At 57.7% G+C, this 56864-nt stretch carries 49 protein-coding genes and 3 pseudogenes (1 of these 52 only partly in view); 19 read left to right on the top strand and 33 right to left on the bottom strand.

Annotated features, from left to right (window positions below):
- A protein-coding gene (locus tag ALQ04_RS04600) for an Ig-like domain-containing protein (protein ID WP_122314675.1) crosses the window boundary here: on the bottom strand, nucleotides 1–2118 show its beginning. The gene continues 3279 nt to the left of window position 1, outside the view; only the first 2118 of its 5397 coding nucleotides appear in the window; it begins with the start codon at nucleotides 2116–2118; the stop codon falls past the left edge of the window.
- Nucleotides 2119–2377: 259 nt separating this feature from the next.
- Here ALQ04_RS04600 and ALQ04_RS04605 point away from each other — a divergent pair, with 259 nt between their 5' ends.
- Together ALQ04_RS04605 and ALQ04_RS04610 are read left to right on the top strand one after the other, a co-directional pair.
- On the top strand, nucleotides 2378–2941 hold the full coding sequence (locus ALQ04_RS04605) for a TetR/AcrR family transcriptional regulator (protein WP_122314676.1): 564 nt from the start codon (nucleotides 2378–2380) through the stop codon (nucleotides 2939–2941).
- A 277-nt stretch (nucleotides 2942–3218) separates the two neighbouring features.
- Nucleotides 3219–3695, top strand: a complete 477-nt coding sequence (locus ALQ04_RS04610; protein ID WP_122314677.1) for a nuclear transport factor 2 family protein — start codon at nucleotides 3219–3221, stop codon at nucleotides 3693–3695.
- Between the two features lie 62 nt (nucleotides 3696–3757).
- Here the strand turns inward: ALQ04_RS04610 and ALQ04_RS04615 are convergent, their stop codons facing one another.
- From ALQ04_RS04615 to ALQ04_RS04640, 6 genes are all read right to left on the bottom strand, one after another.
- The gene (locus ALQ04_RS04615; protein ID WP_122314678.1) at nucleotides 3758–4411 is read right to left on the bottom strand and encodes an HAD family phosphatase; all 654 of its coding nucleotides are present in this window, start codon (nucleotides 4409–4411) and stop codon (nucleotides 3758–3760) included.
- Between the two features lie 130 nt (nucleotides 4412–4541).
- On the bottom strand, nucleotides 4542–5531 hold the full coding sequence (locus tag ALQ04_RS04620) for an ABC transporter ATP-binding protein (RefSeq protein WP_122314679.1): 990 nt from the start codon (nucleotides 5529–5531) through the stop codon (nucleotides 4542–4544).
- A gap of 1 nt (nucleotide 5532) precedes the next feature.
- Nucleotides 5533–6330, bottom strand: coding sequence for an ABC transporter permease (locus ALQ04_RS04625; RefSeq protein WP_122314680.1), 798 nt, complete (start codon nucleotides 6328–6330; stop codon nucleotides 5533–5535).
- Nucleotides 6317–7159, bottom strand: coding sequence for an ABC transporter permease subunit (locus ALQ04_RS04630; protein WP_122314681.1), 843 nt, complete (start codon nucleotides 7157–7159; stop codon nucleotides 6317–6319). The genes ALQ04_RS04625 and ALQ04_RS04630 overlap by 14 nt, the downstream gene beginning before the upstream one ends.
- Complete coding sequence (locus ALQ04_RS04635) at nucleotides 7156–7962, bottom strand: alkaline phosphatase family protein (protein ID WP_122314682.1); 807 nt, start codon at nucleotides 7960–7962, stop codon at nucleotides 7156–7158. The genes ALQ04_RS04630 and ALQ04_RS04635 overlap by 4 nt, the downstream gene beginning before the upstream one ends.
- Nucleotides 7963–8053: 91 nt before the next feature.
- Nucleotides 8054–9121, bottom strand: a complete 1068-nt coding sequence (locus tag ALQ04_RS04640) for an ABC transporter substrate-binding protein (RefSeq protein WP_122314683.1) — start codon at nucleotides 9119–9121, stop codon at nucleotides 8054–8056.
- A 352-nt stretch (nucleotides 9122–9473) separates the two neighbouring features.
- Here ALQ04_RS04640 and ALQ04_RS04645 point away from each other — a divergent pair.
- Nucleotides 9474–10187, top strand: a pseudogene (locus ALQ04_RS04645) (UTRA domain-containing protein); the annotation flags it as partial.
- A 131-nt stretch (nucleotides 10188–10318) separates the two neighbouring features.
- Here the strand turns inward: ALQ04_RS04645 and ALQ04_RS04650 are convergent.
- The 7 genes from ALQ04_RS04650 to minC all read right to left on the bottom strand — a co-directional run bounded on the left by ALQ04_RS04650 (nucleotide 10319) and on the right by minC (nucleotide 15457).
- On the bottom strand, nucleotides 10319–10675 hold the full coding sequence (locus tag ALQ04_RS04650) for a hypothetical protein (protein ID WP_122314685.1): 357 nt from the start codon (nucleotides 10673–10675) through the stop codon (nucleotides 10319–10321).
- A gap of 261 nt (nucleotides 10676–10936) precedes the next feature.
- Nucleotides 10937–11083 carry a hypothetical protein gene (locus ALQ04_RS26855; protein WP_183142113.1) on the bottom strand — a complete coding sequence of 49 codons (147 nt, stop codon included), beginning with the start codon at nucleotides 11081–11083 and terminating at the stop codon, nucleotides 10937–10939.
- Nucleotides 11084–11235: 152 nt separating this feature from the next.
- Nucleotides 11236–12525, bottom strand: coding sequence for a M18 family aminopeptidase (locus ALQ04_RS04655; RefSeq protein WP_122314686.1), 1290 nt, complete (start codon nucleotides 12523–12525; stop codon nucleotides 11236–11238).
- Between the two features lie 159 nt (nucleotides 12526–12684).
- Nucleotides 12685–13320: an RluA family pseudouridine synthase gene (locus tag ALQ04_RS04660; RefSeq protein ID WP_122314687.1), complete on the bottom strand. Its 636-nt coding sequence runs from the start codon at nucleotides 13318–13320 to the stop codon at nucleotides 12685–12687.
- 91 nt (nucleotides 13321–13411) lie between these two features.
- Complete coding sequence (gene minE, locus ALQ04_RS04665; RefSeq protein WP_025261136.1) at nucleotides 13412–13672, bottom strand: cell division topological specificity factor MinE; 261 nt, start codon at nucleotides 13670–13672, stop codon at nucleotides 13412–13414.
- Nucleotides 13673–14485, bottom strand: coding sequence for a septum site-determining protein MinD (minD, locus tag ALQ04_RS04670; RefSeq protein ID WP_122314688.1), 813 nt, complete (start codon nucleotides 14483–14485; stop codon nucleotides 13673–13675). It abuts the gene before it with no gap.
- Between the two features lie 231 nt (nucleotides 14486–14716).
- Nucleotides 14717–15457 (bottom strand): septum site-determining protein MinC, encoded by a 741-nt coding sequence (gene minC / locus ALQ04_RS04675; protein WP_122314689.1) that lies wholly within the window; start codon nucleotides 15455–15457, stop codon nucleotides 14717–14719.
- 121 nt (nucleotides 15458–15578) lie between these two features.
- Between minC and ALQ04_RS04680 the strand changes: the two genes are divergently transcribed.
- Entirely contained in the window at nucleotides 15579–16511 is a 933-nt protein-coding gene (locus tag ALQ04_RS04680; protein WP_122314690.1) for a lipid A biosynthesis lauroyl acyltransferase, read from the top strand.
- Between the two features lie 33 nt (nucleotides 16512–16544).
- Nucleotides 16545–17729, top strand: coding sequence for a patatin-like phospholipase family protein (locus ALQ04_RS04685; protein ID WP_122314691.1), 1185 nt, complete (start codon nucleotides 16545–16547; stop codon nucleotides 17727–17729).
- 84 nt (nucleotides 17730–17813) lie between these two features.
- Here the strand turns inward: ALQ04_RS04685 and ALQ04_RS04690 are convergent, their stop codons facing one another.
- Entirely contained in the window at nucleotides 17814–18668 is an 855-nt protein-coding gene (locus tag ALQ04_RS04690) for a pirin family protein (protein WP_122314692.1), read from the bottom strand.
- A gap of 289 nt (nucleotides 18669–18957) precedes the next feature.
- Between ALQ04_RS04690 and ALQ04_RS04695 the strand changes: the two genes are divergently transcribed.
- Entirely contained in the window at nucleotides 18958–21528 is a 2571-nt protein-coding gene (locus tag ALQ04_RS04695) for an autotransporter outer membrane beta-barrel domain-containing protein (protein WP_259644904.1), read from the top strand.
- A gap of 62 nt (nucleotides 21529–21590) precedes the next feature.
- Here ALQ04_RS04695 and ALQ04_RS04700 read toward each other — a convergent pair whose 3' ends face one another.
- From ALQ04_RS04700 to ALQ04_RS04710, 3 genes are all read right to left on the bottom strand, one after another.
- Nucleotides 21591–22400 (bottom strand): alpha/beta hydrolase, encoded by an 810-nt coding sequence (locus ALQ04_RS04700; RefSeq protein WP_122314694.1) that lies wholly within the window; start codon nucleotides 22398–22400, stop codon nucleotides 21591–21593.
- A gap of 146 nt (nucleotides 22401–22546) precedes the next feature.
- On the bottom strand, nucleotides 22547–23356 hold the full coding sequence (locus ALQ04_RS04705; RefSeq protein WP_122314695.1) for a VacJ family lipoprotein: 810 nt from the start codon (nucleotides 23354–23356) through the stop codon (nucleotides 22547–22549).
- Complete coding sequence (locus tag ALQ04_RS04710) at nucleotides 23349–24647, bottom strand: serine/threonine protein kinase (protein WP_122314696.1); 1299 nt, start codon at nucleotides 24645–24647, stop codon at nucleotides 23349–23351. Before ALQ04_RS04710 ends, ALQ04_RS04705 begins: the two co-directional genes overlap by 8 nt.
- A 1129-nt stretch (nucleotides 24648–25776) precedes the next feature.
- Here ALQ04_RS04710 and ALQ04_RS04720 point away from each other — a divergent pair.
- The 3 genes from ALQ04_RS04720 (at nucleotide 25777) to ALQ04_RS04730 (ending at nucleotide 28809) form a co-directional block, all read left to right on the top strand.
- The gene (locus tag ALQ04_RS04720) at nucleotides 25777–26631 is read left to right on the top strand and encodes a glycine betaine ABC transporter substrate-binding protein (protein ID WP_122314727.1); all 855 of its coding nucleotides are present in this window, start codon (nucleotides 25777–25779) and stop codon (nucleotides 26629–26631) included.
- Between the two features lie 211 nt (nucleotides 26632–26842).
- Nucleotides 26843–27154: a DUF485 domain-containing protein gene (locus ALQ04_RS04725; protein ID WP_122314697.1), complete on the top strand. Its 312-nt coding sequence runs from the start codon at nucleotides 26843–26845 to the stop codon at nucleotides 27152–27154.
- Nucleotides 27151–28809: a cation acetate symporter gene (locus ALQ04_RS04730; protein WP_122314698.1), complete on the top strand. Its 1659-nt coding sequence runs from the start codon at nucleotides 27151–27153 to the stop codon at nucleotides 28807–28809. The genes ALQ04_RS04725 and ALQ04_RS04730 overlap by 4 nt, the downstream gene beginning before the upstream one ends.
- A gap of 64 nt (nucleotides 28810–28873) precedes the next feature.
- Here ALQ04_RS04730 and ALQ04_RS04735 read toward each other — a convergent pair whose 3' ends face one another.
- Nucleotides 28874–29032, bottom strand: a complete 159-nt coding sequence (locus ALQ04_RS04735; protein WP_122314699.1) for a DUF3309 family protein — start codon at nucleotides 29030–29032, stop codon at nucleotides 28874–28876.
- 310 nt (nucleotides 29033–29342) lie between these two features.
- On the opposite strand from ALQ04_RS04735, the gene ALQ04_RS04740 reads away from it, so the two are divergent.
- The 4 genes from ALQ04_RS04740 to csrA all read left to right on the top strand — a co-directional run bounded on the left by ALQ04_RS04740 (nucleotide 29343) and on the right by csrA (nucleotide 31446).
- Complete coding sequence (locus ALQ04_RS04740; RefSeq protein WP_122314700.1) at nucleotides 29343–29720, top strand: DUF2784 domain-containing protein; 378 nt, start codon at nucleotides 29343–29345, stop codon at nucleotides 29718–29720.
- 106 nt (nucleotides 29721–29826) lie between these two features.
- Nucleotides 29827–30642, top strand: a complete 816-nt coding sequence (locus ALQ04_RS04745) for an SDR family oxidoreductase (RefSeq protein WP_122314701.1) — start codon at nucleotides 29827–29829, stop codon at nucleotides 30640–30642.
- A 99-nt stretch (nucleotides 30643–30741) separates the two neighbouring features.
- Entirely contained in the window at nucleotides 30742–31074 is a 333-nt protein-coding gene (locus ALQ04_RS04750) for a YnfA family protein (RefSeq protein WP_122314702.1), read from the top strand.
- 168 nt (nucleotides 31075–31242) lie between these two features.
- Entirely contained in the window at nucleotides 31243–31446 is a 204-nt protein-coding gene (gene csrA, locus ALQ04_RS04755; RefSeq protein WP_122314703.1) for a carbon storage regulator CsrA, read from the top strand.
- Between the two features lie 3 nt (nucleotides 31447–31449).
- Here csrA and ALQ04_RS04760 read toward each other — a convergent pair whose 3' ends face one another.
- From ALQ04_RS04760 to ALQ04_RS04775, 4 genes are all read right to left on the bottom strand, one after another.
- Nucleotides 31450–31677 carry a YheU family protein gene (locus ALQ04_RS04760; protein ID WP_025261120.1) on the bottom strand — a complete coding sequence of 76 codons (228 nt, stop codon included), beginning with the start codon at nucleotides 31675–31677 and terminating at the stop codon, nucleotides 31450–31452.
- A gap of 103 nt (nucleotides 31678–31780) precedes the next feature.
- Nucleotides 31781–32977 (bottom strand): osmoprotectant NAGGN system M42 family peptidase, encoded by a 1197-nt coding sequence (locus ALQ04_RS04765; RefSeq protein ID WP_122314704.1) that lies wholly within the window; start codon nucleotides 32975–32977, stop codon nucleotides 31781–31783.
- Between the two features lie 101 nt (nucleotides 32978–33078).
- Nucleotides 33079–34827, bottom strand: coding sequence for an N-acetylglutaminylglutamine synthetase (gene ngg, locus ALQ04_RS04770; RefSeq protein WP_122314705.1), 1749 nt, complete (start codon nucleotides 34825–34827; stop codon nucleotides 33079–33081).
- Nucleotides 34828–34830: 3 nt separating this feature from the next.
- Nucleotides 34831–36603, bottom strand: a complete 1773-nt coding sequence (locus tag ALQ04_RS04775; protein WP_122314706.1) for an N-acetylglutaminylglutamine amidotransferase — start codon at nucleotides 36601–36603, stop codon at nucleotides 34831–34833.
- A 246-nt stretch (nucleotides 36604–36849) separates the two neighbouring features.
- Here ALQ04_RS04775 and ALQ04_RS04780 point away from each other — a divergent pair, with 246 nt between their 5' ends.
- Nucleotides 36850–39627, top strand: a complete 2778-nt coding sequence (locus ALQ04_RS04780; RefSeq protein WP_183142112.1) for a polysaccharide lyase family 8 super-sandwich domain-containing protein — start codon at nucleotides 36850–36852, stop codon at nucleotides 39625–39627.
- Nucleotides 39628–39687: 60 nt separating this feature from the next.
- Here ALQ04_RS04780 and ALQ04_RS04785 read toward each other — a convergent pair whose 3' ends face one another.
- From ALQ04_RS04785 to ALQ04_RS04805, 5 genes are all read right to left on the bottom strand, one after another.
- Nucleotides 39688–40767 (bottom strand): lipocalin-like domain-containing protein, encoded by a 1080-nt coding sequence (locus ALQ04_RS04785; RefSeq protein WP_122314707.1) that lies wholly within the window; start codon nucleotides 40765–40767, stop codon nucleotides 39688–39690.
- Nucleotides 40757–43237, bottom strand: a complete 2481-nt coding sequence (locus ALQ04_RS04790; protein WP_122314708.1) for an ABC transporter permease — start codon at nucleotides 43235–43237, stop codon at nucleotides 40757–40759. Before ALQ04_RS04790 ends, ALQ04_RS04785 begins: the two co-directional genes overlap by 11 nt.
- A 1-nt stretch (nucleotide 43238) precedes the next feature.
- Entirely contained in the window at nucleotides 43239–43907 is a 669-nt protein-coding gene (locus ALQ04_RS04795) for an ABC transporter ATP-binding protein (RefSeq protein ID WP_122314709.1), read from the bottom strand.
- Nucleotides 43908–44053: 146 nt separating this feature from the next.
- A complete protein-coding gene (gene mnmC / locus ALQ04_RS04800) occupies nucleotides 44054–46039 on the bottom strand; it encodes a bifunctional tRNA (5-methylaminomethyl-2-thiouridine)(34)-methyltransferase MnmD/FAD-dependent 5-carboxymethylaminomethyl-2-thiouridine(34) oxidoreductase MnmC (RefSeq protein ID WP_122314710.1) in 1986 nt (661 codons plus the stop codon).
- Nucleotides 46040–46172: 133 nt separating this feature from the next.
- Complete coding sequence (locus ALQ04_RS04805; protein WP_122314711.1) at nucleotides 46173–47624, bottom strand: NCS1 family nucleobase:cation symporter-1; 1452 nt, start codon at nucleotides 47622–47624, stop codon at nucleotides 46173–46175.
- A gap of 384 nt (nucleotides 47625–48008) precedes the next feature.
- On the opposite strand from ALQ04_RS04805, the gene ALQ04_RS04810 reads away from it, so the two are divergent.
- On the top strand, nucleotides 48009–48740 hold the full coding sequence (locus tag ALQ04_RS04810; protein WP_122314712.1) for an aspartate/glutamate racemase family protein: 732 nt from the start codon (nucleotides 48009–48011) through the stop codon (nucleotides 48738–48740).
- 4 nt (nucleotides 48741–48744) lie between these two features.
- Here the strand turns inward: ALQ04_RS04810 and ALQ04_RS04815 are convergent, their stop codons facing one another.
- The 5 genes from ALQ04_RS04815 to ALQ04_RS04835 all read right to left on the bottom strand — a co-directional run bounded on the left by ALQ04_RS04815 (nucleotide 48745) and on the right by ALQ04_RS04835 (nucleotide 53127).
- Nucleotides 48745–49269, bottom strand: coding sequence for a DUF3829 domain-containing protein (locus ALQ04_RS04815; RefSeq protein WP_122314713.1), 525 nt, complete (start codon nucleotides 49267–49269; stop codon nucleotides 48745–48747).
- On the bottom strand, nucleotides 49270–49695 hold the full coding sequence (locus ALQ04_RS04820) for a hypothetical protein (protein ID WP_122314714.1): 426 nt from the start codon (nucleotides 49693–49695) through the stop codon (nucleotides 49270–49272).
- On the bottom strand, nucleotides 49685–51352 hold the full coding sequence (locus ALQ04_RS04825; RefSeq protein ID WP_122314715.1) for a J domain-containing protein: 1668 nt from the start codon (nucleotides 51350–51352) through the stop codon (nucleotides 49685–49687). The genes ALQ04_RS04820 and ALQ04_RS04825 overlap by 11 nt, the downstream gene beginning before the upstream one ends.
- A gap of 307 nt (nucleotides 51353–51659) precedes the next feature.
- Nucleotides 51660–51884: a hypothetical protein gene (locus ALQ04_RS04830; protein WP_122314716.1), complete on the bottom strand. Its 225-nt coding sequence runs from the start codon at nucleotides 51882–51884 to the stop codon at nucleotides 51660–51662.
- 19 nt (nucleotides 51885–51903) lie between these two features.
- The gene (locus tag ALQ04_RS04835) at nucleotides 51904–53127 is read right to left on the bottom strand and encodes a zinc-dependent alcohol dehydrogenase (RefSeq protein ID WP_122314717.1); all 1224 of its coding nucleotides are present in this window, start codon (nucleotides 53125–53127) and stop codon (nucleotides 51904–51906) included.
- Nucleotides 53128–53382: 255 nt separating this feature from the next.
- On the opposite strand from ALQ04_RS04835, the pseudogene ALQ04_RS04840 reads away from it, so the two are divergent.
- The 4 genes and pseudogenes from ALQ04_RS04840 to ALQ04_RS04855 all read left to right on the top strand — a co-directional run.
- Nucleotides 53383–53892: pseudogene (locus ALQ04_RS04840) on the top strand (ferritin-like domain-containing protein); the annotation flags it as partial.
- Between the two features lie 234 nt (nucleotides 53893–54126).
- Entirely contained in the window at nucleotides 54127–55623 is a 1497-nt protein-coding gene (gene pap, locus ALQ04_RS04845) for a polyphosphate:AMP phosphotransferase (RefSeq protein WP_122314719.1), read from the top strand.
- Nucleotides 55624–56128: 505 nt separating this feature from the next.
- On the top strand, nucleotides 56129–56341 hold the full coding sequence (locus tag ALQ04_RS04850; protein WP_122314720.1) for a DUF6124 family protein: 213 nt from the start codon (nucleotides 56129–56131) through the stop codon (nucleotides 56339–56341).
- Nucleotides 56342–56481: 140 nt separating this feature from the next.
- Nucleotides 56482–56706: pseudogene (locus tag ALQ04_RS04855) on the top strand (IS630 family transposase); the annotation flags it as partial.
- Nucleotides 56707–56864: the final 158 nt, after the last annotated feature.

The raw sequence follows: 56864 nt of genomic DNA on the forward strand, positions 1-56864 counted from the left end.
GATTATCAGAGAGTCCAGCGCCTGCATCCCATCCCAGTGGGGGACGACGATCTGCGCTCCGGCAGGTATTTCATCCAGGCTCAGGACTCCATCTTCGCTGTGCGGGACCGATGGCTTGGCCAGTGCCTCCTGCTGATCGGCACCAATGCGGAAGGTCAGGATTTCCGAGTCGCTGCGCCGGTTGGTATCTACATGGATCACCCAGCAGGAGACATCGACCGTGCCACCCTCATTGGGGGTGATATCGCTGCCTGGAATATCGAACACCACGGGCTTGTTCACGGTGAAGCTGGTGATTTTTATCCAGTCCGTACTGTCGCCACTGACGCTGCCCTGCCACTGGTAATGCACATGATCGCCTATCTCCATCGTGGGGTAGATCGCCACGGTCAGCGTGGTTTCGCTCAGTGGCGGGTTCATTAGGCCGTCGGTCACACCAAATACGATGGGCGCAGGCAGTTCTGCGCGGGGCTCGCCGACATTCAGCCTGGCCGAGTGGAGCGACTCGCGTTCCACGATCGTGCCATTCATGTCCTTGGCCAGCACGTAATGCAGTTCCAGCGTTCCGCCTTCGATGGCTTTGAGGTGGGTGCCGGAAACCTTCATGACGATCGGCAACTGGCTGTCCTGCTCACGGTTGGTGATGTTATGGGGCGCCAACTGCGGGTCATAGATGCTCAGGTCGGGGCGGGTGCCGATCCACTTGAGGGTGATCTGGTCACCGGCAGCCATGCTGGTGTCCCACGGGATCTCGATACGGGTACTGATAAAGTCGGGATCGAGAGCACCCTGAACCGCGTCCAGCGCGACAGGCTCGGCCAGGCGTGAGGATTCGCCGACCACGGTGACAAAGGCGCCCCTGGATTTCGATTCGCTGCCGTCGGCATGCAGTACCCGGTAGTTGAACACTGCCTGGGATCTGGCCAGTTGCCGAATGTGGGTATTGGGGATCAACTGCTCGATGACTTTGGGCAGGGCTTCGATCAGCAATTGTGGTGCTTCGTATATGACGGGATCGCCATCGACCGTCGTGCCGCTCAGCTTGACCACAACCTTGTCGCCGATGACGAAGTCCGGCTTGAGAGCAACAATCTGGGCGGTGACCGCAGCACTGCCCAGTTTGTCGAGATCAAGCACATTATTCACGGCTTCCTTGACGATGAGTGCATTGAGGCGTGAATTGCCGGTATCGACCAGAATGCGGATTTCGCTGCTCCAGTCCTCGGAGCGGTTTTGTACGATGTCGTAAACCTCGAAGGCCACGGCCAGGCCCTGATCCCCGGAATCGCCGGCAGCCAGAATGGTGGCTTCGTCGACGGTCATCACAATCGGTTTTCCGACCTCGCCCGCCAGCACTTTATGCTGGATGAACTGACCGCCCCACGACAGTCTGATCTCGTCACCCTCGGTCATGTTGGGGTACGGTTCCAGCGTGGCATCCACGCCGGCCTTCGCCGCATCGGCGTCCACTCCGTCGTTGACGATATCCTGCGGCAGGCTCAGGCGCAGCTCGGAATGACCGGGGGTGTCCTCGTCCTTGTCCTCGCCGCCAGGGCGATCCAGTTTGACGAATATTTGCGTTTTGGCTGAGTCTTCGGGCGTATTGCCCAGACGAGTCAGCCGATAAAACAGAACGTGAGAGCCGGGTGACAGGCGTGCCGCATTGATGAAGGTCGTGACTCGCAGGTCGACTTCTTCGGCGTCGATGTTTTCCGTGAGTACGATGTTGTTGTCCAGCAACACCTTGACGCTATCGCCCTGGGCCATCTGTGGCCAGGGCGGGATGTAGAGCTGCAGCCCGTGCAGGGGAAAGTTATCCAGAGCCGCACCGATGTTGATCCCCCATTCGCCGCTTTCAATCGGGCCGGTTCGACCGGGGATTTCCAGCTCCACGGGGATCAGTCTGGAAAAGACACCTTGCGCCGCAGGACCGATAAACATCTCGATGCCATTGTCCAGTTTTTCGGCGGGAAGATAGGTGCTGATGCGCATGATGTTATCCAGCGCAAGGCTGACCTGAGCACCTCGGCCAGATGGGAGATCATTGGTGGGAACGAAGAACCTCAAGGGCTCGGAATTATCGGGTTCCTGAGCGCTGTCTGGCGCGCGAGTATCCATGTCAATTGACTCCGCTGGCTTTTTTCATGAAGCCATTGGGCAATACGACGGGCTTTTTGAATACTGACAGAAATGACGGGGTTTGCTGCCACTGGTCGGCTGCTCAGGCAAGGGCTGCGGTCCAGCGCATCCCATCGAGCCAGCCGCTTGAGGCAATGCACACCTCTCGGGCCTTGTGTTGACGGCCTGATCTCGCCCGATCAAATAACTTCTTCAACTGACACTTGATCGGGGAGAACGATCGTTCTACATTGAGCCCATGGAGAAGCCAATGACAGACACTCGAGAAAAAATCCTGACGACCGCCGAGCAGCTCATTTATCAGAATGGGATTCATGCGACAGGCATGGACCTTTTGGTGAAGACCTCAGGTGTCGCTCGTAAAAGTATTTATCGCTATTTCGCGACCAAGGATGACGTGGCAGCAGCGGCCTTGAATGCACGAGATGTACGCTGGATGCAGTGGTTCAGAATGGAATGCGACAAGGCGGATACTCCGCAAGATCGTATTCTGAATATGTTTACGGTGCTCAAGAGCTGGTTTGAATCAGATGGGTTTTGTGGCTGCGCATTCATCAACACAGCCGGAGAGGTTGGGGACCCCGAGAATCCCATTCGCCATATCGCAAAACTGCATAAACAAAAGTTGCTGAATTACACGCTGGAACTGACCGAACATTTGAATGTCGAGCAACCGCTTGCCCTGGCGAGACACTTGCTTATTCTGATCGAAGGCGCAATTACCATGGCGCGAGTGATGGGGGACTACAGCGCCGCCGACGACGCAAAAGAAGTTGCGAAACTGTTACTTAAAGAAGTTTGACTATAAAGGCCTGAGTTTCAAATGAATTAAAGCGAGAACGGCTTGAAAGTGGGTTTCAAGCCGGATGCGTCGCTCAATATCGAGCGGTTATCGCTTTAGCCAGATTTCAGATATTTATGGAAAGTGCGGCCATCATTGCGCAGCTGGCGAGTGATTACCGCGCTGTTATAGCACAAGGGAAACTGTGCAGCTCTTGTATCAACAGGCTTATATGTAAGGCCTGAGCGACAAAGACCTTAACTTGACTGATATATCCAATCAACCAGGAGGCACTACCATGTCCAATGCACAGACTCGCCCGCCACTTCCTCCTTTCACTCGCGAATCGGCGATTGAGAAAGTCCGACTCGCTGAAGATGGGTGGAACACGCGCGATCCCGAAAGGATCTCGCTCGCCTATACCCTGGACACTAAATGGCGTAACCGCGCCGAATTTGCTACCAACCGTGAAGAAGCCAAGGACTTCCTTACGCGCAAATGGAAGAAAGAGCTGGATTATCGCCTGATCAAAGAACTCTGGGCCTTTACCGACAACCGCATCGCCGTGCGTTATGCCTACGAGTGGCATGATGATTCGGGTAACTGGTTCCGTTCCTACGGCAACGAAAACTGGGAGTTTGAAGCAGATGGTTTGATGCACCGTCGGTTCGCCTGCATCAACGACATGCCTATCAAGGAAAGCGAGCGCAAGTTCCACTGGCCACTTGGACGCCGCCCGGATGATCATCCAGGCCTGACAGAACTCGGCTTGTAACTACCCCTGCCAGCCTGATCCTGTCCCGGAAAAGGAACAGGCTGGCGGGTGGGCGTGACGGGTTACTTCCAGCTATGCACTGGCCAGCCTGCCTTTTCGGCATGTTCGCGCAGCACGGCATCGGGGTTGACCACATTGGGGTGGTCAACCTTGAGCAGCAATGGCAAGTCATTGCGTGAGTCGGAGTAGAAACTGGCGCCTTCGAGGTTTTCACCTTCGGCGTCCAGCCAGTCCATCAGGCGGCTGATCTTGCCTTCGCGGTAGGTCAGCACGCCGACCGTTGCACCGCTGTAGACGCCATTCTGTACGTCCAGCTCGATACCCAGCACTTCATCGATACCCAGGCGTTCGGCAATCGGTTTTACAAGATGCACGCCAGACGCGGAAATCACCAGAATGCGGTCGCCCCTGGCCCGATGTTGGGCGATGCATTTGCAGGCGTCACTGTAGATGATCGGTTCGATGACATCTTCCACCCAGGGGCCGACCAGATGATCGACTTCCTCTGGCGTACGCCCGGCCATGGGCTCCAGGCTGAACGCCATATAGTCTTCCATGGCCAGCTTGCCTGCGCTGTAGGCGGCCATCAATTCGTCGTTGCGCTGCATGAACGACTGCGGATCGACCCAGCCCAGCCGGCCCATCTGCTCGCTCCATAAGCTGGCACAGTCGCCACCGATCAGGGTTTCATCGAGATCGAAAATTGCTAAAGGCATGCGTGCCTCCTTTTTTAAGCGTTTATTTCGGTGAACAGGGGGGGCGTGTAGCTGCAAGCCGCAAGTTTCAAGCTGCAAGCGGTCCGTGCTTCTCAACTTGCAGCATGAGGCTTATGGCTTGTAGCTGCCCTTAAGCCACCTCACACAATGCCGAGAGTTCTATATTCAGGGTCACGCGGCGTCCGTTGGGGTGTAGATCATCCGCGCTGCGGTTGAGTACGTCGACCAGCAATTCCACGCCACGGGCTTCGACCCGGTAACGAATCACGTTGCCCAGCAGGCTGTGGCTGAGCACTTCACCTTCCAGCGCGCCGCTCAGGCTGAGCTGGATGGCTTCGGGGCGAATGGCGACGCGGCTGTTGATCGGGCGTTGCATCAGACGCGAGGCGTCATCGGCGCTCAACAGGTTGTAGTTGCCGATGAAGCCTGCGGCGAAGACGTCCACGGGCGCGGTATAGAGCGTTTCGGCATCGCCGCTCTGGACGATACGGCCCTGGTTCATCAGGAAGATGCGGTCCGACATGGTCAGCGCTTCTTCCTGATCGTGGGTGACGAAAATCGTGGTCAGCCCCACTTCGCGCTGGATGGCGCGGATCTGTTCGCGCAGGTGTTTGCGAATCCGTGCATCGAGTGCCGACAGCGGTTCGTCGAGCAGCAGCAGGCGCGGACGGGTAACCAGCGAGCGTGCCAGGGCCACGCGCTGGCATTGTCCGCCCGACAACTGATGCGGATAGCGATTGGCGAAGTCGGTCAGCTCGACCAGTTTCAGTACCTCGGCGACCCGCTTGTGGGTGTCGTCGGCGTTGATCTTCTGGATGCGCAGGCCAAAGGCGACGTTCTGTTCCACGGTCATGTTGGGAAACAGCGCATAGCTCTGGAACACCATGCCGATGTTGCGCTTCTGCGGGGCGAGCGGCACCAGATCCTGGCCGTCGAGCAGAATGCGCCCGCTGTTTACCGAGGTCAGCCCGGCTATGCAGCGCAGCAGGGTCGACTTGCCGCAGCCGGACGGGCCGAGCAGGGTAACGAACTCACCGCGTTCGATCGTGCAGTTGATATCACTGAACACCGCTGTGCTGGCGTAGCTTTTCTGCAGGTTTTCGATACTGACAAAACTCATATCAGTCTTTGTCCTTGTTCAGTCGATTGGCGGCCCAGGTCAGCACCAGCACGAAGAGGAAATAGGAGATCACCAGCGCACTGTTGAAGTGACCGCTGCTGTTACGCATGTTGTTCAGATAGACCTGCAGGGTTTCGTAGCGGGTGCCGACCAGCAGGTTGGCGAAGACGAATTCGCCGAACAGGAAAGAGAACGACAGCAGCAACGCGACCAGCAGCCCTTTGCGCAGATTGGGCAGCACCACCATAAAGGCGGCTTGCCAGGTGCTGGCGCCCAGCAACTGGGCGGCGTCCATCAGGTCGGTGAGGTTGATCGCCTGCAGGTTGTTGCTGATGGCCCGGTACATGAACGGCAAGGCGACGGTGAAGTAGCAGCCGATCAGAATCCACGGCGTCCCGACCATGGCAAACGGCCCGGAGCCATAGAGCTGCAGCAGGCCCACTGCCGAGGCCACGGGCGGCACGGCGAAAGGCAGCAGGATCAGGATGTTCATCAGCGCATCCAGGCGCGGAAAATGGTAATGCACCACGAACAGCAGGGGCAGGATCAACACCACCGACAGGATCAGCGCGCCCACACAGACCAGCAGCGACTGGCCGAAGGCGGTGAGAAAGCGCGGATCGCTCCACAGTGCGATGTACCACTTGAAGGTCAGGCCGCTGGGCAGAATGCTTGCCGACCAACTGGTGGACAGCGAATACAGCAGCGTACCGGCCAATGGTAGCAACAGGATAAAGAACAGCAGATAGACCACGAACCGGTGGTAAAGCCCGGCTGGGCCTCTTTCAGCGCGAGACATGGTAGCTCCTCTTCAGCAACCACTGATGGACGACGGTCACCAGCGTCATCAGGCCGACCAGAATCATCGCCAGGGCACTGGCCATGTTTGGATCGAGGCTGATATCACCGGCGACCATGGCTGCGATGCGGATCGGCAGCACGTTGAAGTTGCCGGTGGTCAAGGCATACACGGTGGCGTAGGCGCCCAGGGCATTGGCCAGCAGGATCACGAAGGTACCCAGCAGGGCAGGGGTCAGCACCGGCAGGCCGATGTAGCGCCAGTACTGGAAGCTGCTGGCGCCGAGCAGCGCCGACGACTCGCGCCAGTCTTCGCGCAGGGCGTCGAACGCCGGGTAGAGCAGCAGCACGCCCAGCGGGATCTGGAAATAGGTGTAGAGAATGATCAGCCCGGTTTTCGAGTACAGGTTGAAGTCTTCGATGATCCCGGCCTGCTTGAGCATCAGCGTCACGGCACCGTTGAAGCCGAGCAGAATGATGAAGGCGAAGGCCAGTGGCACGCCGGAGAAGTTACTGGTCATGTTGGCGAAGGAATTGACGAAGTCCCGCAGCCGCGAATCCACGTTGCGCAGTGAATAACTTCCCAGTACCGCGATCACGATGCCGAACAGGCTGGACCAGAAACTGATCTCCAGGCTGAACTGCATGGCCTGGCGATAGAACCGGGAACCGAAGGCATTGACGAAGTTTTCAATGCCCCAGCCGGCCTCGGAGTGCAGGCTGTTGATCGCCACCCAGGCCAGCGGTGCAATCTGGAACACAATGAAGAACAGGGCGAACGGCAACAGGCATAGCAGGCTGAGCCATTTGCCGCGATTGTTGGTGCTCAATTGAGAATCTCCCGACATACCGGTTTGTCGTGGGGTACGCCGAGCAGTTCGCAGACAATGCCGCACAGCTCGGTTTGTTTGGGGGTTGCCTGGGCATTCAGGCTGAACGCATCGCCCAGCACGAACAGCGGTACTTCACGTTCTTCGGGCAACAGACCGTTATGCGAGCGATCATTGTTCATGCCGTGATCGGCGGTGATCAGCACCTGATAACCGGCGTCGAGCCAGCGTTGCAGGTAATCGGCAATCAGGATGTCGGCGCTGCGTGCGCTGTTACGGTACTGCGGGCTGTCGAGGCCGTGCCTGTGCCCGGCGTCGTCGATATTCATGGGGTGGATCAACAGCAGATTCGGCGCATGCCTGACCCGCAGGCTTTCGGCGTCGGCAAACAGATGCGAATCGGGGTAATGGTCGGCGTAGTAGAAGTGCCCGTGCTGGATCGGCAGTGCCGGATCGTCGGTATGACGGTCGCGTGCCGCGTCGAACGGCGTACGGTTATACAACTCGCTGACCCAGTGATAGGCCGCCGCGGCGGTGCGGAGCCCGGCGTCGGTGGCGTAATGGAACATGCTGCGCTGGCTGGACAGGCGTGAAACCTGGTTGTGCACGATGCCGCTTTCGATGGGCGTAACCCCGGTCAGAATGCATTCGTACAAGGGGCGTGACAGTGCTGGCAGCTCGCACTCAAGCTTGTAGAGCGCGGCGCGGCCGGCGGCGTGGTAAGCCTGGAGATGGCCCATCGCATGCCTGGCTACCTGATAATTGAGGCCGTCGAGCACGATGAGGATGACGTTGTGTTTCATGAGCCAGTCGCTCCAACAGCAGTCGATACAAGGGTGTGACCGGAGAGAGGGGCGAGCAGACGTGCTGGCTCGCCCCGGGTTTTGCTGCGGATCAGTTCATTTCGACGATGACTTGCTCGTTCCACATTTGCGGAAGCTTCTTGGAAGTAGCTTCCCACGCCGCCGCGCTCTTGATTGGCGTCACGCCTTTGTATTGCTCGTTTGGCAGCAACTTGGCCTGGACCTCGGCAGGCAGGGTGAGATGCTCGGCACGAATCGGCCGGGCATTGCCTTTTGCCAGGTTGATCTGGCCTGCATCGCTGAAGATGTATTCACGTGTCAGCTTGGCTGCGTTCGGATGCTTGGCGTATTTGTTGATGATGGTGGTGTAGCCGGAAATCACCGAGCCATCGGACGGGATCAGCACCACGTAATCGTCGGGGTTGCTCATCTTGGCCTTGTAGCTCAGGCCGTTGAAATCCCAGACGATGCCGACTTCGACTTCACCCTTTTCCATGCTCTGGATATTCGGGTTGTTGAGTGCCAGGCGTTTCTGTTTGGCCAGTTCGGTGAACAGTTGCAGGCCAGGGGCTACGTTGGTCTCGTCGCCTTTCATGGCAATGGAAGCGGCCAGCACGCCGTTGGCGGCCTGGGCTGCAGTGCTCACGTCACCGATGGTGACCTTGTATTTACCGCTCTTGAGGTCGGACCATTTGGTCGGTACTTCAGAGTCGTGCAGCAGCTTCTTGTTGACGATGAAGGCGATGGTGCCGGTGTAGGCCAGCGCCCAGTGACCTTCCTTGTCCTTGGCCCAGTCCGGGACCTGTTCCCAGGTGCTTGGCTTGTAAGGCTGGGTGACGCCCTTGGCGACGGCGATCGGGCCGAAGGCTGCACCCACATCGCCGATGTCGGCGCTGGCGTTGTCTTTTTCCGCATCGAACTTGGCCACTTCCTGAGCGGAGCTCATGTCGGTGTCCATGTGCTTGAGGCCATATTTGCTTTCGAGGTCGGCCCAGGTGTCTTTCCAGTTTGCCCAGTCATCCGGCATGCCGACGCTATTGACCGCGCCTTCGGTTCTGGCTGCCGCTTCCAGCGTTTTGAGGTCAGTGTCCGCTGCCATGGCCGAGGTGCTCAGAGCGATGGCGGAACCGAGGAGTGAAGCCAACAATAGGTGTTTCATTCAAATCTCCTTTTGCACTTCCTTGCGGAAGCGTTCGTTGCGGATGGTTGGTCTAGATCAGCAATACCTGAGCCAAGTTAGGCTTTTTGCATGACATTTTTGTGTCGAGAGTTGTTTTCTGTTCTATGGTCGAGGCATGCGGGCAGCGCTGTGAGCTAAGCGTAGACCATCTGAAATGGCCTGTTTCCACTGGGTTTTGCCGACGCTCAAATGGCCACTGGCATGGATCGTGAAGCGATTTGTCACAGGATGGTCATAAATTCGACCTAGGCTTGAAAACACTTTCACGGGGGACTCCGGATCCTGGAGTGTGCCCCTTAATGGAGCTGGTCTAGTCCAGACAGGTAACTCAATGCGCGAAGATGTGCCACGAGCGGTAACTACTATTTGCAACGCCTTGCAGGAGCAGATCGAGCACGGTTTGTTACCGTCCGGTAGCAAACTGCCTGCCGAACGCAAGCTCAGTGAGGTGTTTGCTACCACCCGTATCACCTTGCGCGAAGCCCTGGTGCAACTGGAAGCCCAGGGGTTGATCTATCGCGAGGAACGGCGTGGCTGGTTTGTCTCGCCGCCGCGGCTGGCCTATGACCTGATCCGCCGCAGCCATTTTCATGCGATGGTCCAGGCCCAGGGGCGTGTGGCCGAAACCCAGGTTATTTCCGCGCGACTCCAGCCGGCGTCGGCAAGGATCTGCGCAAAACTGCAGTTGCCGGCGCTGTCCAGCGTGATCCAGATCTGCCGTGCGCGGCGCATCGATCAGCGTCTGGTGCTGTATGTCGAGCATTACCTGAACCCGGAATTCTTTCCCGGCATTCTGGACAGCGACTTCAGTCAGTCGCTCACCGAGTTGTATGCCAGCCGCTATGACCTTTTCTATGGCAAGGTGCAGTTCGAGATCGTACCCACGGCGCTGCATGCCGATGCCTGCGCAGCACTCAAGGTTTCGGTCGGAAGTCCGGGCCTGTGCATTGCCAGGGTCAACTATGATCAACGCGGACGCCTGATCGACTGTGACCTGGAATACTGGCGACACGATGCGATTCATATCAGTGCAGTGGCCGGTGACTTTCTGGCAGAGCTGCCGGTTATCGACGCTGCCCAAGACAGTGTTTCGCCTCCCGGCCAGACCGGGCCTGAAAGCGAAACACTATTGAAGCGAATATAATTTGTATCAAGGGTCGAGCAGGGTATTACCGATTATGGAACAACATCAACTTCCAGCGCATCGGAAACCCTGTCGCAATCATCAGTACTTCCTCTGACGTGATACCAGACTCTCAGTTTTTCCCAACCACTGTAAACAGCGTCGCCGGAAATCCTGAGCGTTATCGGCCTGTCGATTTGCTCCACGACATGAATGGCCGGGAAAGTTACTTCCGGGGCTGGCGGTGTGCCTTCCCAGGGTGCAAAGATCAAGTCTCCGACTTTTATACCCTGATACAAAGGCACACGAACCTCAACGCCGCCACGAATATCCGCATGGCTCAGCGCGCCATCAGCATTCAGTTGTGGCAGTTCGGGAGCGGGCAAACCTTGTTTGTTATCGGTGTTCATGATTAATTTCCTTATTTGATTTATTAGCTGTTTTCCTGATCGGCTATAAATGTTGCGCACAGGTTATAACCGAGACCTCAATACCTTGTGGTTCAGATGGGGATCGGGTTTGTATATCATCTGGCACGGTGATTACTTGAGGTTTAATGTGAGCTAATAGAGTTTTGTTAGTTGCTGTCAACTGTTTTTATCGCTGACAGATGCCTGAATGTTTCAAGCGCGAGGTTTGAAACATACGGTAGGAAATGAACTGGCTGGGGTTCAGGTCAGTCTTTCGAGAATCTTGAAACCGACCGTGCCGATCACGAAGACCATGCCGACCCAGATCACGAACACCCCGACGCCTCGATCCCGAAAATTGAACCCGATGCTGAGCAACAGCATCCCGATCACAGTAATCATCAGCATTGAATGGAAAGGATCCATGGCCCTGTACCTCAACTGACTCGGTACTCCTGAGTCTAGATGGGTTTGGCAGTGGCGTTTTGATGTGGATGGCGCTGTAGCAGGCAAGCCTCTGTGGGAGGAGGCTTGCCCGCGACCGGGCACGAAACGAAGGGTTACGGCAATTCGTGACTGGCGTAGAACGCGCTGAGTACTTTCACCAGATGCGCCAGGTCATGGCTGCCAGCCAGCTCGCGGATCGAGTGCATGGCAAAGGTCGGCAGGCCGATATCCACGGTACGAACGCCCAGATGGCTGGCGGTAATCGGGCCGATGGTCGAACCGCAAGCCATGTCGCTGCGCACCACGAAGCTTTGCACCGGCACTTCTTCGGCCATGCACAAGTGGCGGAAGAAACCGCCGGTTTCGCTGTTGGTGGCGTAGCGCTGGTTGCTGTTGACCTTGATAACCGGGCCGGCATTGAGTTTCGGGCCGTGGTTGGCATCGTGCTTTTCGGCGTAGTTGGGGTGTACACCATGGGCGTTATCGGCAGAGATCAGCAGCGATTTCTGGATAGTCCGCACATAGTCTTCGCCATCCGGCAGCAGGCGCTGGATGATCTGTTCCAGCATCGCGCCGTCTGCGCCGCAGGTCGACGAGGAGCCGACTTCTTCGTGATCGGTACACACCAGCAGGGCGGTCTCGTCAGTGTTGCTGTTGAGCAGCGCCTGCAGGCCGGCGAAGCATGACAACAGGTTATCCAGGCGAGCCCCGGCGATGAAGTCGCCATTGAGGCCGACCACTGCCGCGCTCTGGGTGTCGTAGAAACTCAACTCGTAATCGAGCACCACATCGGCGTTCAGATCATGCTCGCGAGCCAGTTGCTCGGTGAGCAGGGCGCGGAAGTCGGCACGTTCGTCACCGGCCACCTGGGCGAGGATCGGCGGCAGCTCGTTCTGGGCATTGATCGCCCAGCCTTCATTGGCGGTGCGATTGAGGTGGATGGCCAGGTTGGGAATGACGGCAATCGGCAGTTTGAAATCGATCAACTGACTTTCGACCTTGCCGTCACGACGGAAGGTGACGCGCCCGGCCAGCGACAGGTCGCGGTCAAACCAGGGAGCCAGCAGTGCGCCGCCGTAGACTTCCACGCCCAGTTGCCAGAAACCCTGACGCTGCAGTTCCGGCTGCGGCTTGACCCGCAGGCATGGGCTGTCGGTATGGGCGCCGACCATGCGGATACCACCGATCAACGGCGAATGGCGACCCATTCTGAAGGCCACGATGGAAGAGTCATTGCGGGTGACGTAATAACGCCCACCGGTTTCGACAGCCCAGGTTTCGCGCTCGTCCAGACGCTGGAAGCCTGCTGCTTCGAGGTGGTTCACAAGGGTTGCAGTGGCATGGAACGGGGTGGGGGAGGCCTTGAGAAAGTCGATCAGGCCTTTGTTCAGCTCTTCGCGCATAGGTAGCTCCAGACAGCAGTGGCGCGAGTTTACCGTATTGGTTGGCGTCGTGCTTTTTCGCGAATGAATGGAACGATCTGCAGGAACACATTTATTCGCGAATGAAGCATTTCGCGAATAAATTCGCTCCTTGCAGGCGGATCTGGCCGGCGCGAGCAATCAGAACGGCGCTGGGCACTCGAACTTCAGGCGTTCGCCGCTGACCGGGTGGGTGAAGCTCAGCATGCTGGCATGCAGGCACAGGCGCGGATAAGCCGCCAATGCCTCGGGATGGGCGTACAGGCCATCGCCCAGCAGCGGATGCCCGATGGACAGCATATGCACCCGCAACTGGTGTGAGCGGCCGGTAATCGGGGTTAGCTCCACGCGGCAATGGCTGTCGTAACGCTCGATGATCTTCCAGAAGGTCAGCGCGTGCTTGCCTGCCTCGTGGTCGACCACGTGCCGCGGCTTGGTCGGCGGGTCGTAGCGCAGTGGCAGATCGATGCTGCCGCTGTCCAGCGCTGGCTGGCCCCAGCACAAGGCGGTATAGGCCTTTTCGGTTTCACGGTCGTGAAACTGGCGAGACAGTTCGCGATGGGTATCGGCATCGCGGGCAAGCAGGATGATGCCGGAAGTTTCCCAGTCCAGCCGATGCACGATTCGGGCTTCGGGATAGCCGTTTTCCTGCAGGCGGGTAATCAGGCAGTCCTTGTTGTCGTCGGCGCGACCCGGAACGGAAAGCAGCAAGGTAGGTTTATCGATGACCAGGACGGCGGCGTCCTGATAAATGATGCGGATGTTCGACAACGGCATGCAACGGCCTCGAAACGCTATAAACGCCAACGGCGACATGGGCGACACTCTGTCAGGAGTGCCACCCATGTCGCCGTGGACAACCGCCGGATCAGCGATCTGGCAGGGTGATGTTGAGTTCCAGTATCGAACAGCTGCCCTGGTTTTCCAGAGCGACCTGTACCTGATCGGACTCGATATTGACGTATTTACGGATCACTTCCACCAGCTCTTTCTGCAAGGCAGGAAGATAGTCGGGCGTCGGTGTGCTGCGCTGGCCGCGTTCGTGCGCCACGATGATCTGTAGACGCTCTTTCGCTACCGAGGCCGTGCTTTCTTTTTTGCGGTCACGAAAGAAGTCAAAAATATTCATTTAGCGGCCTCCAAAAAGACGCTCGAACCATCCTTTCTTCTGCACATCGACGAAACGATGAGCAACTTCCTTGCCCAGCAGACGATCGACGGCATCGCTGTACGCCTGACCGGCGTCGCTCTGGTCGTCGAGAATGACCGGGATACCCTGGTTGGAAGCCTTCAAGACAGCCTGGGATTCTGGAATGACGCCCAGCAGGCGGATCGAGAGGATTTCTTCGACGTCTTCGACGCCGAGCATTTCACCCTTGGTGACACGCTCCGGATTGTAGCGGGTCAGCAGCAAGTGTTCCCGGATCGGGTCTTCGTTGCGCTCTGCACGGCGAGACTTGCTGGCCAGCAGGCCGAGCATGCGGTCCGAGTCACGTACCGAGGAGACTTCCGGGTTGGTCACGACAATCGCTTCGTCAGCGAAATACATGGCCAGGTGGGCACCTTTTTCGATACCGGCCGGGGAGTCGCAGATCACGAATTCGAAGTTTTCCTTGAGCTCGTCGAGGATCTTCTCGACGCCTTCGACGGTCAGGGCATCCTTGTCGCGGGTCTGGCTTGCAGCAAGCACGTAGAGGTTTTCCAGGCGCTTGTCTTTGATCAGGGCTTGAGTAAGTGTCGCTTCGCCGTTCACAACGTTGACGAAGTCGTACACTACGCGGCGCTCGCAACCCATGATCAGGTCCAGGTTACGCAGGCCGACGTCGAAGTCGACGATCACTGTTTTATGACCACGCAAAGCGAGGCCTGTGCCGATGGCGGCGCTGGTGGTGGTCTTGCCCACACCACCCTTGCCGGATGTAACCACGAGAATCTTGGCCAAGGTGTATCACCCCTAGAGGAAAAGGACAGTTAGTCCCTGAAGAGCATCCCTTGACGCGACGTTAATCGAAGAATGATGAAAATCACGGATGCACGGTCTGTAAAGATAGCTCCATGCTACTGCTTTCAGTTCATGCAACAGTCGAGAAACTATGTTTCTCAGGATTTCCTACAACCTTTGCTACGTTTTCGCGACGAATCAGAGATGCTTTGAAAATTGCGGCAGTATCCGTTAAAGACGAATGATGTTCAACACGTCGCCGGACAGGCTGACTTGTACCGGAGCGCCCCAGAGAGGGTCCCTGCGCAAGTCTTCGGAAACCTTGTATTGCCCGGCGATCGAAATCAGCTCGGCGCCCAGTTGTTGGCAAAAAATCCGTGCCTTGGTGTCGCCCTTGATGCCTGCCAGTGCCCTGCCGCGCATTGGGCCGTAAACATGGATGTTGCCATCGGCCAGAAGTTCCGCACCGGGGCTCACTGGAGCCACGACTACCAGATCGCCACCCTGGGCATAAATCTGTTGTCCGCCGCGTACTGGCGCGGTTATGACGCGGGTTGGCTTGATGGCAGGCTCGGGCGGTTTCTCGGGAATCTTTTTCGGCGCTTCTGCCTCGACCGGCTCCAGCACCCGCTCACGGGCACCGGAAGGCGGCAGCACCGGGAGGTCGACGGCGATGGCGGCGGCGATGTCTTCGATGCGATTGGCGCGGATTGCCAGGGTACGCAGGCCATGCTGCCGGCAGACCCGCATCAGGCCGGGAAGATCCACGTTGCCTTCATTGGGCGCCAGTTTGTCCAGGGCCAGGATCAGCGGCGTATTGCTGAAGAAATTTGGCGCCTGGGCAACCTTGGCCGCCAGTTGACGGTCGAGCGCATCAAGGTTGTTGCGTGCCAGCTCCATGACGGTGATGGCAAGCATGCTGCCTTTGAGCTGAAACACGGGGTCCGGGTTTTGCGATTCGATCTGGCTCATGGTCGGGATACACAACAGCTTGTCGCTAAAAGTGCCGAGACTTATAACGAGAACGCCCGCGAGCCGCAAGCCGGGTCGAACCGATGTAGAATGCGCAGCCTTTGTCCTGACGGAAGCTTAAATGGATCGCCCGCGTTTTAAAGCCAGTTTTCTACACCCCCGTTTCTGGCCCTTGTGGCTGGGGTTGGGGCTTTTGTGGCTGATTGTCCAGTTGCCGTTTCGGGTGCTGCTGGTCATCGGTCGCCTGTTGGGCGCGGCGATGTACTGCGTGGCCACTGATCGAAAATATATTGCCTCGCGCAACCTTGAACTGTGTTTTCCGCATTTATCCAGGGCCGAGCGCAAGAAGTTGCTCAAGGAAAACTTCGCATCGACCGGCATTGCCTTCTTCGAGATGGCCATGAGCTGGTGGTGGTCCAGGCGGCGCCTGGCCAGGCTTGCGCACATTGAAGGGCTGGAGCATTTGCAGCGCGCCCAGCAGCAGGGCGAAGGGGTAATTCTCATGGCCCTGCATTTCACCACCCTTGAAGTCGGCGCAGCCTTGCTCGGCCAGCAACACACCATCGACGGCATGTACCGCGAGCACAAGAACCCGTTGTTCGACTTCGTCCAGCGCCGTGGCCGCGAGCGGCACAACCTCGACTCCCTGGCCGTGGAGCGCGAAGACGTGCGCGGCATGCTCAAGCTGCTGCGTGCCGGCCGTGCCATCTGGTACGCACCGGATCAGGACTACGGCGCCAAACAGAGCGTGTTCGTGCCGCTGTTCGGCATTCAGGCGGCAACCGTGACCGCGACCAGCAAGTTTGCCAAGCTGGGCCGGGCGCAGGTCGTGCCTTTTACCCAGCAGCGTCTGGCGGACGGCAGCGGCTACAAGCTGGTGATCCATCCGCCACTGCAGGATTTCCCTGGCCAGAGCGATGAAGAGGACTGCCTGCGCATCAATCAGTGGATTGAAATTGCCATCACAGAATGTCCGGAGCAATATCTGTGGGCGCATCGACGTTTTAAAAGTCGACCGGAGGGTGAACCGAAGCTATACAAAAAGCATAAATAACAAGAAATGGTTGTTCACTGAGGTCCGTTGTAGATGCCAGAACGCGCAGTAGTGACAAATGCAGTGAACGAAAAAGAGTCGGTTACCGGGTTGATACTGTCAGGAGGCGGCGCCCGCGCTGCCTATCAGGTCGGTGTACTGGCGGGGATTGCCGATCTTCTGCCCGCAGGGGCGGCCAACCCTTTTCCGGTGATTGTCGGCACCTCGGCGGGGGCGATCAATGCGGTGAAACTGGCTAGTGGCGCGCTGCACTTTCGCATCGCCATCCGCCAGTTGACCGAGTTCTGGCAGGGCTTTCGCAGCCATCAGGTGCTGCGCAGCGACTGGCCCGGCGTGATTCGTCAGGCAGGGCGCTTTTTCGGGCGCAGCCTGACCGGGCTGGGCCGCGACATTCCTGTTGCCTTGCTCAACAGTTCTCCCTTGCGTGACCTGCTCAGTGAGCGGCTGGACCTGTCGGGCATCGATGCGGCCATCAACGGTGAGCATTTGCGCGCCGTGGCAGTTACCGCGTTTGGTTACGAGTCCGGGCAGGCGGTGACTTTCTATCAGGGCGGCGGCACCATCGAGCCCTGGTTGCGTCATCGGCGTATTGGTCTGCCGACGCAATTGACCGTGGATCATCTGCTGGCCAGCTCGGCTATTCCCCTGCTGTTCGAGCCGGTCAAGATCGAGCATGAGTACTTTGGCGATGGCGCGGTCCGGCAGTCGGCCCCGATCAGCCCAGCGCTGCACCTGGGCGCCAATCGAGTGCTGGTGGTGGGCGTCAGCGGCAACCCGCGCGGCGTGCAGCCCAACAAGCAGATACATCGGGCGACCAGTGGCATTCAGCCGAGTCTGGCGCAGATCAGCGGCCATATGCTCAACAGCACCTTCATCGACAACCTGGAAAGCGATATCGAACTGCTGGAGCGCCTGAACCTGATGAGTTCATTGCTGGCCGACGAGCAGGCCAGGCGCCAGCCCGGCATGTCGCCAGTAGAAGTCCTGGTGATTTCCCCGAGCCAGCCTCTGGACGAAATCGCTGCCCGTCACCGTCACGAACTACCACCGGCCCTGCGCACCTTCCTGCGCGGCCCCGGAGCCACCAAGACCAGCGGTGCCAGCGTATTGAGCTATCTGCTGTTCGAGGCCGGTTATTGCAGCGAGCTGATTGACCTGGGCCGTCGCGATGCCATGGCCCAGAAGGAAGAGTTGAAAAGATTTCTGCGCCTGTCGTAGCGGCGAATTCATTCGCGAAGGGTGCTCTGGAACACCGGTTTCGCGGATAAATCCGCTCCCACACCGTCTGCACTGCGCGCACTGTCAGGCGGTCAAACGATCATCCCTGAAATCCCGCAAGGCCTGTTCGATCTCTTCGCGGGTATTCATCACGAATGGCCCGTATTGCACCACCGGCTCACGCAACGGTTTGCCGGCAATCAGCAACACCCTGGCACCGCTGGCACTGTTGATCTGCAACTCTCCCTCATCGGCCAGACGCACCAGGCGGCTGGCGCCCACCGCTTGTGCGCAGCCTTCGACTTCCAGCGAGCCTTCATACACATACAACAACACCCGATGCCCTTGAGGAATACGCGGACGGATACTGCTGCCAGCGGGCAAATGAAAGTCGAAATACAACGGCTCGGTATCCGGACGTTGCACAGCGCCAACCTGCCGAACCTGGCCATCGTCGAACTCACCGGCAATCACCACCACCTCCACACCGGCTGCGGTGGTCAGGCGCGGAATGTTCTGCGGCTGGATGTCCTGATAGCTGGCGTCCAGCAACTTGTTCTTGCCCGGCAGGTTCAGCCAGAGCTGGAAACCGCGCATCACACCTTGTTCCTGCTCCGGCATCTCGCTGTGAATGATGCCGCGCGCCGCAGTCATCCACTGCACGCCGCCGCTCTGTAGCAGGCCGACATTGCCCATGTGGTCTTCATGACGCATGCGGCCTTCGAGCATGTAGGTCACGGTTTCAAAGCCGCGATGCGGGTGTGGTGGGAACCCGGCAATGTACTCATCCGGATTGTCCGAACCGAACTCGTCCAGCATCAGGAACGGGTCGAACTGCTCGACACCCTGACCACCGAACACCCGTGTCAGGCTTACACCTGCACCGTCCGAAGTCGGTTGGCCAGCTTGTATCGACAGCACTTTGCGAAACTGGGTCATGAAAAGGGCACTCCGCATCAGGTGACAATGGAGCTCATGGTATGCCTGTTGGGTCGATGGATGGGTTTGAATTTCGCCGTCTATTTATCGACTTGATTGATGTTTTTGTATCTGCTCCTTTAAAGCTTTGTAACGAACCGCCGACAACGCCGCATGACTCTGACTTGCCAGGCAATCGGAGTGCGACAAGCATCCATGATGGAATGCACGCCGGGCAGGGCGGCTGCTGCTGAAGCAAATCGACGGATCACAGATTTTGAATCGGAATTTTCAGAAAACGTTATTGGCAGTGATCGTAGGTGCCTGTGCTTGTCAGGCTTTTGCGCTGGATTACGACGTCAGTCAGGGACGTAATGCGCTGAACAATCAGACCTTGAGTGGCGGGGTCAACCTGATCGGTCAGGTTTCGCTGCAATCGTCCACGAATGAAAGCGTCTTTCAGTTCAGGCGCTCTGCACTGAGCGGTTCGTTTATCAACAACGCGGACATTACCCTCGATACGGGTGGTTTTGTTGTCAGAGCGCTGGAGTTCGGCGCAATGTTCGATCCTGTCACCGCTGGAATCAATAACGGTCCTGGTGGCGGCGGTTCGATTGACGGTGATCTGCGTAACGAGGGTTCTATCACGCTCCAGCGAGCCGATAGGGGCAGTGGCATCGATATCAGTAACATCAGTGTCACAGGTTCTATTGTCAATGCTGGCAAGGTTCTGGTCGTTGAAGACAGCGCATCAAGCCTGTTCAGGGGAGCAGAAGGCATTTACCTGCATGGCACACAAATCGCCGGTGACTTTATCAACTCCGGCTCCATTGAAGTGCACAGTGAATATGCTGTTGGCCTGATCTTTGATTGGCATGGTTCTGCAATGTTGAGCGTGGGAGGGAAACTGCTTAACTCGGGTTCCATCCTGGCCGTGGGTGACAACTCCATTGGCCTGGATATGGAGGCCCCATCAATGCCGCTGCACATCGAGAACAGCGGTTCGATCATTGCTCGTGGTAATGCTTCCGAAGGCCTCGCTTTGTGGGATGGCACGCTCGATGTTCTTAACAACAGCGGTCGTATCAGCGCCTCCGGGGACAATGATGCACACGCCATCATGGTTCAAGGTGTCGATTTCACAACCACCAATGCTTCCGGCTCAAGGGGCATCGTAAACACCGGCACCATTACCTCCCAAGGGGATGCGATTGTGGTGACGAGAGATGCATTGCCCATCGGTTTTGAAATCAATCAGAAAGCAGGACTGATCGCCAGTGATTCCGGTGCAGCTATTCGTGGTCGTAACCTGGCCACGTTGAACTGGAGCGGCGGCGAGATCCGTGGCGACCTGCTTAGAATGGCTGCGGTGAATGTACAGGGCCAGGCTGCTTTCAAAGGTTCGACCATCGACAGCAATGTGTTTGTCCAGCCGGGTGGTTCGCTGAATCTTGATCGTGCCGGCAGCGCCATTACAGGTAATCTGCAACTTGCGAACCAGGGCGCACTGGATATGCGGTTGTCCGATAGCACCGTCAATACCACGCCTTATCTGAAGGTTACAGGGGCTGCGAGCTTTGCTTCGGGATCGCGTATCACTCTGAGTGCCAATCCTGGTGATTTCAATCCGACCGCCGAGGGCCGGACCTACGCCTTGCTGTCCGCTGCCAGTGTGCAGAACAACGGTTTGAGCGTAAGCAGCGCTTCCGCCTTGCTCGATGTGGCCAGCTACAGCGTCGGTGCCGATTCGGTTGCTGCGGTTGTCAGGCTCAAGCCAGACCAGCAAGTGGGTCAGGAGCTGGGCAGCCTTGGGGGCGATCAGCGCACGCAGGATCTGGTCAACAGCCTCAAGAACAACGTATTGGGCCAGCTCGATAGCAATGACCGGATCTACCAGTCGTTTGCCAACGCGACCCCTCAGGAACTGGCGAGCATTGGCAAGCAGCTATCGCCGGATGTCAGCCGTGGCGGCGTAGACGCTGCTCTCGCCGGACAGGGAGCAACTCGCTCAGTCATCGACAACCGCATGAGCGGATTGCGCAGTGGCCTTTCTTCGGGGGATGAATCATCCAATGCCGGAGTCTGGATGCAGGCGTTGAACAGCAATATGGATCAGGACAGCCGTGGCGGTGTGGAAGGCTACTCGGCCAATGCCAGTGGTGTGGCGGTGGGCATCGATGGCCGATCTGACTCTGGTACGACGCTGGGTCTGGCTTATTCCTACATGAATGCCAACTCGACATCCGACATCGGTTACAAGACCGATGTGCAAGGCAGCGCACTGTCGCTATATGGCAACTGGGAACAAGGCCACTGGTTCACCCAAGGCAGTGTTTCCTACGGGCGCAATGACAACGACAGCCGCCGTTATGTGGCTGGCACCCTGGCCAAGGGCAGTTTTGACAGTGATGTGTTCAGCATCAATACCCTGGCGGGCTATAGCTATCGATTCAGCGACCAGTTGCTGCTCGAACCTCGTGCTGCCGTGCGTTATTCCAACGTGCAAGTCGACGGTTATAGCGAGCGTGGTTCGTCTGCCGCCCTGCGCAACGCTGACCAGCGTTTTGAAACCGGCGAGATCGGTGCCGGTCTGCGTGTTGCCAGTGAGGCTCCTTTGCTAGGCGGTACGCTCTCGCCTGAGTTCACCGTGATGGCATATCACGACCTGATTGGCGACCGTATCAATCAGACCTCGGCCTTTGTTCAGGGTGGTTCAAGCTTTGTGGTCACCGGAGCAAAAGCGGCGCGTGATACCTACGAAAGTTCTATTGGCGTGAATTATGCCATCGGCGCACTGGACCTTGGCACAAGCTACACCTATCAGGGCCGCTCGGGGTATGACGCCGAAACCGTAATGCTCAAGGCTCGCTACGCGTTCTGAGATTGAAGGCCACATGTAGAAAAGGGCGACCACAAGTCGCCCTTTTTCTGTGCCAGTCGATCTCACTGGCACTTGATCGGGCGCGCCAGCATTTGCCCGTCAATAGCTTCCACAAGTGTTGCATGGGTCGCGGGCAGGCGGACGATCTCAGTGCAATCAGGCTGTGTGCGGCTGAGAAAATCGCTCAGCAGGCTTGCTGGCACGACAGTATCCGACATCCCTATGAAGTGCCGTTGTGCAATGTGCTTGAGTCGCAGGCTTTCAGCGAGTGGGTCCAGCGATCCCTGCAAGGGCGAGAGTCTCTGCAACCTGGCCCAGGCGTGAGGATCGACATTGCCTGCAATGGTCTGGATCTGCGAAATGTCATCTCGTTCTTCGGCGAGCAATAACGCGACCGCCGCCCCTCCTGAATAACCGATCAATTCGATGGTCGATGCCTGGTAGCGGGCTTTCAGGCTGTCGATCACCGCGTTGACTGACTCAATGACCTGACGGCTGAATCTTGCATCCGTCCATACCGCGCTGACACACCCCGGGGATGTCACGAACTGGCATGGCCTGGCCACATAGACACCAGCGTGATTCGCGTCCAGGGCCAATCTGGCCATGTTCCGTTGGCGAGGCGAAGGGTCAAGGCTGGGCTGGCTGCCGGTTGCCCAGGCTCGACCGTCGCCTTCAATGAAAATGCTCAGTCGTTCGTGTCTGGGCAGCGTTCGGGGCGTCACGATTTGCAACGAGAAGCTGCTGGTTTCAACCACGCGGGCTTCTGCGTCCTGGCTCTTCGCCCAAGAGTAGAGCTGTTCCTGCTGGCTGGCGCAGCCTGACAAGGCCAAAGCGGTTAGCAGAGCGATGAGCCGGATTAAATACTGCATGAGCTTTCAAGGCTGAGAAAAAGGAAGCGATCGTGCACCTGAACCGAGACGAAGTCGAGGTGGTCGAGTGTCGGTATGGAGCAGGACGCAAATGAAAACGGCCAACCCGATCACTCCGGTTGGCCGTTTTCTCTTACCCGTCCGACTTACTCGGCAATCTGCAACTTGCGCGACTCGGTGTAGACGTAACGCACTTTTTCGTACTCGAACGGCGAGTTCAGCTGTCCATAGCGGAAGCTGGTGACATAGCGACGGTCGATGGCGCGTAGCAGGGTGATTTCCGGGTGGTCGCTGCTGACTTCGGCGACGTTCAGGAAGTTGATCTGGGTTTCGGCGGCATAGTCGAATACCAGGCCACCGGTATCGCGCAGGTTCGAGGGGCCGAACAGCGGCAGCACCAGATACGGACCTGACGGTACGCCGTAGAAGCCCAGAGTCTGGCCGAAGTCTTCGGTCTGGCGCGGCAGGCCCATCATGGTTGCCGGGTCCCACAGACCGGCGATGCCGATGGTGGTATTGAGCAGCAGGCGGCCAGTGGTTTCCATGGAGCGCTGGCCCTTGAACTGCAGCAGGCTGTTGACCAGATTGGAGACATCACCCAGGTTGCTGAAGAAGTTGCTCACACCGCTGCGCACGAAGCCCGGGGTGATGTAGCGGTAGCCGTTGACCGTTGGCAGGAACACCCACTCATCGAAGCGGTAGTTGAAGTGGTAGACCCGACGGTTCCAGGACTCCAGCGGGTCGTAGACTTCCAGGGCGTTGATGGAGGCGCGCTCGAACTCGCGCTGGTCCAGACCCGGGTTGAACTGCAGGGATTTCAACGGCTGGGTGAAGCCGTCGGCATCGAGCTGGCGCTCCACGGTGGCTGGATGCTGAGCCTTGTTGCTGTCCGCGTCAGCGGCCTGGGCAGTTCCGGCACACAGCATGGCGGCAAGGAGTAAAAGACGTTTAGCCACGGAAGAACTCCAGCATGGCGTCACTGTTGACGCGGTAATTGATGTTGCCGCAATGGCCGCCGTATGGGTAAACGGTCAGGCGATCACCGAAAGTCTTGCGCAGGAAGCCCAGGTCACCCGAGCCCAGAATCACGTCGTCGGCGTTGTGCATGACCGAAATCTTGGTGCTGCTGTGCAGGTAATCCTTGAGTGCATACAGGCTGACCTGATCCACGAGCTGCAACAGGCTGCCACCATCGGTGCGGGCACGCCACATCGGGATGACCTGTTCGGTCAGGTAGCAGTCGAAGTCGCATTGCATGGCGCGCTTGAGGAACGGCGTCAGGCTGGTACCTTCGGTGATCGGAAACTTGGGCGGCGTGATCAGGCCGCGACGGTTGATCAGGTCGGAGGTAAAGGCAATGTCGGCTGACGAAAAGCGGAACGAGGTGCCGATCAGCATCGCCATCTGTTCGTTGGTCAGGTGCTGCTTGGACTGCTGGAAGTCATAGAGCAAGGCATCGTTGAGGTCGATGTAGCCCTTTTGCCGGAAGTAGCGCGTCAGTTTGGCCAGCACCAGCTCATAGAACGTGGTGGTGTCGTTGATGCCCTTGACGTTGGTCTGTACCAGTTTGTCCAGATTGCTGATCGAGGTGTAAAGGTTGACCGGCGGGTTGAGCAGCAAGACCTTCTTGAAGTTGAAGCTGCGACGGGTTTCGTCCAGCTGGCTGACGAAAGCGGCGTTGAGCGCACCCAGGCTGTAACCGGTCAGGTAATACTCGGTTACCGGCAATTGTGCCTGCTGGGCGCGGATGGCTTGCATCACCCGGTACAGGTCTTCAGCGTCTTCCTTGGAAATGCCGGGTGTGGCAAAGCGCGAAGCGGAGCTCATGAAGTCGTAGCTGGTCGGCGAAGACAACTGAACGACGTGGTAACCCGCGCCGTAATACAGCTTCTTCAGGAATTCATTGAGGGTGCTGTTATAAGGCGCGCCGGTACCGGCAATCAGGAAGATCAGCGGTGCGGCGTGATCCTGCTTTGCCAGGCGATAGCTGAGTTTCTTCACGGCCCAGAAATTGTCGGGCAGGGTGAATTCGCGCTCCGGGTGCAGGTTGAGGGTGTAAACGTCCTGATCGATGTCTTCATCGTCAGGCAGGTCAGGGCGCATGTCCGGTGGCGTGGTCGCAATCGTCGCTTCAAACGGATTCGTCAGCGGATAGCCATAGGTGGCGGGATCAATGTTGGTCGCCAGAGCGGACGCACTCAAACATAAGCCACCCAGAACGGTAGCGAAGCGCAGGAAACGGAGCATGACTAGATCCCTTGGGAAAGAAGTGCTGGTGAAGTACGCAGGCTATGACCACTGGTGTAGTGCCAAAGTGCCCTATAAACAAACGAACCTTTGTAAATCCAGCGAAACAATACACGTTCTGTGGATTTTGCAATGTAGGTCTGTGCTTTTTTTCGGCGGGGCTGGCAAATGAGGGGGGGCGCGCCTGGGTGGGAGCGGATTCATCCGCGAAAAACACAAAGGAGAGCCTAAGCTCTCCTCCAATGTGTTTTTGCATGCTCTTTTTATTGTTATAGGGCGGCCTGTTGTTGTTTTTGGCGACCTGTCCCTTCACTGCGTTCTTGTGTGATCCCCATCCGGGATCAAGAGCAAACGTATTTTTTTGAGCGCTGATTCACTTTAACCATGGGTCTGCACAACGTCATGGTCCAGCCGGTACGGGAGCTACCTGAAGGTAGTTTTATTGTTCTCTGTCCGGTTGCGAGGCCTCTCACGCAAGAGGTCCCTGTAAAGCCGATCCACTCCAAAAAAATCTGTTAGCTGCGCCTCTGTCCGTGTTGTTCTTGTTATGTCAGAGCCGTTTCGTCTTGTTCTTGTTGGTTTGCTGCATGTTTTTATTCTTGTTGTGCCAGAGAGATAGCAGGAGCTGTGCCAACTTTTTAAAATTCTTTAAAAACAAAGGCTTGAAAAATAATGCGTGCTAAGCGAAGCGAGCAGGGTGCTGTGATTGTTTCCGTGTTACCCGTCTTGAGCGATGGCTGGACGTGTTCGGTAACACATCCTGTTTCCTGTCTGCGATGAACCAGAACAGGGCAGGGTGAAAGGTGAGGCGGCCAGTCCTGCGACAGGAGCAGAAAGGCCGGATTTTCCCGCTCATGCAAAATTCGCACGGTTTTGCAGGTTTTTTTCGTGGTCATTGTCGCTGATGGCTGTGTGATGTCGTTTCCCCGTTCCTCCGTGTCGCTGACAGAGCATGTCTGATCACACGCTCGGTTGATGATCGAAGTGTCGATGGATGCCTGTCATGACGGGCGAGCACGACTGAAACGTGAAAGGCGCAGCGTGCCCCAAAGCCGGGCATGAAGGCGTTCTGAAAAACAACGTTAATGCAGTCGACATCCGTCGCTGCGCAACTTCCGGGGAAGTGATGATGAATATGCGAAAAATTCTGGGGGCAGGTGCCGCGTTGGTACTGGCCGTCAGCTCCACGCTGGCCATTGCTGAAACCAAGACATTGACCATCGGCTACGTCGAAGGCTGGTCCGACAGTGTCGCTACCACGCACGTAGCCGCCGAGGTGCTTAAACAAAAGCTGGGTTATGACGTCAAGCTGCAATCCGTTGCCGCCGGGATCATGTGGCAGGCGGTGGCCTCCGACAAACTGGACATGATGCTCTCGGCCTGGTTGCCGGGCACCCACGGCGAGTACTACAGCAAATACAAGGATCAGGTCGTGAACTACGGCCCGAACTTCAAGGACGCCAAGATCGGCCTGATCGTACCTGAGTACGTAAAGGCCAAAACCATCGAAGACCTCAAGACCGATGAATCCTTCAAGAAAAAAATCACGGGTATCGATGCTGGATCTGGCGTGATGATCAAGACCGATCAGGCTATCAAGGACTACGGTCTGGACGGGTACAAACTGCAGGCCAGTTCGGGAGCCGGCATGATTGCCGAACTGACCCGGGCCGAAAAACGCAAGGAATCCATCGCAGTGACCGGCTGGGTGCCGCACTGGATGTTCGCCAAATGGAAGCTGCGCTTTCTTGAAGACCCCAAAGGCGTATACGGTGCGGCTGAAACGGTCGATAACGTTGCCAGCCTGAACCTGGAGAAGAAAGCTCCCGATGTGGTTGCCTTCCTGAAAAACTTCCAGTGGGAGTCCAAGGATGAGATCGGCGAAGTGATGCTGGCGATCCAGGAAGGCGCCAAGCCGGACGCCGCTGCCAAGGATTGGGTAGCAAAACACCCGGAGCGGGTCGCTGCATGGACCGCTAAATAGCTATCAAAGCCTCTAGAACAAGCCTTTCAAGGCCATCTGGCGTTTTCGTCAGATGGCCTTTTGCTTGTCCGGGTATTGTCAGCGCCCGTTGTTGGCTCTCGAAGCGCATCAAGGATTAATGTCGTTCTAATACTAAGGTCGTCTGGAGTACGTGCCGGACCTGACTAAAGTTGATGGCGTGACATCCATCTGTGCTGCGAGGACAAAAACAATGAACGACAGCATTTACCTCTCGATTCAAAACAGCCCGCGCTTCAAGGAGCTGGTTTCCAAAAGAGAGCGTTTCGCCTGGATACTCTCGGCGATCATGCTCGGGCTCTATGCCGCATTCATTCTTCTGATTGCGTATGGGCCTCATATTCTGGGAGCCAAGATCAGTGCGACTTCAACCATTACCTGGGGCATGCCGATAGGGGTCGGTCTGATCATCTCGGCATTCATCCTGACGGGAATCTACGTACGCCGCGCCAACAGTGAGTTCGACGAACTGAACAATGCAATCCTCAAGGAGGCACAGCAATGATCCGTCGTCTCTCCGCGGCTTTAGGCCTGGCAGCATTCGCACCGACCCTCATGGCAGCCGACGCCCTTACCGGGGCAGTGCAGAAACAGCCTTTGAACCTGCCGGCGATCATCATGTTCGTGATGTTCGTGGCGTTCACTCTCTACATCACCTACTGGGCATCCAAGAAGAACAACTCGGCGTCCGACTACTACGCGGCAGGCGGCAAGATCACCGGTTTCCAGAACGGCCTGGCCATTGCGGGCGACTACATGTCGGCGGCGTCCTTCCTGGGTATTTCCGCACTGGTATACACCTCCGGCTACGACGGCCTGATCTACTCGATCGGCTTCCTAGTGGGCTGGCCGATCATTCTGTTCCTGATCGCCGAACGCCTGCGTAACCTGGGCAAGTACACCTTCGCCGACGTGGCATCCTATCGTCTCGGCCAGAAAGAGATTCGCACCCTGTCCGCCTGCGGTTCGCTGGTGGTGGTGGCGTTCTATCTGATTGCCCAGATGGTCGGTGCCGGCAAGCTGATCCAGTTGCTGTTCGGTCTGGACTACACCGTGGCGGTGATCCTGGTCGGTATCCTGATGTGCCTGTATGTGCTGTTCGGCGGCATGCTGGCGACCACCTGGGTACAGATCATCAAGGCGGTCATGCTGCTGTCGGGTGCCTCGTTCATGGCGCTGATGGTCATGAAGCACGTCAACTTCGACTTCAACATGCTGTTCTCCGAGGCGGTCAAGGTTCACCCTAAAGGTGAAGCGATCATGAGCCCTGGCGGCCTGGTGAAAGATCCGATCTCGGCGTTCTCCCTCGGTCTGGCACTGATGTTCGGTACCGCTGGCCTGCCACACATCCTGATGCGCTTCTTCACCGTGAGCGATGCCAAGGAAGCCCGCAAGTCGGTGTTCTACGCCACCGGTTTCATCGGCTACTTCTACATCCTGACCTTTATCATCGGCTTTGGCGCGATCCTGCTGGTCAGCACCAACCCGTTGTTCAAGGATGCAGCTGGCGCCCTGATCGGCGGTAACAACATGGCAGCGGTGCACCTGGCCAATGCCGTGGGCGGCAGCCTGTTCCTGGGCTTCATCTCGGCGGTAGCGTTTGCCACCATCCTGGCAGTGGTTGCGGGTCTGACCCTGGCCGGTGCTTCGGCGGTGTCTCACGACCTGTACGCCAGTGTGATCAAGAAGGGCAAGGCCAACGAGAAGGATGAGATCCGCGTTTCCAAGATGACGACTATCGCCCTGGCGGTCGTGGCCATCCTGTTGGGTATCGCCTTTGAAAGCCAGAACATTGCGTTCATGGTGGGCCTGGCGTTCTCCATCGCCGCGAGCTGCAACTTCCCGGTTCTGCTGCTCTCGATGTACTGGAAAAACCTGACCACTCGTGGCGCCATGATTGGCGGCTGGATGGGACTGATAAGTGCCGTCGTACTGATGGTGCTGGGTCCGACCATCTGGGTGCAGATCCTGCACAACCCGAAAGCCATCTTCCCGTACGAGTACCCGGCGCTGTTCTCCATCATCATCGCCTTTATCGGGATCTGGTTCTTCTCCATCACCGACAAGTCCAAGGCTGCAGAGGGCGAGCGTGCGCTGTTCTACCCGCAGTTCGTTCGTTCGCAGACTGGCCTGGGTGCCAGCGGTGCGTCGTCACACTAAGCTTTACAGGCAATAAAAAAAGCAGCCCCTCGGGCTGCTTTTTCATTGGGCGATCAACAAGGATTCATATCCTGCCAAGCAATACCAGCACCAGCAGAATGATCAGGATCGTACCGACCACGCCCGAAGGACCGTAGCCCCAGTTGCGCGAGTGCGGGAAGACCGGCAGACCGCCGATCAGTATCAGAATCAGAACGATGATAAGAATCGTGCTTATGCCCATGATGAGTTCCTTCTTTCCGTGAGTATTGAATGGCGACTGCAGTTAAAGCTTTGTACCGTGGTATAAAGTTTTCGCTGCTTGAAACATCCGACTGTGGCCGTTCTTGAAAGGTTCTAAATATTTCATGGATTTTTAATTATTTAAAAAATATGTTTTATTTCAATGGGTTGGGTGTATTTATGTTCGTGGTTTAAGCGGTTTTTAGTGGTGATAATTATTGAACTTTTCAGGCTTTATATGACGCAGTATTCCTCTTGAGGGAGAAGCGGGCAGCCTGAAAAGAATGAAACTTCTACAGGGGGTCGTTTCCATGCCTTATCGATTCGCTGCCGATGCGGTGGTCGTGTTCCATCTGCTGTTCATCGTGTTCGTACTTCTGGGTGCGCTGCTGGTACTGCGCAGGCCGTGGATCGGCTTTTTGCATGTCCCGGCCATGATCTGGGGCGCGGTAGTGGAGTTCTTTCACCTGAACTGTCCGTTGACGCCGCTGGAAAACAGTTTGCGCTTCAAGGCTGGTCAGCAAGGTTACGAAGGCGGTTTTATCGAGAACTATCTGATTCCGCTTATCTACCCGTCGGCGCTGACGCCGCAGATCCAGCTATGGCTGGGGATGGTCGTGGTATCAATCAATGCGCTGATTTATGGATGGCTGCTGGTTCGCTTCGTGCGTCGCCCCAGGCAGACATGAGGCACAGGTTTGCACCCGGCATTCAGCACCTTGATGGTGGCATTGCAGGCGCCCGGCTGTGATTACACTCCGGTCAACGTCCTGCAAACCACAAGGCATTTTTCCTATGCAAAATCGCATCATGATTACCGGCGCGGGCTCAGGGCTTGGTCGTGAAATAGCACTGCGCTGGGCTCGCGAGGGCTGGCAGCTGGCATTGTCGGATGTCAACGATGCCGGTTTGCAGGAAACCCTGGCGCTGGTGCGTGACGCCGGTGCGGATGGCTTTACCCAGCGCTGCGACGTGCGTGACTACAGCCAGCTCATGGCACTGGCCCAGGCCTGCGAAGAGCGCTTTGGCGGCATTGATATCATCGTCAATAATGCCGGGGTGGCTTCGGGTGGATTCTTCAGTGAGCTGTCGCTGGAGGATTGGGACTGGCAGATCGCGATCAACCTCATGGGCGTGGTCAAGGGCTGCAAGGCGTTCTTGCCGATGCTGGAGGCCAGCAAGGGCAGGATCATCAATATCGCCTCGATGGCGGCCTTGATGCAGGGGCCGGGCATGAGTAATTACAACGTTGCCAAGGCCGGTGTCGTAGCGCTGTCGGAGAGCCTGCTGGTGGAATTGAAGGAGCTGGAAGTCGGCGTGCATGTGGTGTGTCCGTCGTTCTTCCAGACCAACCTGCTGGACTCCTTCCGTGGTCCGACGCCGGCCATGAAGGCTCAGGTCGGAAAACTGCTGGAAAGCTCGCCAATCACCGCCACGGATATTGCCGATTACATTTTCGAGCATGTCGCCAAGGGCGAATTCATGATTCTGCCCCACGAGCAGGGACGTGATGCCTGGACCTTGAAACGCAAGCATCCGCAGGGGCTGTATGACGAGATGACCACCATGTGCGCCAAGATGCGCGCCAAGGCGCGACAGACAAAGGCGTGATTGGCTCGGTCAGGTCTTGAAGCCAGGTTTCGGGTCATCAGGAACAGTCTTTTTCTGCTAGGGTGCCGCCATTCAAGCCCTCACTGACGAGACTGCACCGTGCTCAACTACTTCTGGTTTTTCCTTGCCGCACTGTTCGAGATCTTCGGCTGTTATGCATTCTGGATGTGGTTGCGTCAGGGCAAGAGTGCCTTGTGGGTCATTCCGGCGCTTGTCAGCCTGACCCTTTTCGCGCTGCTCTTGACCCGGATTGAGGCGGCTTATGCCGGGCGCGCCTACGCGGCTTATGGCGGGATCTACATCATTGCGTCGATTGCCTGGCTGGGCGTGATCGAGCGGGTTCGCCCCTTGAGTTCCGACTGGCTGGGTGCGGCGTTGTGTGTGATTGGCGCGACAATCATTTTGCTGGGACCACGCTGGTCGGCGTCCTGAGCGCTGGTAAACAGCACTTTTCCTACTGTTTTTGTCCGCAAGTAAGACGTTTCTGACGGTGCTGTCTGGCGAGCTTGAAGGACGTTACTGATTTACCGCTGCCTCATTGAAGCGACCTTTTCGGGGGCGCACTCTGGACTCTTTCGTAATAACAAGAGAGTCGGAAAAATGCTGGTATTGACGCGGGAAATTGGTGAGGCCTTTTCCATCGGTGACAACATCACCGTGCAAATCCTCGGGGTGAACGGCAATCAGGTCCGGCTCGGCATCGACGCGCCCAAGGACATCAAGATCCATCGTGCTGAAGTGTTCCGCCGGATTGCCAGGAAACTCTCGCAGCAGGAAGCGGTATCAGAGTCGCCAGCGGCCTGAGCCTCAGTCGAAGTATTCCTTGGGTACATCATGCTTGGGCATCAGTTGGCATTGCTGGCTTTCGAGGTCGAAGAAAATCACCGCCTGGCCTTTGCTCAGGGCATGCCGCACGCGCAGTACGCGGGTTTGCAGTGGTGTTTCGTCACCATTGTCCGTGCCGTCGCGGGTCACGAAGTCTTCGATCAGGCGGGTAAGGGTGTCGGGTTCAAGTTGGTCGTAAGGGATCAGCATGGCGGTTCTCGGATCGGTAGCCGGCGATGATAGGCCTTTTCGCGAATGAATTCGCTCCCGGCCAGTCGGCTTGGGAGCGGATTCATCCACGAAAGGCTATGGCTCAGACCTCTTCGCGATTCTGCCCGATCAGGCTGTCCACAGGCGGTACGCGGGTGTCGGACTCCATCTGCGCATCATGTTCGATCTGATGACTGAAGCGCTCCAGTGAAGTCTGGGCCGGTTTGGCATCGCTGGCGAATACCGGTGGGCTGAGCATGTAGGCGCCCAGCAGTTTGCTCAGGGCCGCGAGGCTGTCGATATGGGTGCGTTCGTAACCGTGGGTCGCGTCGCAGCCAAAGGCCAGCAATGCTGTCCGGATGTCATGCCCCGAAGTCACTGCCGAGTGGGCATCGCTGTAGTAATAGCGAAACAGGTCGCGGCGCACGGGCAGTTCGTTTTCTACCCCAAGACGCAGCAGGTGCCGCGACAGGTGATAGTCGTAAGGCCCGCCCGAATCCTGCATCGCCACGCTCACGGCGTGCTCGCTGGAGTGCTGGCCCGGTGCGACCGGAGCGATATCGATGCCGACGAACTCGCTGACATCCCACGGCAGGACGCCTGCCGCACCGGTCCCGGTTTCCTCGGTGATGGTGAACAGCGGGTGGCAATCGATCAGCGGCTCTTCACCACTATCGACAATTGACTTGAGCGCAGCCAGCAATGCCGCGACGCCGGCCTTGTCGTCCAGGTGGCGGGCGCTGATATGCCCGCTTTCGGTAAATTCCGGCAATGGATCGAAAGCCACGAAGTCACCGATATTGATGCCCAGCGACTCGCAGTCGGCGCGGGTCGTGCAATAAGCGTCCAGGCGCAGTTCGACGTGCTCCCAGCTGATAGGCATTTCATCCACGGCGGTATTGAAGGCATGACCGGAAGCCATCAGCGGCAGAACGCTGCCACGAATCACGCCGGTATCGCTGAACACACTGACCCGGCTGCCTTCGGCAAACCGGCTGGACCAGCAACCGACGGCGGCCAGCGCCAGACGACCATTGTCCTTGACCTCGCGGACACTGGCACCAATGGTGTCCAGGTGGGCCGAGACGGCGCGATCCGGGCTGTTCTGTTTGCCCTTGAGCGTGGCGCGGATGGTCCCGCGTCGAGTCAGTTCAAACGGAATGCCCAGTTCTTCCAGGCGTTCGGCGACATAACGCACGATGGTATCGGTAAACCCCGTAGGGCTTGGAATTGCGAGCATTTCCAGCAGGACTTTCTGCAGGTAGTTCAGATCCGGGTCGGGGATTTTCTCAACAGGCATGGAGGTACTCCTTTGGAGCAGCGACAAGCGGCAAGCTTCAAGCTGCAAGCGTAGGTGATATCCGGGCTTGCAGCTTGATACTTGCAACTTGCCGCTACTGTTCAACCATGCACAGGCAGGCTGTGCGGAAACAGTAGATCGACGAAGCGTTCTGCAGTGGGTTGAGGTTCGTGGTTGGCGAGGCCAACGCGCTCGTTGGCTTCGATGAAGACGTATTCGGTCTGGTCGGCGGCGGGCACCATCAGGTCCAGGCCCACTACCGGAATGTCCAGTGCCCGTGCAGCACGTACGGCGGCATCGATGAGTACCGGATGCAGGATCGCGGTGACGTCTTCGAGGCAGCCGCCGGTGTGCAGGTTGGCGGTGCGGCGCACGGCAAGGCGCTGATCCATCGGCAGGATGCTGGAATAGTCATAGCCCGCATCGCGGACCGTGCGTTCGGTTTCCTCATCCATCGGGATCTTGCTTTCGCCACCGGTGGCGGCAGCGCGACGACGGCTGTGCGCCTCGATCAGTTGCTTGATGGTGTGGCGACCGTTGCCGGTGATTTCCGCAGGACGGCGAATAGCAGCGGCCACCACTTCAAAGCCGATCACCACGATGCGCAAGTCCAGACCTTCGTGAAAGCTTTCCAGAATCACGCGGGTGTCGAACTGACGGGCACGTTCGATGGCGTTCTGCACTTCATCGAATGTGCGCAGATCCACCGCTACGCCCTGGCCTTGCTCGCCATCCAGCGGCTTGACCACAATCTGGCCGTGCTCTTCGAGAAACGCCAGATTGTCATCGGCGCTGGCCGCTCGTTGCTGCGCGGGCAGGCGCAACCCTGCAGCCTTGAGGGTGCGGTGGGTCAGGCTCTTGTCCTGGCACAGGGTCATGCTGACTGCGCTGGTCAGATCACTCAGCGATTCACGGCAGCGCACGCGGCGTCCGCCGTAGCTCAGGGTGAACAGCCCGGCATCGGCATCATCGACCTGCACATCGATACCACGACGATGGGCTTCTTCGACGATGATTCGCGCATACGGATTGAAATCCGCCTCGGGGCCGGGCCCGAGAAACAGCGACTCATTGATACCGTTCTTGCGCTTGATGGCGAAGGTCGGCAGATTGCGAAACCCGAGCTTGGCGTACAGCGCCTTGGCCTGATTGTTGTCGTGCAGCACCGACAGGTCGAGGTAGCTGAGGCCACGACTCATGAAGTGCTCGATCAGATGACGCACCAGCACTTCACCCACGCCGGGGCGTGTGCATTGTGGATCTACGGCCAGGCACCACAGGCTGCTGCCTTTTTCTGGATCGTTGAAAGCCTTTTGATGATTCAGGCCCATGACACTGCCGATCACCGCATTGCTGCTTTCATCTTCGGCCAGCCAGTAGACCGGGCCGCCCAGATGACGCGGTGTCAGCAGGGCCGGATCGATCGGCAGCATGCCGCGCGCCAGATAAAGGTTATTGATGGCCTGCCAGTCGGCCTCGCTCTGTGCCCGACGAATGCGAAAGCCGCGGAATACCCGCTGCGCAGGGCGGTAATCGCTGAACCACAGGCGCAGAGTGTCGGACGGATCGAGAAACAACTGCTGAGGCGACTGCGCCAGCACCTGCTGGGGCGCCGCCACGTACAGTGCTATATCCCGTTCGCCGGGTTTTTCGTGGAGCAGTTCCTGAGCCAGCGCGGCCGGGTCGGGATAGGTATGGCCAATCAACAGGCGGCCCCAGCCGCAATGCAGGGCCAGCGGCTCTGCATCGGGCTGGCTGCCGTCTTCGGCGAAACGGGCCTGCAAGCGCTCATAGGAGGGCGACTGGGTGCGCAACAATCGTTGGCTGTAAGCCGTCGCATTGTGTTTCATCGATCAGAGTCCTTGTTCGCTGAGCCACAGATTCAGCGCTGCCAATTGCCACAGCTTGGAGCCGCGTAACGGCGTGAGTTGGCCCTGAGGGTTGGTCAGCAGGGTGTCGATCATCGACGGGTTGAACAGACCGCGATCCTGGCTCGGGTCCAGCAGCAGCTCGCGTACCCAGTTGAGGGTATCGCCCTGCAAGTGCTTGAGTCCCGGCACCGGGAAGTAGCCTTTCTTGCGGTCGATGACCTCGGAAGGGATCACCAGGCGCGCCGCCTCCTTCAGGACATGTTTGCCGCCATCGGGCAATTTGAACTTGCCCGGAATGCGTGCCGACAGCTCGACCAGGCGATAGTCGAGAAACGGTGTCCGGGCTTCCAGGCCCCAGGCCATGGTCATGTTGTCGACCCGTTTGACCGGGTCATCCACCAGCATCACCGTGCTGTCCAGGCGCAAGGCCTTGTCCACGGCGGCGGTGGCGCCTGGCTGGGCGAAGTGATCGCGTACGAAATCACCCGCAGCGTCGTTGGCGGTCAGCCATTTGGCTTGTACGGTCGCGGTGTATTCGTCGTAGCTGCGGTCCACGAACGCTGCACGATAGGCCGCTACCGGATCGCTTGCGCCATCGACCTGCGGATACCAGTGATAACCGGCAAACAGTTCGTCAGCACCCTGGCCGCTCTGTACCACTTTGCAGTGTTTGGCCACTTCACGGGACAACAGATAGAACGCGATGCAGTCATGGCTGACCATCGGCTCGCTCATGGCACGGAAGGCAGCAGGCAATTGCTCGATGATCTCGCTTTCCTGAATCCGCAACTGGTGATGGCGGGTCCCATAGTGCCTGGCGATCAGGTCCGAATACTGGAATTCGTCGCCGCGTTCGCCACCGGCATCCTGAAAGCCGATGGAGAAGGTCGAAAGGTCTTCGACGCCGACCTCACGCAACAGGCCGACCAGCATGCTCGAATCGACACCGCCGGAAAGCAGCACGCCGACATCCACAGCAGCGCGCTGACGAATCGACACCGCTTCACGGGTGCTGTCCAGCACGCGGTCGCGCCAGTCTTCCAGGGTCAGGTGCTGCTCGTCGTCATGCGGACCATACGGCAGATGCCACCAGGTCTGCTGCTCGATCTTGCCGTTGGCCTGAATGCGCATCCAACTGGCAGGCGGTAGTTTTTCGACACCAGCCAGCAATGTGCGCGGTGCAGGCACCACGGCATGGAAATTCAGATAGTGATTGAGGGCAATCGGGTCGAGCATCGGGCTGATATCGCCGCCCTTGAGCAGCGCTGGCAACGTCGAGGCGAAGCGCAGGCGCTTGTCGGTGTGCGACAGATACAGCGGCTTGACGCCCAGACGGTCGCGAGCGATGAACAGTTGCTGGGTGTCACGCTCCCAGATGGCAAAGGCAAACATGCCATTGAGCTTGGGCAGCATGTCCGCGCCCCAGGCGTGATAGCCCTTGAGCAATACTTCGGTATCGCCACCGGAGTGGAACTGATAGCCCATGCTTTCCAGCTCGGCACGCAGCTCAGGGAAGTTATAGACCGCACCATTGAAGGCCATGGACAGGCCCAACTGGCTATCGACCATGGGCTGGGCCGAACCGTCGGACAAGTCCATGATTTTCAGTCGGCGATGGCCCAGGGCAATCGGCCCCTGACTGTGAAAGCCCCAGGCATCCGGGCCACGTGGCGCCAGATCATGAGTAATGCGTTCAACAGCGGCTAGGTCCGCTGGTTGATGGTCGAAACGTAATTCACCTGCTAATCCGCACATAATTCCTTACCGGGTTTCCGTTGGGGAGGTGACTGAAAGAATGCAGTCACCCAGAAACTGACCCGGAGGAGTTAAGGGAGTTTTAGAACAAAAAGTTATAAGTGTTTGGGGGGAGCATGTTTCTGCTGATCAATCCGACAGTTGGCGACTGACATAACTGTCAGTACCTGATGCTGGTTTGAAAGCGCAATCTTGGGGGCAAGACGGGGTCGTTCCTGACTCCGACCAATGCCTGGGAGCATGGCTATGGACAGCACAAATGATTGGGTCGCGTTGAGTCGTATCATTTCGGATCGTGACTTGATGGAGGGAGAAAAACTACAGGTCCGACTGGTTGAGAGCCAGAGCGGGAATCTGGTTGAGGTCGTTCAGTTCACCCCGGAACCCGATGGCCTCGGGCAATACATCTGGCCTCAGCGCCTGGCAGAGCGTATCAACCTTATTGCAGACAACATGCGAGCCGGGGTCCGGCAAACCGACGGATCATTCAAGGCTGAGTCCAGTAGCTATCTGAATGAGCTATGGGCTGAAAACGGTACTGACCGGACCTTTTTCACGACGGCATGTGATCTCAAAGGCTGGACGGATCTGGGCGCGATAACGTCGATTGGCTCTTTACCCAAGGGGTCGTCGATTACGTGTCGCTTATCGAGCAAGGACCATGGCGACGAATACCAGACCCTGGTGGTGCCAATTCTGGATGATCAGTGTGATCGTTACACTTGGCCGGCTTTTCTGAGTCGCTCAATCAATGAAGCGGGCAACCTGTTGAGGGCTGGTGAAAAAAACGAATCCAGCAAGACCTTTGTTCCTATCGGCAGCAGTTATCGGAATCACCTGTGGGGACCCTCCGGGTTTCCTCTCTCGGCTCAATATCAGGTTTCATTGTCCAATAGCGCATTGGTCAGTGCGTCGAGTATTTATGAATCCTTGTGCACTCAGGTGATGGTAAAGCCACCTACTTCACAAGTGATTGATGGATGGCTGAAGGGGTTTGTCGGCGGCAAGTTTCAGGACCTTTCTTATCCGGTTGCAGGTACACCAGTGAGTGATGTAACCCCATTGATTACCCATCTGGAGCGTACGTTACAAATAGCCAGCTATTTATATCAACAGACTTCTCCCTTGCCAGTCGATTATCAGGTCAAAGCGTTTGAGGCCCTTGTTTTTTTTGCTGCGCAAGATTATCGAACGACTAACTGGTGGTATAGAAATATCGGCTTGGCCAAGCTGGCTGGCAGGGCTGGGCTGTTGCTTGCAAAACATTTGAAGCAGCAGGAGTTGATGAGTATTTTCATTCCTTATGCAATGAGAACCACGAATACCTACAGCTTCACCCAGACGGGTGCCAATCTTGCCGATTTTGCATCCATTCAAATTGTCTGGAGTCTTTGTGCCTGGAAAAACTCAAATGAAGATACATACCTTCTCTATCTGAGAGCTTCAGCTGATGTACTGTCCGAGTTATGCATGCCTGTGGAACGAAATGGGGCACAGCATGGGGAAGGAATAAGTGTTGATTACTCCATAAGCCAGCACAACGCTTTACACAATGGTGTGTATTGCTCACAGCTTTACTCCGGGACCTATGGTGCTGAATTATTGGGCAGGATCCTTGAGAGCATGGCTGTTCTGAGTAATGAGTTTGCACTGACGAGTTTGGCACTTCGTGAGTTGATAAAGGTCGTTGTGAATGGTAATGGATGGATGGGATTTGCCCGTCATCTCGACTTTCATGTCTGCGGCAGGGCGATCAGTCGCGGGGTGCTGATGAGTACCTACTATGCAAACTGGGCCAGGATGCTTTTACCCATTGCCGATGAGGAGAACAAGAAAGCGTTGAGCGAATTGATCCGTCGTGCAGAAGGCGATGAATCCAATAATCAATATTACAAGGGCGGCCGAATTTTTTGGGCCAATGATTATATGGCCCACATCGGTTCCAGCTATTGCTTGTGGGCCAAGGCCATCTCCACCCGTACCGTGGGCGGGGAGGGGGGCAATGGAGAAAATCCCAAAGGGTATTACATGGGGGCCGGTACCTATTTCCTGACTCGTCACGGTAAAGAGTATGAAGGTATCCAGCCTGTCTGGGACTGGCAGCGCCTGCCAGGGACCACGGTTGAGCAAGTGCCCGACTTTATATGGCCCAATATTTGGGGGGTAAATATGTGGGGCAGCCATGATTTTGCTGGCGGAGTCAGTGACGGGAAAAGAAGCATCCTGTCCATGGAGTTGAGCAGAGGCTATGTGACCCATGCTTACAAGAGCGTGATAGCGCTGGAAAATCACATTGTTTGCATGGGTACCAGAATCGACAGCAGCACGGCTGTTCATCCGGTGGTGACCAGCATCAATCAGTGCATCGCCAATGGGCCGGTGCGTTATATCGATACAAAAGGCGAAGAGCATACCGTTGCAGTGGGGGAATCCGTCACCGCCGATGATATTCATATGGTTTATCACGACGGGTTCGTCTACAGGTTTGGATTCCTGTGGGTTTACCCCAGCGTCACGATTGAAGTGAAGCTGTGTGCAGGCAGGTGGTCCGATATCAATGTGGGTGGTTCGCCCGATAAAGTGGAACATCCTGTGTTCTCGATATGGATCAATCATGCCCATGGGGAAAACGGTTCTTATCTCTATGAGGTTAGGGTCGCTGACGACTTCCCGGAAACACGCTCCGTGTTGGCAGTGCCAGAGATAACGGCGGATCTGCATTTCTGGGCGGATGCAGACGGTGCCTTGGTAGGGAGCTTCTTCAATCCATACGTTGCGGACGACGCGGCTGACAACAGTGAGTCTGTACTATTGCCGGAGCAGTCATGTTCATTCATCTATAAATCGGAAGGTACTCAGTTCAGCCTGATGTGTGCCGATCCAACGCAGACCCGGGACACGTTGTCGTTTATCGTCGAGCAGGATAAGGACGGGACTGGCCAGCGACGCATCGAAGTGCCGCTGCCGCAGGGCGATGATCGTGGTCGGGCGGTGTCAGGAATATACCCGTTGGGCAGCAAATAGGTTTTTCGGATCAGGGAGGGCGCTGTACGAACTGTTTGCGACGCAGCATTCGTACAGAGCCTAATACCCCGTCATCTCCAGATACCCGACCCCGGTCTGGCTGCCGCTGACCTTTACCGGTCCTTCCCAGTAGGGAATGCTCACGTTCATCCAGGCCTTGGGGTTCAGGGCGTCGGTGGTGATATCCAGATTCCTGCCGGGGATTCTGATCGACCAGCGGGTAGGTAAACGACGCCCGGCGATTTCAGTCTCGCTTAGCGGTTTCATCTCCACGTCACTGGCCTGCAGGCTCTGCGTCTTGCCCTCTGCGCTGATCCAGGTGCCGCTCAGATAAGGGTCGCCGTTCTTGTGGCGCATGCGATAGAGCATTACCTGTTCGCCATCTGCCAGATGCAGGGAAAACCAGTCCCAGCCGGTCTGGCTGGCCGTCAGCAGCTGGCTGCTCCATTCCCGGTCCAGCCAGGCATGCCCGCTGACCTGATAGCTTTTGCCGTCCATTTCCAGTGTGCCGCTGGCCTCGAAAAACGGCTGGCTGTAGTAGTACGAAGCCTGTCCAAGGTCGGATTTCTGGCTGTAACCCTGTTTGCCTTGCAGCACCAGTGGCTTGCTTGAGGTGAGTTGCAGGTCATAGCGGAAGTCCTGGCCGCTGGCTTTCAATTGCATACGCGCCAGTGGAGTCTGCACTTGTGACTGGCTGACCAGCGACCAGTCATCGATCCACGCCGTGAGCGGCGTCAGTTTCACGCCCGCCTGCTCGACGCCGCCGCGTGCATAGCGCTCTGCTGCATGATGGCGGGTCGCGGAAGTCGCGGCGGCATGGCCCAGCCAGATTGTGTTGTCGTTCCAGCCTGTTCCTTGCACGCCGGGACGCAGGCTGTTGCGGAACAGCGTCCATTGCACGCCGAAATCCTGGCCCTGTTGATCCTTGAGGGTGGCGGTGATGTACCACCATTCGATACGAAACCCGGGATGCTGGCCATGATCCTCGGGAAACGAGAACAACCGTCCTGGCGTTACCTGGGAAAATTCGTCGGCCTGGCTGCCCAGCCCTGCGAAACCGCTTTCGGGCGGCTGCTGATTGTCGCAGGCGGCCAGCAGGAGGATGAAGCCTGCGAGCACTAACCGCCAGTCAGTTTTCATGGGCGAAGGTCCTGAGCAGATCGGCAGGCCGGGTCCGGTACAGCTTGAGCAATGGCCAGGTCGAGGCCAGCAGAGTGGCCAACAGCGCCAGCGCCATCAATTGCAGCAGTTGCAGCGGGAAAACATGCAAAGGCAGGCGCCAACCGAAGGCCTGCACATTGATGACCGTATTCAGGCACCAGGCCAGCATCAGCCCGAGAGGCAGGGCAAACAACACGGTCAGCACAGCCAGCAGCCAGGTCTGGCCCAGATTGAGCAGCATCAACTGACGGCGGGTCACGCCCAGCGCCCAGAGCGGTGCCAGTTGCCCGAGTCGGCTCTGACTCTGGGTCAGCAGGCCGATGAACAAGGCCACGCCCGCGACCCCCAGGGTCAGGCTGTTGAGCGCGGCAGTGGCCGCGAAGGTGCGCTCGAACACTTGGTACGACCAGCGCTTGAGCTGGCTTTGTTCGATGATGCTGTTGTCGTCGAGGGCAAAGCGGTTTTGCAGTTCGCTTACCAGTGCCGGTATTGCCGCTTGATTGATTTTCAGGTTGAAGCGATTGGCTGTCAGCTGTGGCCAGTGGCTGAGCAAGTGGGTGGCATTGACCAGCAGATGGCCCTTGGGATTGCCATAGTCGGCGTAGATACCCACGATCCGCGGTGCCCATTTGCCGCTGGGGACCGGCAGGCTCAGGGTATCGCCGAGCCCGAGCTTGAGCCGTCTGGCCAGCTGTTCGCTGAGCATGATGCTGTCTTCCCGAGTCATGTGATCCCAGGGATCTTCCGCGCTCGATTCCAGCAACTGCCAGTGCTGGCGATAAGTCGGATGATCTATTGCGCCGAACAGGTCGGCAGGCCAGCCCTGCAACTGGATCGGCACCTGCCAGTTGGGCAGCACGGCCGTGATATCGCTTCGCTGGTTCAGCCAGGTTTGCATCTCGCGGGCCTGATCCGGATTTTGCGGAGTGACGTACAGATCGGCAGACAGGCGTTGTTCCAGCCAGTCGGCGAAGGTTTGGCGAAACCCCGATGTCATGTTGCCGGCTCCGATATTGGCCGCCATTGCCAGCAGCAAGGCCATCAGCGCCAGACTCAAGGCCGGCAATTGTTGCCTGCAATCGGCGAGAAACCATTGGCCCAGCACCGAGCGGCTGCGTGTCAGCAAGCCGCCCAGCAGCGTATCGAGCACGACCGGCAAACTCAGCGCAGCACTCAGCAACACGGCGGAAATCAATACAAAGCCCATGATCAGGCTGTTGCCGAAAAGCCAGGCGGCCAGAGCAACGAGCGCGCTGCCTGCCGCAATCCAGGCCTGACGCCGCAACCAGCGGGCATGGGCCTGATGCCAGGCTTGTGCATTGGCCAGTGCCAGCAAGGGCAGACGTGCGGCACGCAAGAGGCTGCCGACTCCGGCCAGCAGCGCCCCGAACAGGCTCAAGGCAATACCGTTGAGCCACCAGCCGAGACTCAGATTCAATTGTCCGCCCACCTCGGCGCCGTACAGACCGCGCAGACTGGCTGCGACATCCGGCAGCAACAGGCTGGCCAACAGATAACCGCTGACCACGCCGAACATGCCGCCCAGTAGCGCCATGACGCCCAGTTCCAGAGCCAGCGCCGCAATCGACATGCGAGCGCTGACGCCTGAAGCACGCAAGTTGCGGATCAGGCCCCGGCGTTGCTCAAGTGCCAGGCCTATGGCGGCATGCACGATAAACAGCCCGACGACAAAGGACAGCACGCCCAGCGCATTCAGGTTCAGGTGAAAGCTGGCGGTCAGGCGTTGCAGGTTGTTGTCTTCGCCACTGTTTCTTATCACCAGTTGTTCGCTGAGTGCCGCGGGCAATAGCGGATGTTCGGCTGCAAAGTTCTTGGGTAGTAACAGGCGGGATAACTGGTTGGGCATGTTCAGCAGCGCCTGGGCGAAGCCGATATCGGTCAACAGGATTCCCGGCGCCATATCCGCCTGCAGGTGCAAGGGCGGCAGGGCCAGACCGTTTTCAGTCAATGGCCGCTGGCCTTCCTGCATGCCGAGTGCCTGCAGGGTTTGCGGAGCAATCCAGGTCGCGCCGGGAGATGTCAGGAAGTCGATGACCTGACGGGTATCCAGGGTTTTTCCGGCAATGGCAGAGCCATTGGGCAGGGTTACCGGCTCGATGCCGATCAATTGCAGGCGCTGGTCTTCCCGTCCTTTCAAGGTGATGCGGCCTTGTACCATGGGCGATACCGGCCAGCCGATTCGCCGCAGGCTGATGAACAGATCCTGCGAGAAAGCCGCGCCATTGGGCGACGCCAGACTGGCTTGCGGTTCGCCACCGATCAACTGGCTGGTGCGTTGATAGCTTTCCCGTGCCTGGCTGTTGAGTGCCAGTACCCCGGTCAACAGGCTGGTGGCCAGCCACAGCCCGGTCAACAGGCTGAAAAGCTGAACCGGGTGGCGCCGCCAGTGGCTGAACAGGGCGCGCAATGTCCAATAAAACACTCGCATATCAATCCTCGCCTTCGGCGACCACATGCCCTCTGTGCAACCTGACCTTGTGCGCCAGACGTTCGGCGACACGGGAACTGTGAGTGACCATCAGCAGGCTGGTGCTGCTGTCGCGCAACAGGTCCAGCAACAATTGCAGCACTTCATCGCTGGTGGCTTCGTCAAGATTGCCCGTCGGTTCGTCGGCCAACAGCAGGGCGGGGCGCGAAGCCAGTGCCCGGCCAATCGCAACTCGCTGCTGCTGGCCGCCGGACAGTTGTTCCGGATAGCGGGCCAGCAGGTCGCCCAGGCCCAGACGCTCGATCAGCCGGATTTGCCACTGAGGGTCATAGCGCCCGGCCAGACGTGCCTGGAACGCCAGATTGTCTTCGACCTTGAGGCTTTCGATCAGGTTGAACTGCTGAAAGACCAGGCCTATTTCGGTGCGGCGCCAGTTGGCCAGTTGCGCTTCGGACATGCTGTTCAAGGGGCGGTCCGCGACCTGAATGGTGCCGCTGTCGACGTGATCGAGCCCGGCAACCAGATGCAGCAAGGTGCTCTTGCCGCTTCCCGATTCACCCATCAGCGCCAGACTGCTGCCGCGCTCCAGGTGCAAATCGACGCCACGCAACACCTCTACCGGACCTTGAGCCGAGGGGTAGCTCTTGAATACATTTTGCACATGCAACATCGGGATGCCCGGTTGAAGTGATCGTGCCTTGAGGATAACTGCTGGTGGGCAGAGTGTGGCGTGAATATCCGGCCACAGGCCGGATTCAGCGGAGAGGTGTTATTCCAGATCGGGTGTTTTAAAGAGGTTCGCGAATGAATTCGCTTCTACCCGGGCCGCTTGTTGCGAATCAGTCCGCGCAGGGCAAAGCGGTTGGGGTGGCAGGCTTCGGCGACGCTGCGCGGCAGTGGCAAGGGCTCGTTGTCCAGCCAGGCAGCGATCAGCTCGGCGGACAGCGGCGCGGTAATCAGCCCGCGTGAGCCATGGCCGCTGTTGACGTACAGCCCTTCGAGCCATGGGCACGGGATATCCGGTATTTGCCGGGCATCCTTGCTCAACGCGGCATAGGCCTCAGTGAACGCCTGCCTGTCTGCCAACGGCCCGACGATGGGCAGGTAATCCGGGCTGGTGCAGCGGAACGCCGCACGTCCCTGCAACGTCTGCAGCGACAGGTTGGCCGAGTCGAGGCGTTCTGCCAGATCAGTGGATATTTCCCGTAACAATTCCAGGTTGCCCAGGTGATCGGCGGTATTGGGCGTCAGGTCGTCGCTATTGAAATCGAAACTGGCCCCCAGCGTATGTTCGCCCAGTCTCGACGGTGCCACGTAGCCTTCGGCGCAAACCACGGTTTGCAAGGTCTGGCTGCTTTCGGTCTGCGGCAAGCGGGTGATCTGCCCGCGAATGCGTTTGAGCGGCAGCTCGGCGCTGAGCGGGAACTGTCTGATATCGGCGGCACCGGCCAGCACCACGACCGGTGCGCTGTCGATCAGGCGCTGCTGATCCCAGGCTTGCCATTGGCCGTCGACGCGGCGCAGTTCCAGCGCTTCATGTCGGGCAATCAGTCTGATATTCGGATGGGTAACCTGGGCGCGGCACAGCGCTGGAGGATGAACCCAGCCACCCTCGGGGAAAAACAGGCCACCGCAGTTCAACTCGATGCCACTGCGAGCTTCGGCTGAAGGTTTGTCCAGTCGATGCAAAAGTGTCTCGGGAAAAGCTTCTGCCAGTTGTTGCTGACGCTGGGCTTCCTTGTCGTCGAAGGCCAGTTGCAGAACGCCACAGCCGTCCCAGTCGACACCCCGTTGCAGACGTTCCAGCCAGCGTCGGGTATGACCAAAGCCACTGAGGATCAACTGCGACAACGCGGTGCCATGCGCCGAAAGTTTCAGGTAAAGCACGCCTTGCGGATTGCCCGAGGCTTCCTGAGCCGGTTCGGCATGCCGCTCCAGCAAGCTCACCTGCCAGCCGCGCTTCGCCAGGCTGTCGGCGGTGGCACAACCGGCCAGTCCGGCACCGATCACCAGTACCTTGCGCTCGCCACCGATGAGCGGCGGACGAGCGAACCATGGTTTGGCTGGCGAGGGCGGTGCAGCCTCTTCGGGCCAGGCGATGAACTTGCCGCGCAGCACTTCCCATTTATGGCCGATGCCCGGCACGCGCTTCATCTTGAACCCGGCTGCATTCAGGGCGCGGCGCACCCAGCCGGTGCTGGTAAAGGTGCCAATGCTGGCGTCCGGAGCCGACAGCCGGGCCAGTTCGGCGAACAGCTCCGGGGTCCACATTTCCGGGTTCTTGGCTGGCGCGAAGCCGTCGAGAAACCAGGCGTCGATCTGCCCGTCCAGTTGCGGCAGCATCTGCAAGGCATCGCCGATCAACAGGGTGAGAGTAACGCGCCCTTCGTCGAAGACCAGACGCTGAAAGCCTTCATGCACGGCGATGTATTGATCGAGCAGTTGTCCGGCAAATACCGACAGCTCCGGCCACAGGCTCAATGCGCGTTGCAGGTCGTCGCGCCTGAGAGGGAATTTCTCGACGCTGACGAAATGCAGACGAGCCTCGGCATGCGCACATTCCTCAAACAACTGCCAGGCACAGAGGAAGTTCAGCCCGGTCCCGAAACCCGTTTCGCCGATGACCAGCCGCTCGCCCGCAGGCAAGGCGCCAAAGCGCTCGCGCAGATCGTTCTGCACCAGAAACACATGGCGCGTTTCTGCAAGACCTGACTCAGTGGAGAAATAAACATCGGAGAAGGCGCGGGAATGCGGGTTGCCTTGTTCGTCCCAGTCGATCTGGGCGTGGCGGGTAATGGTCATGTTCGGCTCGGCGTTGGCAGAGCCGGCATTTTACCTGTCTGGGCCGACAAAAGCGGCAGGTTCAGACATTCGCTTGATCCATGGCAAGGATTGCTGCCGGACAAACCTTGGGGAAGGCTTGTCCGGCAGTATTTCAGTGCTGCGCTACCGGGCTGTTCACATTGTCCGGCTGTTTGCGCGGCCACAGCGTCAGTGCGTAATACAGGGCACCGCCCAGGAAGCAACCGGTGAACCAGGCAAAGTTGGCAATCGGCTTGAACCACGGAATGAAGGTAAACAGCAGGCCCACCAGGGCGCTGATGAGCAACGCGGTAACTGCCACCCGGTTCACGCCATTGGTGTACCAGTAGCGTCCGCTGGGGGTGTCGTTGAACAGCGCATCGACATCGATCTGCTGTTTCTTCACCAGGTAGTAGTCAACCAGCAGAATGCCGAACAGCGGGCCGATGCAGGCGGCGAGAATGTCCAGGGTGTAGTGAATCACTTCCGGGTTATTGAACAGGTTCCAGGGTGTGATGAAGATCGAGGCGACCGCCGCAATCATTCCGCCTGCACGCCAACTGATGCGGCTGGGCGCCACGTTGGCGAAGTCGAAGGCCGGCGAGACGAAGTTGGCGACAATGTTGATGCCGATGGTCGCAGTGACAAAGGTGAATGCGCCGAGCAGCACGGCCGTGGTGTTGTCGATACGTGCCACGGTGGCGATCGGGTCGTGGATCATCTCGCCGAAAATCGGCAGCGTGCCGGAAACGATCACCACGGTGACCAGGGAAAACGCCAGGAAATTCACCGGCAGGCCCCAGAAGTTGCCGCGCCGCACGTCTTCCATGCTCCGGCAATAGCGGCTGAAGTCGCCGAAGTTCAGGGTCGGGCCGGAGAAATACGACACCACCAGCGCAATTGCCATGATCACCTGGCCAAAGGCGGCCCAGCCGGACAGCTCTTTTTCCGCCAGGGTAAAGCTGATGTTGTCCCAGCCTGCGCGCCAGACGATCCAGCCCGCGAGCACGAACATCACCGCATACACCGCCGGGCCGGCCCAGTCGATGAAGCGCCGGATCGACTCCATTCCCGACCAGAACACCACGGCCTGCACGACCCACAGCGTCAGGAAGCCGAACCAGCCCAGCCACGAAAGACCGAGAAAACTCTGCTCCTGATAGGCGGCCAGTTCCGGGAAGAAGCGCAGCACAACAATTACCAGCGCGCTGGAGGCCAGATAAGTCTGAATGCCATACCAGGCCACAGCGATCAGCCCGCGGATGATGGCGGGAATATTGGCCCCGAACACACCAAAGGCGAGGCGGCAGATCACCGGGTAGGGCACTGCTGCCTGCTGACTTGGTTTGGCCACCAGATTGGCGATCACCTGAATGATGCAAATGCCCACCAGCAGCGCGATCAGCACCTGCCAGCTTGCCAGCCCAAGGGCGAACAGACTGGCGGCAAATACATAACCGCCGACGCTGTGCACGTCGCTCATCCAGAAGGCAAAGATGTTGTACCAGGTCCACTTCTGTGGAATCGGTCCCAGATCCTCATTGTGCAGGCGCGGGCTGTATCCGGCCGGGCGTTGGTCTGTCATGGCATTCCCTCCCTCGTTGGGGCCATCGCTATGGCGGGTACCGGCAATGGCATTTTGTATACGATCCTGTACGCAAGACGTATGCCATTGGCCGAATTTCCCGCTCAAAACCCTGCAAAGCATTGTCAGAGCGCGCTTGAAGGAGAAACGCGGGCGGATTGGACGAGTTGTGGTTCGTACTTTTAATGCACGTAAACAGGGCGTTTTTGCCCGATTAAGGGGCATTGAATTCAAGGGGAAGGGTTTTTTCAGTTAAAAATCCACACTTGAGTGATAACGCATAGCGGCATTATTTTTGTATACAATCCATTGTGCCGGTGGCGATATGTCACCCTGCACAACAATGGATTCATAGTATTTTCAAACGGCGCTGAAGGAGACTCTGTGCGTATTCAAGTGATCAACCCCAACACCAGCGACGCCATGACCCACAAGATCGGACTGGCCGCACAGGCGGTCGCGCGGCCGGGCACGCAAATCATCGCGTGCAGCCCGCAGGATGGGCCGGTGTCTATCGAAGGGCATTTTGACGAAGCGATTGCCACCCTTGGCGTGCTGGACGAAGTACGCAAGGGCCGCGAGCTGCAGGTCGACGCGCACATCATTGCCTGCTTTGGCGATCCGGGCTTGCTGGCTGCCCGCGAGTGCGCCAGCGCGCCCGTCATCGGGATCGCCGAAGCGGCCTTTCACCTGGCGAGCCTGATTTCCACGCGCTTTGCCGTAGTCACCACCTTGAGCCGCACCCGGATCATTGCCGAGCATCTGCTGCAGCGGTATGGCTTCAGCGAACAATGCACCTCGGTGCGCTGCATCGACCTGCCGGTCCTGGCCCTGGAAGAAAGCGGCCCGGAGCTTGTCGAGCTAATGGCCGAACAGGCCCGTCGCGCCCGCGACGAAGAAGGTGCCGGCGCCATCGTGCTGGGCTGCGGCGGCATGGCCGACCTGCATCGCCAGCTCAGCGAAGCGATTGGCCTGCCAGTGATCGACGGCGTGAGCGCCGCGGTGAAGCTGGCCGAGTCGCTGGTGGAACTGGGGCTGAGTACCAGCAAACACGGCGATCTGGCAGATCCAATCGGCAAACCGTTCAAGGGGCGGTTTGCGTATTTGAGTCGCTAATCGGTTAGTACTGGTTCCGGACGGCAAGATTGTATCGCATCCACACCCGATCATAGCCCTGACCCATGGCTTCAAAGTCGCTGCTCAATTGAGACGGTGCTGCCTGTGCTGTCCAATGTTGTTGCAGGGTCGCCAGGGTATCGATCCAGGCCTTGGCGGGTTCTCTGATGCCAGTCCATACAGGTTTTCCACCCTCGGCTGAAGTCAGGCGTGGTAATGATTTGAAGTGGTTTTCGGCATCGTTCCAGGTGGCTAGCAATGAATGATGCAAGGCTTGAACCTGATCAGGGGTCAGGCGCTTGTTGCCTGCCAGCTCAGTCAATTGATCGATGCCCTGGCGTGCCATGAGCATGAAGTTGAGCGTGTGCCAGTGTTGATCACGTCCCAGGCGCTCCTCGATCTTCTCGAGCTGGTTGGCGCGCAACTCCAACATGGGGGACTCAAGTGCCTGATTGAAGGGGATTGCACGCTCTTGCAGTTCTTCTATGGCCTTTTCAATGACCTGATGGAGTTGGAGCGCAGGAGGTATCTAGGGGTATCGTCTGGCATACAGTTGTTCTACTTCACGGGCTTGGGGACGAAGCTTGTCATAGGCCTGGACATAAGCATTGGCTGCAATTTCCAGAGGGCTGGAGGCTTTATGTATTTCTCTCAGATAAAAGGTGCAGGGAGAAGGCTTTCCATTCGTGGAATATCGGTCACCAGAGCCCATGCTGAAACCAGCGAAATGCAATACAGGCATGCTCTTGCGGTCAATCAGCGTGTTGAAGTAGGTTCGGTAATCGAGAAAACGGATACGTAACACTGTATCGCTATAAGCCAGGCAGTGATTCATTTCCAGCAACCTGACCGATTCCTCACTTGGCTTTTCGCGAGAAGGCACGAGCACCTTGTAGCTCCAGGCAATCCCCAGGAATACACAGACTGCAATAGCAAAGGCGCGATTACTGATCATGACCCGCCTCCTTGTTTGGGATCGGTGAGTACCATTGCTCGCGGGTTGCAGGGACCTTGCAGGCAGATGAGGCGTCGGTAACGATCGCGCAGAAGCGCATTGGCCATGCTTGCAGGCCTTGATTTTGGTCCAGCGAACGGTAGTTGATGATGGCGGCTGTTCCCCACAGCGATGAGGCCAGTAGCCCGAAGAAAACGCCGATTACAATCTCTCTCGGCCATGAGCCCGGAGGAAGTTTTACAACCTTCTGCCTGAAACGGGCTGGCCAGGGTGTACGGCTCCACAAGGATAGGCCGAGCAGGGGGGCCGTATAGACCAGCAGTGCGCTCATCCCTCCAGACAGATAGACCAGTATTGCAAATAGCCAAACCGCCAGACTATCGCGTATGGGCAATGGCTCTGGTCGCCGTAAGCTCAGCCATTTGCCACAGCGTTCCAGCAGGTACCTGTCCACGCGCCAGGCTGTCAGGCCCAGGTTCCTGCAGCACCAGTTAAGGCCCCAGGCCAGCAGACCGAACATGCCCACTATTTGTAGCATCGTGGCCAGTGTTTCAAGCAGGCTACTGCCTTGGCGAAAGAAATGATTGAAGGCAATCTCGGCAGATGTGCAGGCAATGGCGAGGGGCATCGCCCATGTCGAATGATTACGCTGCAGCGGACGCCAGAAATAAGGGTTCATTCCCGGTATTTCATTCACCAGACCCGGATAGCGCTGCTGTAGGGTACTGGCCAGCTTTTCGCACATTTGCCAGTCGGCCTTATTGAACGCAGCCGTGAATTGCACGCGGGCGTCCTCGTGCATGGGGCGGAAAAACAGGCGGGCGGCTCTGGCTGCGGGGCTGTTATCGTTTTGTGCGGCGAGACGTTGTTGCTCTTCCAGAAAGGACGAGTTGTGGCTGCGGTGCAGCAGTTCGCTCCAATAAGGCTCGGGGCAAGGCGTGAGGTTGCCGGTTTGTTTCCATCCCTGTCGACTACACACGGTTTCAAACAATGTGTTGGACCAGGGCTGGATGTCGAGTAACTGGCGAGCGAGGCATTCATTGAACCAGCGACGGCGGTCGAGTGTTTGTAGCCAGGCTTTTTGTTCCAGCGTATGGCACAGTTCCAGCAAGCGTCGGGCATTTCCTGTCTTCAGCGTGTCATGCAACTGGCGTTCGGCATTGTTCAGCAGATACTTCGACACGGGCTCGGTGGCTGAACAGGAAAAATCCTGACGCTGCCAGGGCGTCTGCCAATAAAGATGCTCTACGGCAGGCTCTGCCATTTCCCTCATGACGTTGGCGTCTGACTGGCAGAGTTGCAACAGACTTTTTTCAAATTCCGCTTCGCAAGCGTCCGTTTGCGCCTGTTGAATACGAGCAACCAGATTATCGGCAGTGATGCCTTCGACTAATTGTTCTGCTCGTTTCCAGGCTGAAATCTCTCCGTCGTTCACGGGCTGGAAAAGGGATGGATCAAGTGTCGTGACGTGATCGAAAACCTTTGACTCCTGAGGCTCGTGAGCCCAGTCCAAGGCTTGCTCATAGGCTTCGCGCAGGCGTTGAAACCCTTCAGGATCTTCGTCTGGCCGGTATTGCTTGAGCAGGGTTGCGTACTGGCGCTTGATGCTGCGGGTATCGGTATCGGGTTCAAGTCCCAGAACAGACCAGCAGTTCATTTCCCCGCGCTCTGTGCAAACAACGAACTGAACTCTGAAAGGCTGAGGGGGATGCCGGCAGTCATAGGGCCTGGAACTCCTTGGACACAGTGCGGGTATTGAAGGGGGACTCGCTGTATCGGCAGGTATTGCGCAAACTTGTGTACTCGGGCGCAGTAACGCATCTCTGTGGGTATTTATTGGCTCTTGTGGGAGGCAGCTTGCTGGCGACAGCACCAGTGAAACCAAAGAATGTTTATCGGCTTCACGGCCCCTGTCGCCAGCAAGCTGCCTCCCACATCATTATCTGCCTATACGCCTCTGTTTCTTACCCCTTGCTATGCTCCGACGAAGTCGGCCCTTCAACCACGCCGCGAGGGCCGGCGACTCCCCAGATACTGGCGCCGATCACCGGCAGGAGCAGGACCAGAGCGGTCCATCCGGCCTTGGTCGTGGAGCTTTTGAGTGAACGCCAGACGCTGTTGATGACCCATGCGTCCAGCATTACGACAAGGATCGCCAGGGCGATCCAGAACACGGTAGACATGTCCATTCGGGTACCTCCGCTGCTGTCAGGTCGCAGGAACCTCCACGCGGGAATCGGATTCCGGCAGGCTGATCGCATTGTTGCCCGGCGTCAGGATTACCTTGCGGCAATCTTCCTGGCCCTTGTCGAAAATCTTGTAGCCCATTGCCGCATCTTCCAGCGACATCCGGTGAGTGATGATGGCCTCCGGTGACAGCCGGCCGGTTTCGATATATTCCAGCAGTTCCGGCATGAAACGCTGGGCATGGGTCTGGCCCATCTTGAAGGTCAGGCCCTTGTCGAACGCATCGCCAAACATGAAGCCGTGGATGAACCCCGAATACACGCCCGGCACGCTCACCACGCCGCCGCGTCGTACCGTGGCGATGCATTGGCGTAATGCCTTGCCGCTGCTGCCTTCCAGCTTGAGAGTGGCCAGCACGGTTTCCGTGGTACTGCCCTTGGCCTCGAAACCTACGGCATCCACCACACCATCGACTCCACGCATGCCGGGTGTCTGGCGAATGATGGTGTCGGCCGGGTCATCGTCTTCATCGAAGTTGATCGGGATGGCCCCGTAAGTCTGTTGTGCATAAGCCAGTCGATAAGGGTAATGATCGATGATGAAAATCCGCTCCGCGCCGAGCATCCGGGCGCATGCAGCACACAGCAAGCCGACCGGGCCGGCCCCGTAGATGGCGATGCTCGACCCCTGGCCGATCCCGGTATTCATCACGGCCTGCCAGGCGGTGGGCAGAATGTCGGAGAGAAAAAGCACCTTCTCGTCCGCCAGCGTGCCGGGGACCTTGAACGGTCCGACATTGGCTTTCGGAACCCGCACATATTCGGCCTGCCCGCCGGGAATGCCGCCATACAGATGGCTATACCCGAACAGCGCTGCGCCGGGCGGAATGGATTTCTTGTTGAGGATCGCGCCGCGTCCGGTATTGGTGGTTTCACAGGCGGAAAACAGATCCTGCTGACAGAAGAAACATTCCCCGCAGGCAATCACGAACGGAATCACCACCCTGTCGCCACGCTGTACAGCGCTGACCGCAGGCCCGGCCTCCTCGACGATGCCCATGAATTCATGGCCCAGGATATCGCCATGTTCGGTGGCCGGAATCTTGCCGTGATAGAGGTGCAGATCAGAGCCGCAGATGGCGGTTGCGGTCACCCGCAGGATGATGTCGTCGGCTTCCTCCAATTGCGGGTCAGGTACGGTATCGACTTTTACATTGTGCGCACCGTGATAGGTCAGTGCTCTCATGGTCGGTCCTCTGCTTGGCCAGAAGAAGTCTGGTCTTAATGCAGAGGAATGATGGGCGTGGGGTTTGGTTCAGTCCGAAGGACTAACGGTTGCTGGCCATTGGCGACTGCCTGCAATGCAGTTCCGACTGTTCGTCGGCTGGTTTTTCTTCGCCTTGAACGGCCGTTTTGCGGCCCAGTCGACACACTGACGGGTTAGCAGTCGGACCCTTCAAGGCAGTCAATCCGAAGCAGGACTCACTCCACGAGGTTCCCGATGAACAAAGCATCGAGCAAAACCAGAACAACGATCGAAGACCTGTTTATTCATGAGCTTTCCGATATCTACAGCGCTGAAAAACAGATCACCAAGGCATTGCCAAAGCTGGCCCGGGCGTCCACCAACCCCAAGCTGGCCGAAGCATTCAACATGCATCTGGAGGAAACCCAGGGCCAGATCCAGCGTATCGATCAACTGGTCGAGCAGGCCGAGATCAAGCTCAAGCGCGTCAAGTGTATTGCCATGGAAGGATTGATCGAGGAAAGCAAGGAACTGCTGGATGAAATAGAAAAAGGCCCAGTGCTTGATGCCGGGCTGATCGCCGCCTGCCAGAAGGTCGAGCATTATGAAATCGCCGGCTACGGAACGCTGATCGCCATGGCCAAGCACCTGGGCCTGGACGATGCCGCGAGCTTGCTGGGGGAAACCCTGGAAGAAGAAAAGTCGGCCGATGAAAAGCTCACGGCGATTGCCGAAGAGGGCGGGACGCAGGCCGCCACAATGGACATGGAAGAAGGGCAGGAGCTAGAGGTCGATCAGGAGCAGGAAGAAGGCCAGGACCAGCAAAAGCAGGGTAGACAGAAAAAAAGACAGGCCTGAGTGCTTCAGGGTGGGCAAACCGGTTTTCGTGACTGACTTCAGCGCACAGGGGTTTCCCCACCCTTTTTAATTGATCCACGAGGATAGCCAGATGGCATGAGTGGTCTACATTAGCCGCAGATCATTTGAAGGGAGCCGCTAATGTTTGAGTCCGCTGAAATAGGCCATGCCATCTCCAGGGAAACCTACGATGCTGAAGTGCCGGCCTTGCGCGAGGCATTGCTGGAAGCCCAGTACGACCTGCATGAGCAGGGCCAGCGTCAGATCATCGTACTGATCAACGGTATCGAAGGTGCGGGCAAGGGCGAAACCGTCAAGCTGCTCAACGAGTGGATGGACCCGCGCCTGATCGAGGTTCGCACCTTCGATCAACAGACCGATGAAGAACTCGCGCATCCCGCTGCCTGGCGCTACTGGCGGCAATTGCCGGCCAAGGGCCGCATGGGGATTTTCTTCGGCAACTGGTACAGCCAGATGCTGCAGGGCCGTGTGCATGGCCTGTACAAGGATGCGGTACTCGACCAGGCCATCAGCGGTGCCGAGCGCCTGGAGAAAATGCTCTGCGACGAAGGTGCGCTGATCTTCAAGTTCTGGTTTCACCTCTCCAAAAAGCAGATGAAATCGCGCCTCAAGACCCTCAAGGACGACCCGCTGCACAGCTGGCGGATCAGCCCGCTGGATTGGCAGCAATCGAAAACCTACGACAAATTTGTGCGTTTCGGCGAACGTGTGCTGCGCCGCACCAGCCGCGAATACGCCCCCTGGCATGTGATCGAAGGCGTGGATGCCCACTACCGCAGCCTGACCGTCGGCCGCCTGCTGCTCGAAGGCATGCAGGCAGCGCTGAACACCACCCAGGGCGAGCCCAGGCCTTTGACCTTTGGTCCGCTGCCCGCCAACCACGGCGAACTGACCCTGCTCGACAGCCTCGACCTGAGTCTCAACCTGAGCAAGGACGACTACGAAGAAGCACTGATTACCGAACAGGCGCGCCTGTCCGGCAATCTGCGCGACAAACGCATGAAAAAGCATGCACTGGTGGCGGTATTCGAGGGCAACGACGCGGCCGGCAAGGGCGGCGCGATTCGCCGGGTCGCCGCCGCGCTCGACCCGCGTCACTACAACATCGTACCGATAGCCGCCCCGACCCAGGACGAACGCGCCCAGCCTTACCTGTGGCGCTTCTGGCGACAGATCCCGCCACGCGGCAAATTCACCATCTTCGACCGCTCCTGGTATGGCCGGGTACTGGTGGAACGGGTCGAAGGCTTTTGCAGCGAATCAGACTGGGCACGGGCCTATGGCGAGATCAATGACTTTGAAGAACAACTGACCGACGCCGGAGTCGTTGTCGTGAAATTCTGGCTGGCCATCGATGAACAGACCCAGCTGGAACGCTTTCAGGAACGAGAAAAGATCCCCTTCAAACGCTACAAAATCACCGAAGACGACTGGCGCAACCGCGAAAAATGGCCGCAGTATCGTCAGGCTGTGGGGGATATGGTGGATCGGACGAGTACCGAGATTGCGCCGTGGACGCTGGTGGAGGCGAATGACAAGCGCTGGGCGAGGGTCAAGGTTTTGCGGACGATCAATGAGGCGTTGGAAGCGGCGTTTGCCAGGGACAAGAAGAAATAGATTGGGCTTGCACAGGCTGTGTTGAAAGCAGCCTGTGTGAATTCCTGCGAGTGGGAGAGAGCTTGCTTGCGACAGCGGTATTCCAATCGAAAAATACTCCGATGTAGGAGCGGATTCATCCGCGAAAACATCAGTACAAACAACGGAAATTCATCGCCAAAAACATAAGCAACCGTTACTTCAATTGACGAAAATACGCTCCGCGCAGGACCTTTTCCGCAGCCTTTGCCCTTTCTTCTGTGTGAATTTTCTTAGAAAATCTCAAGCCCTTGCGCCTGCCAAATCTGAGCACTAGGCTGCATCGGTCGCTGAACCTCAGCGATCGGGTTTAGCAGCCTGTTTCAGAGTACACATAGCGCAAGCTCCCTCTATGGCGGCTTTGCGTGGGGCACCTTCGGGTGCGCCGGGTTTTGTGTTCTCTACCGGTCTGCTAACCCGCGTCAAAGCTGCCACCTTTATTTCGTTTAGCAGCGATCTTGGTGGCCTCATTTTAGAGAGCATACCCATGATCAATTCAACACCATCACCACCTCTTCAATCATTTGAAGAATCTCTACTGCACGTCAGCGCACTACTACGTTGCGCCGCCGCCACTGCCTACGAAACCGGCGACACTCTCAACGGTCCCAAACGTGATCTGGCTTTTTCGGTCGTACACTTGATCGGCATGGCCAAGGCTGAGCTGGATCGTTCGCTGGAGCTTGTCGAGGTGCGTTGAGGGGACGGTAAAGCTGCATTGCTGTGAATGAACGAGGTTGTTTTCGCTCATTCATTCTTGATGTGCCTGAGCCGGTTCAGGTTCCGCCAAAAAGGATGTTCCAGATGTCAGGTAAACCGCCGCCCGAATGACTGATCCACCCGACTTCCAGCTCCTGGATGAACATGGTCGAACGCTTCTTTCGAGATATCACGACCTACCTTCGTAAAAGCAGTTTCAGTTCGGTTCGTGAGCTTGAAGCATCGATCACTGCTTTTTTGACACTTAGAAATGCGATGCCAACACGCTATGTATGGAATGCAGACGGTGAACAGATCCTAGTAAAGATCAAGCGCGCACGTGACGCCATGGCATCGCTTGCATGAGGAACGTTATTTCTGAGGCGCCACACTAGGCCGTTTAATCTCTGCTATCGGTCACAGGCAGAGCTCACTCACTCTGTTGATAGCTTTGTACATCATCGGTGCTCTCGTGTGATGCTTGCAACTCGACAGAAGATGCCACTGTAGTGGTCAACTTTTTC

The organism is Pseudomonas cichorii, from assembly GCF_003700275.1.
GTDB classification, from domain to species: Bacteria; Pseudomonadota; Gammaproteobacteria; order Pseudomonadales; family Pseudomonadaceae; genus Aquipseudomonas; species Aquipseudomonas cichorii_B.

What these genes read in the sequence shown, in the direction of transcription:
- ALQ04_RS04710 (WP_122314696.1), bottom strand. Translation starts at nt 24,647, where the DNA reads ATGCTCCGTTTCCTGCGCTTCGCTACCGTTCTGGGTGGCTTATGTTTG.
- ALQ04_RS04775 (WP_122314706.1), bottom strand. Translation starts at nt 36,603, where the DNA reads ATGTGCGGATTAGCAGGTGAATTACGTTTCGACCATCAACCAGCGGAC.
- ALQ04_RS04660 (WP_122314687.1), bottom strand. Translation starts at nt 13,320, where the DNA reads ATGCCGTTGTCGAACATCCGCATCATTTATCAGGACGCCGCCGTCCTG.
- ALQ04_RS04825 (WP_122314715.1), bottom strand. Translation starts at nt 51,352, where the DNA reads ATGAACTGCTGGTCTGTTCTGGGACTTGAACCCGATACCGATACCCGC.
- ALQ04_RS04635 (WP_122314682.1), bottom strand. Translation starts at nt 7,962, where the DNA reads ATGAAACACAACGTCATCCTCATCGTGCTCGACGGCCTCAATTATCAG.
- ALQ04_RS04610 (WP_122314677.1), top strand. Translation starts at nt 3,219, where the DNA reads ATGTCCAATGCACAGACTCGCCCGCCACTTCCTCCTTTCACTCGCGAA.
- ALQ04_RS04765 (WP_122314704.1), bottom strand. Translation starts at nt 32,977, where the DNA reads ATGCCTGTTGAGAAAATCCCCGACCCGGATCTGAACTACCTGCAGAAA.
- ALQ04_RS04640 (WP_122314683.1), bottom strand. Translation starts at nt 9,121, where the DNA reads ATGAAACACCTATTGTTGGCTTCACTCCTCGGTTCCGCCATCGCTCTG.
- ALQ04_RS04830 (WP_122314716.1), bottom strand. Translation starts at nt 51,884, where the DNA reads ATGGACATGTCTACCGTGTTCTGGATCGCCCTGGCGATCCTTGTCGTA.
- mnmC (WP_122314710.1), bottom strand. Translation starts at nt 46,039, where the DNA reads ATGACCATTACCCGCCACGCCCAGATCGACTGGGACGAACAAGGCAAC.
- ALQ04_RS04725 (WP_122314697.1), top strand. Translation starts at nt 26,843, where the DNA reads ATGAACGACAGCATTTACCTCTCGATTCAAAACAGCCCGCGCTTCAAG.
- ALQ04_RS04700 (WP_122314694.1), bottom strand. Translation starts at nt 22,400, where the DNA reads ATGCAGTATTTAATCCGGCTCATCGCTCTGCTAACCGCTTTGGCCTTG.
- ALQ04_RS04685 (WP_122314691.1), top strand. Translation starts at nt 16,545, where the DNA reads ATGCCAGAACGCGCAGTAGTGACAAATGCAGTGAACGAAAAAGAGTCG.
- ngg (WP_122314705.1), bottom strand. Translation starts at nt 34,827, where the DNA reads ATGAAACACAATGCGACGGCTTACAGCCAACGATTGTTGCGCACCCAG.
- pap (WP_122314719.1), top strand. Translation starts at nt 54,127, where the DNA reads ATGTTTGAGTCCGCTGAAATAGGCCATGCCATCTCCAGGGAAACCTAC.
- ALQ04_RS04720 (WP_122314727.1), top strand. Translation starts at nt 25,777, where the DNA reads ATGAATATGCGAAAAATTCTGGGGGCAGGTGCCGCGTTGGTACTGGCC.
- csrA (WP_122314703.1), top strand. Translation starts at nt 31,243, where the DNA reads ATGCTGGTATTGACGCGGGAAATTGGTGAGGCCTTTTCCATCGGTGAC.
- ALQ04_RS26855 (WP_183142113.1), bottom strand. Translation starts at nt 11,083, where the DNA reads ATGCTGATGATTACTGTGATCGGGATGCTGTTGCTCAGCATCGGGTTC.
- ALQ04_RS04820 (WP_122314714.1), bottom strand. Translation starts at nt 49,695, where the DNA reads ATGATCAGTAATCGCGCCTTTGCTATTGCAGTCTGTGTATTCCTGGGG.
- minC (WP_122314689.1), bottom strand. Translation starts at nt 15,457, where the DNA reads ATGAGCCAGATCGAATCGCAAAACCCGGACCCCGTGTTTCAGCTCAAA.
- ALQ04_RS04650 (WP_122314685.1), bottom strand. Translation starts at nt 10,675, where the DNA reads ATGAACACCGATAACAAACAAGGTTTGCCCGCTCCCGAACTGCCACAA.
- ALQ04_RS04745 (WP_122314701.1), top strand. Translation starts at nt 29,827, where the DNA reads ATGCAAAATCGCATCATGATTACCGGCGCGGGCTCAGGGCTTGGTCGT.
- ALQ04_RS04795 (WP_122314709.1), bottom strand. Translation starts at nt 43,907, where the DNA reads ATGTTGCATGTGCAAAATGTATTCAAGAGCTACCCCTCGGCTCAAGGT.
- ALQ04_RS04785 (WP_122314707.1), bottom strand. Translation starts at nt 40,767, where the DNA reads ATGAAAACTGACTGGCGGTTAGTGCTCGCAGGCTTCATCCTCCTGCTG.
- ALQ04_RS04805 (WP_122314711.1), bottom strand. Translation starts at nt 47,624, where the DNA reads ATGACAGACCAACGCCCGGCCGGATACAGCCCGCGCCTGCACAATGAG.
- ALQ04_RS04780 (WP_183142112.1), top strand. Translation starts at nt 36,850, where the DNA reads ATGGACAGCACAAATGATTGGGTCGCGTTGAGTCGTATCATTTCGGAT.
- ALQ04_RS04740 (WP_122314700.1), top strand. Translation starts at nt 29,343, where the DNA reads ATGCCTTATCGATTCGCTGCCGATGCGGTGGTCGTGTTCCATCTGCTG.
- ALQ04_RS04625 (WP_122314680.1), bottom strand. Translation starts at nt 6,330, where the DNA reads ATGTCTCGCGCTGAAAGAGGCCCAGCCGGGCTTTACCACCGGTTCGTG.
- ALQ04_RS04680 (WP_122314690.1), top strand. Translation starts at nt 15,579, where the DNA reads ATGGATCGCCCGCGTTTTAAAGCCAGTTTTCTACACCCCCGTTTCTGG.
- ALQ04_RS04655 (WP_122314686.1), bottom strand. Translation starts at nt 12,525, where the DNA reads ATGCGCGAAGAGCTGAACAAAGGCCTGATCGACTTTCTCAAGGCCTCC.
- ALQ04_RS04790 (WP_122314708.1), bottom strand. Translation starts at nt 43,237, where the DNA reads ATGCGAGTGTTTTATTGGACATTGCGCGCCCTGTTCAGCCACTGGCGG.
- ALQ04_RS04735 (WP_122314699.1), bottom strand. Translation starts at nt 29,032, where the DNA reads ATGGGCATAAGCACGATTCTTATCATCGTTCTGATTCTGATACTGATC.
- ALQ04_RS04615 (WP_122314678.1), bottom strand. Translation starts at nt 4,411, where the DNA reads ATGCCTTTAGCAATTTTCGATCTCGATGAAACCCTGATCGGTGGCGAC.
- ALQ04_RS04730 (WP_122314698.1), top strand. Translation starts at nt 27,151, where the DNA reads ATGATCCGTCGTCTCTCCGCGGCTTTAGGCCTGGCAGCATTCGCACCG.
- ALQ04_RS04620 (WP_122314679.1), bottom strand. Translation starts at nt 5,531, where the DNA reads ATGAGTTTTGTCAGTATCGAAAACCTGCAGAAAAGCTACGCCAGCACA.
- ALQ04_RS04605 (WP_122314676.1), top strand. Translation starts at nt 2,378, where the DNA reads ATGGAGAAGCCAATGACAGACACTCGAGAAAAAATCCTGACGACCGCC.
- ALQ04_RS04835 (WP_122314717.1), bottom strand. Translation starts at nt 53,127, where the DNA reads ATGAGAGCACTGACCTATCACGGTGCGCACAATGTAAAAGTCGATACC.
- minE (WP_025261136.1), bottom strand. Translation starts at nt 13,672, where the DNA reads ATGAATATTTTTGACTTCTTTCGTGACCGCAAAAAAGAAAGCACGGCC.
- ALQ04_RS04850 (WP_122314720.1), top strand. Translation starts at nt 56,129, where the DNA reads ATGATCAATTCAACACCATCACCACCTCTTCAATCATTTGAAGAATCT.
- ALQ04_RS04690 (WP_122314692.1), bottom strand. Translation starts at nt 18,668, where the DNA reads ATGACCCAGTTTCGCAAAGTGCTGTCGATACAAGCTGGCCAACCGACT.
- ALQ04_RS04760 (WP_025261120.1), bottom strand. Translation starts at nt 31,677, where the DNA reads ATGCTGATCCCTTACGACCAACTTGAACCCGACACCCTTACCCGCCTG.